Genomic DNA, 57,671 nt, shown 5'->3' with positions numbered 1-57,671 from the left:
GCGCTCCCTTCCGTATCGAGACCACTTTGAATTCCACATTGCGGAAGTTGATTTCTGCTTAATGGAAGACTGCCGTCGGGCGTCGAGGCTTGTCAAGAGGGGGTTGCCGGAAAAGCGACACCGCGCAGCAGGTTGAGCGCGTGCGATTGAGGGCGGAGTCCTGCTGGTCTGCCCGCGGGCACGCTGCTCGTGAACTCCGTACCCGACAACACGAACACCTACGGTTCATGCGGTTCGACCGGCACCGACGACGGGAGCTTCGCGTTCACGTTCAACTCCAACGGCACGTCCGGTCCCGGTCTCGGGCAGTACGAGGCGAAGGGGGACCTGTACCAGATAGGCGGCGGATACGGCGGCCACTTCTGGTACGCCCACACCCGTAATGAAGCCCACCTCGGGGACGGGGTCGACTCCAACGGGAACAAGGTCGACGGGCTCATGACGGTCAAGGGGACGTGGACCCTCGGCCAGAACCTGGACGGCTGGGCCCGGGTGTTCGTGCAGGTGCCCGACACCGGCGCCCATACCCAGCAGGCCCACTACGTCATCCACGGCGTGGAAGGCGGCGACCGGGATCGTTATCTCAACACCCACTACGGCGCGAACACCTGGGCCGAGCTCGGCGTCTATCACTTCACCGGGACGCCCCAGGTGGAGCTGTCGAACACCGCCGACGACGGCATCGGCGACGATGACGTGGCGTTCACCTCGGTCGCCTTCCAGAAGCTCCCGGGCAAGCCGCAGCACATGGTCGTCGCCATGGGCGACTCCTACACCTCGGGCGAGGGCTCGGGGGACTACTCCAGCGAGTCCGACACCTCCCACGGCACCACCGGGTGGAACGCCTGCCGACGCGGCGCCAACGGCTGGAGCCGCAAGCTCCTCCTGCCGTTCCAGGCCACATCCCTCGGTGACCTCTCCGACGCCCACTCCACGGTCGCCGACCTGCAGAACGTCAGTTGCTCCGGCGCGTCCACCTGGAACGTGCGGGGCAAGGACATCACGCAGAACGACGCGGACGTGCACCCCTCCGCCTGGGACGACCCGAGCAAGCCGCAGACGCAGGGCCAGTTCCACGAGATCGCACAGATCGACTCCGGCGTCCTCAGCGACGACACCACCTTGGTCATGCTCACCATCGGCGGCAACGACGGCGGCAACTTCACCGACGCCATCACCAAGTGCTATCTCGTCGGCGTGTGCGACAAGGACGACTACACGGCCAAGATGAACACGGCTGTCGACGCGACCGGGAGACTCCTCGACGAGATCAGCCAGAAGGCTCCCCACGCCCAGATCGTCCTCATGGGCTACCCTCACATCGTTGCCGATGATCCCTGTCTGACGGCCGACTTCGACACGCTGAACGCCCTCGCCGACGAGCTGCGGGACAAGCAGGCCGCCAAGGTCGCCGAGCTGAAGAACCAGGGGGTCAAGGTGGCGTTCGCCGACCCGATCAGCGCCTTCCACGGCCATGGCATCTGTGACAGCGACGAGTGGATCAACCGCATCGTGGCCGGACCGAACGGCGACGGCGACTATCACTCGGGCGATCCGGCCAATCCGATTCCGCGCATTCCGCTCACCGGTATCTGCGCCAGCCTGGAGTCGTTCCACCCCAAGGACCGGGGTACCACCGCCTACTCCGCGGTGATGGACCAGACCCTCGCCGACATCGGATACACGGGCAGCCAGTGATACGTACCTCCAGTTCCACGCCGGTCACGGGGCGGGGCGCCCGCGCCGTGACCGGCGGCTGCCTGGCCGCACTGGCCGCCTTGATCCTCGTCCTCGGAACCGTCCTCGCCTGGACGGCGTACGCGTTCCACCGGGCCGGCACCGGCAACGCGGACCGCCGTACGCAAGCACGGGCCGCGGTGGAGCAGCAGGCCCGGCAGGCCGCGTCGGTGACCGTCCGGGCGCTGACCGCGGCGCGGGCGTCCGTGAGCGGCACGGCCGCGCAGGACATCGTGCTGCGCGACGGGAGGGACCCCGGCCCCGGCCGGGGCACGGTGGCGTCGGACCTCGTATTCGACCGGGCCACGGGCAGACTGACCGCCGTCACACCGTTCTCCAGCGTGTACGAGGTGCGCCCCGCCCTGTGGGGAGCCGTCAGCACGGAGTCGGAGACCCGCTGCTACGCCCTGGTCTTCCGGCACGACACGGGCACCTGGCGGGCCGACGTCACCGCTCGCTCCGACGCGGACTGCGCCCGGCGGCAGCCGGTCACCGACGCGGCCCACGCCGCCCAGGACGCCCTGCGCACCCTCGTCCGACCGGCCGCCACCCGCTCGCAGGTCCAACAACTCCTCGCACCGGTCGGCAGCGCCGCCGACCACTATGCCTACGACGTGACCACCGTGACCCGCCGGGGTACCACCGTCACCGTCATCGCCCTCGTGCACGCCGCCGGACAGCAGCAGTGTTACCGGTTCGTCCGGGTCACCGATTCCCACGACAGCGACTCCGTCACCACGCTCCCCGTGGCCGCCGCGCACTGCGACGGCTGAGCGAGCGGCTTGGCCACGTGCGGGGCGGAGCGATGTCCTGGTCGGTTAGGGTCGCCTCGTGGCGGACGAAGCGGCTCCGTCCCAGAGAAATTGATCGGCCTGGGGTGCATCACGGCTGTGAAGCGGTCGACTGATGAATCCCCGTTGTGCCCTGATGTGCCCTGCGGTGGGTAATCCGGGTAAAAGTGCAGGTCAGAGGCGCATTCTGGGGGTACAGTGCGATTGAGAGTGGAGTTCACGACCGAGCCCTTCGACCTCGACGAGGCGCCCCGGCACGCGCTGGTCGCCCGTGAGGTCATCGAGGCGGCCGAACTGGACGCCGTGGACGTCGGCCCGTTCGGCAACACCGCCGAGGGGGGCGCGGACGCGGTGCTCTCCGCGGTCGACGCACTGCTGCGCCGGGCTCTGGAGGCGGGTGCCACCAGGGTCTCGCTGCAGGTGAACGTGGTCGGGGAGGGTGATAAGTGACCGGTATCGGGGACGACCCCTTCGTCGCGGCGGTCAAGCCGCTGGTCGACGCCATGGGGGGCGAGATGGTTGCGCCCGACCAGGCCGGCCCCGACGATGTCGTGCTCTCCTGGGAGGGTGCGGACGTGGTCGCCGTACGGCTGCCGCAGTTGGCCGACTCGCTCGATCACATCCTGGCCGCCCTGGAGCGCAAGCACGGCAAGCCGCTGGCCGACCTCGACCGCAAGACCAAGCAGGAGGTCGTGCGGGTGCTGGAGGCCCGCGGCGCCTTCTCGGTGCGGCACGGGGTGGAGACGGTGGCGAGCGCGCTGGGTGTCAGCCGCTTCACCGTCTACAACTACCTGAACCGCGAGAAGCAGGCCTGAGCGCGGAGGTCGGTTGTTACCTCGATTTTTCAACAAAGTGTTGACGTGGTGTTCTCGAAGGCGTTAGCTGGCCGCAGCCCGTCCAGCACAAGGCCACGGAGGCATCCCGTGACTTCGAGTACGACACCCGGCGGCCTCGCCCGGTTCAATGCCCTGGAGGAGCCCGCGGCCTACACCGCCCTCCACGAGGCGTGCGCCGCGACGGCCTGGGTGCGCACCCTGCTCGCCCGCCGCCCGTACGCCACCCCCGACGACCTCTTCGCCGCGAGCGACGCCGCGATGGCCGAGCTGACCGCCGCGGATCTGGCGGAGGCGATGGCAGGGCACCCGCCGATCGGGCGGCCGAAGTCCGGGGATCCGACCTCCTCCAGGGAGCAGCGCGGCATGGCCGGCGCCTCCGCGCAGCTCAAGGAGGAGATGCTCGAACTGAACCTGGCGTACCAGGAGAGGTTCGGCCATATCTTCCTGATCTGCGCCACCGGCCGGACCGGTGAGCAGATGCGCGACGCGGTCAAGGAACGGATCGGCAACTCGCCCGAGCGGGAGCGGGAGATCGTCCGCTCCGAACTGGGCAAGATCAACCGCATCCGGCTGACCCGTCTCGTGGAGGAGGAGAACGCATGAGCACCGACACCACCGCATCCGTGTCCACGCACATCCTGGACACCAGCGTCGGACGCCCCGCCGAGGGCGTCGCCGTCCGGCTCGCGGCCCGCGGTGGCCGTACGGCGGACTGGCGGGAGCTCGGCGGCTCCGCGACCGACGCGGACGGGCGGTGCAAGGACCTCCCGGCGCTGCCGGAGGGGACGACCCACGTACGGCTCGACTTCGAGGTCGAGGCGTACTTCGAGAAGAAGCAAGCCGATGCGCAGCAGGACGCCCCCGCGAATCGGGACAGCGGTGCGAGCGGAGTGTTCTTCCCCGAGGTGACGATCACCTTCGCCGTCAGGCCGGGCGAGCACTACCACGTACCGCTGCTGCTCAACCCGTTCGGCTACTCCGTTTACCGAGGGAGCTAGCAGACATGACTGACAATTCCCGAAGCGGCCGCCCTGTGATCCTGGGGCAGAACCAGTACGGCAAGGCCGAGAACCGCGTCGTGAAGATCACCCGCGACGGCGGCACGCACCACATCAAGGACCTGAACGTGTCCGTGGCGCTGAGCGGCGACATGGACGAGGTCCACTACTCGGGCTCCAACGCGAACGTCCTGCCGACGGACACCACCAAGAACACGGTGTACGCCTTCGCCAAGGAGTACGGCATCGAGTCCGCCGAACAGTTCGGCATCCACCTCGCCCGGCACTTCGTGACCTCGCAGGAGCCGATCAGGACGGCGCGCATCCGCGTCGAGGAGTACGCCTGGGAGCGCATCGAGACCTCCGACGCCGGCTCCGGGTCCATCGGCGCCGACGACGTCAAGCACTCCTTCGTACGCAAGGGCCAGGAGACCCGGGTCACCCAGATCACTTATGACGGCTCGTCGTGGGAGGTCATCTCGGGGCTGAAGGACCTCGTCGTGATGAACTCGACGAACTCCGAGTTCTGGGGCTACGTCAAGGACAAGTACACGACGCTCCCCGAGGCGTACGACCGCATCCTGGCCACCCAGGTCTCCGCCCGCTGGCGCTTCAACTGGACCGGCGACGAGCAGAAGATGCCCAACTGGGAGAAGTCCTACGACCAGGTCAGAAAGCACATGCTCCAGGCCTTCGCGGAGACCTACTCCCTGTCGCTGCAGCAGACCCTGTACCAGATGGGCTCGCGGATCATCGACAACCGCGGCGAGATCGACGAGGTCCGCTTCTCCCTCCCCAACAAGCACCACTTCCTCGTCGACCTGGGGCCGTTCGGGCTCGAGAACGACAATGAGGTGTACTTCGCGGCCGACCGCCCCTACGGACTGATCGAGGCCACCATCCTGCGCGACGGCTGCGAGCCGCACATCCCGGTGGACCTCACCAACCTCTGAGCCACCTGCTGAGCCACCTTCCGAGCCAACCTCCGAACCCACCTGAGGACTTGGCGAAGGTCCCCTCCTTCGGCACCCGTGGCGTCGACAGCCGCGGCACTCAAACCTCCCAGGGCCCTGCCGTGCCCACCCCTCGAAACGAAGAAGGACGCACCATGGCAGCATCGGCGGAAGACCGGCGCATCGTCATCGAGAACTGTGCGATCGCGACGGTGGACGCGGGCGACACCGAGTACGCATCGGGGCATGTCGTCGTCGCGGGCAACCGCATCGAGTCGCTCGGCGCCGGCAGGGCCCCGGAGGGCCTGGAGAACGTCGTACGCCGTATCGACGCCACGGGCCACCTGGTGACCCCCGGCCTGGTCAACACCCACCACCACTTCTACCAGTGGATCACCCGGGGCCTGGCCACCGACCACAACCTCTTCAACTGGCTCGTCGCGCTCTACCCGACCTGGGCACGCATCGACGAGCCGATGGTGTCCGCCGCCGCGCAGGGCTCCCTCGCCATGATGGCCCGCGGCGGTGTCACCACCGCCATGGACCACCACTACGTCTTCCCGGAGGGCTCCGGCGACCTGTCCGGCGCCATCATCCGGGCCGCCCGCGAGATGGGCGTCCGCTTCACCCTCGCCCGGGGCTCCATGGACCGCAGCGAGAAGGACGGCGGGTTGCCGCCGGACTTCGCCGTCGAGACCCTCGAAGGCGCCCTCGCCGCCACCGAGGCGACCGTCGACGAACACCACGACCCCTCCTTCGGTGCCATGACCCAGGTGGCCGTCGCGCCCTGCTCGCCCTTCTCCGTCTCCACCGAACTCATGCGACAGGGCGCGGAGTTGGCCCGCCGCAAGGGTGTACGGCTGCACACGCACGGCTCGGAGACCGTGGAGGAGGAGCAGTTCTGCAAGGAGCTGTTCGGCATGGGTCCGACCGAGTACTTCGAGTCCACCGGCTGGCTCGGCGAGGACGTGTGGATGGCGCACTGCGTCCACATGAACGACTCCGACATCGCCGCCTTCGCCCGTACGAAGACCGGTGTCGCCCACTGTCCCTCGTCCAACGCCCGTCTCGCGGCCGGTATCGCCCGCGTCCCCGACATGCTCGCGGCCGGCGTCCCGGTCGGCCTCGGCGTCGACGGCACCGCCTCGAACGAGTCCGGCGAACTCCACACCGAACTGCGCAACGCCCTCCTCATCAACCGCCTCGGCGCCCACCGGGAAGCCGCCCTGAACGCCCGTCAGACGCTGCGCCTGGGCACCTACGGCGGCGCCCAGGTCCTGGGCAGGGCGGCGGAGATCGGCTCCCTGGAGCCGGGCAAGCTCGCCGACCTCGTGCTGTGGAAGCTGGACACCCTCGCGCACGCCTCGATCGCCGACCCGGTCACCGCGCTGGTCTTCGGCGCGGCGGCCCCGGTCACGCTCTCACTCGTCAATGGCGAGCCGGTGGTGGAGAACAGTCGGCTCCTGCACGTCGACGAGGACGCCATCGCCCGCGCCACGCGGGAAGAGGCACAGCGCCTCGCGCGGATCGCCGCGCAGGCCTGACCGCCGTTCGCGATCTCCTTGGGCCGTAAGGCACTTGGACCCGTCCGGCACTTGATCTCCGGCCGAGGGGGACGGCCCTCGGCCGGTAGCCGTGGACCCGAGCGGGGTCCACGGCGGCCGTCTCCGGGGCGTGCATGGACGTGCGCGCCCCGGAACGGTCTCCGCTCTCTTCGAACGGCTTCCGTCATGGTGGTCGCGACGACGCGCATCCGCAGCCGGGACGACGACGAGGTCACGGCCCCGACGGAGCCGGGCGAGGAGATCGCGGACCGGCACACCGGTCCCGGCCCCGCGGTGGCGGGCGCGTAGCGGAGCGGGTCCGGCTCCGCACCCCGGGGGCCGGGTCTCGGTCTCAGCCGATGTGGTAACTGTCGCCGTACACCTTCCAGTCCAGTGGCGGATCCAGATTCAGGTTCCGCTTCTGCAGGAACACCCGCTGCTCGGTGTCGACCCGGGTGGTGTCGGAGTGGGCCTCCTCCTGCTTCATCGCCCAGACGCGCGCGTCGAGGAAGGCGTTCAGATACGTCACCTCGTTGCCGCCCTGGGCCGGCGGCTTGGCCTTGGCCAGGGCGCGCCTGCGGATGTTGCTGAAACTGGTGCTGTCGGTGCCGTCGCCGTGCATCACGATGGCGTCGTAGTAGGCGAACTGGCCGAGGACACCGATGCCGTCGGTCTTGCCCTGGGCGACGGCGGGGTTGAAGTAGACCCGGTCCCGCTCGTCGTTCTGGGCCTGCTGGAACGCCGAGTCCTGGGCGGCCTTGCGCCAGTCGGCGGGGAAGCCGGGGTCGAGGCCCTGGTGCGAGTCGCTGCCGTTCACCTGGCGCAGGGCGGGCAGGTACTTGGCGAGGACATTGCCCGGCTTGCGCTGCGTGTACAGCTCGACCAGGTCCAGCATGTCGCCGGTGCCCGAACAGAAGCCGATGATACCGGCCGTGTAGCCGCGCCCGTCACCGATGTCCTCGATGTACTTGTACTGCGCCTTCCAGTCCAGTGAGGAGTTCTCCGCGCTGGAGACCAGCTTCATGGCGATCTCCTTCTTCGCCGGGTCGTCCAGACCGCCGGCCGCGGCGGCCTGGGACTGGGCCGCGAGGAGGGGGCCTGCCACCAGCGAGGCTCCGATCAGGGTGAGCAGTGTGCGCCGTGAGGTGTGGAGCTGGGGACCTGTGTGGGGGGTGTGCACGGTACCTCCGATGAGGGGAGTGTTGCGTCCACTTACTGTTAGGAAAGTTTCCTACCAGAGATTGCAGTCGGCGTACACCCGTGCAACGGGACCGAGTTGGCGCTCTCTCCACGGCTGCCGGGTGCCCCTGGGGCAGGGTCTGAGCCGGCAGTCCTGGTCAGGTCCGGTCGCGAGGGGAAAGGCGCGTCATCGAGGGCTCGGGCCTGGCGGTGGAGACGTGCGGGACGTGTCCCCGTCCCGGCCGCAGGATCGCCGCCGCCAGCACCAGGGCCACCACCGCGATCCCCGCGGCCACCGTGAACGCCAGCCGGTAACCGTCCGCCGTGGCCGACACGGCCCCCTCGCCCCCGCCGGTCAGACGCTCCGTACGACTCGCCGCCAACGTGGTCAGCACGGCCAGCCCCAGCGAACCGCCCACCACCTGAGTGGTGTTGAAGAGCCCGGAGGCCAGCCCCGCGTCCTCCTCCCGGGTGCCCGTCATGGCGAGCCCCGTCACCGCGGGCATCGCGGCCGCGAAGCCGGCGGCGAGCAGCAGCATCGCCGGCAGTACGTCGGCGACGTACGAGCCGTCGGCCGGGGCCCGGCTCAGCAGGGCCAAGCCGCCGGTGATGAGAACGAGCCCGGCGAGCAGTACGCGGTACGGTCCGAACCGGGCGATCGTCCTCGCGGACAAGGTCAGCATCAGCACCCCGATCGCGATCGGCGCCGGAAGGAACGCGGTGCCGGTGGCCAACTCGCCGTACCCAAGGACGCGTTGGAGGTAGAGCGCGCCGATGTACTGGAAGCCGAACATCCCCGCGACCATCAGGATCTGCACCCCGTTCGCACCGCTCAGGGCGCGGGAGCGGAAGAGCCGCAACCGCAGCAGCGGACGCGCGGCCCGCGCCTGACGCAGGACGAAGCCGCCGTAGAGGCCGAGAGCGACCACGGCCAGGGTGAGCGTGGTACCCAGGGCCCGGTCGCCGGCGCCGACGATCGTGTACACCGTCAGCATCAGCGCACCCGTGACCAGTGCCGCGCCCTGATAGTCGGCGCCCTTACCGAGCCCGGCTCCCTCCTCCGGGGCGAGGATCCGGAGCGCGGCGACCCACGCCACCACTCCGATCGGCAGGTTGATCAGAAAGATCCAGTGCCAGCCGACCGTCTGGGTCAGCGCCCCGCCGAGGAACGTGCCGAGCGCCCCGCCCGCCGCGCCGACCGCGCTGAACACCGCGATGGCTCGGGCCTGTTCACGCGGTTCGGGGAAGAGCGCGACCAGCATGCCGAGGACGACGGCCCTTCTCACCCGGACCGTCCACCCGACGGTCCCGCCCAAGGTCGAGTACGAACTCACCCCGGTGGCCCACGAGTTGCATGCCACCCTGCTGTCGCTGACGGACTGGGCCGAGCGTCACCGCGTCACGATCGCCGAGTCACGCGCGGCCTACGACGCCCAGCACAGCCCGGAGCTGCTGGACGCGTAGCCCGCGCCCCGCGGGGCGGGTTCGCGAGCGCCCTGGGCCGACGGCCGTGGAGAAGGGCCGTCAGGCCCGCCGCGGTGAGGCAAGCACATACCGTGCTCCCGTACGCGGCTCCGTGTGCTCGCCGACCTGCCAGCCCGCCTTCTCCAGCGTGGCCGCACAGGCCCGCAGGGCCTCGGCGTCCGGCTCGCGCACGGCGACGGCCTCCGGCTGTGGAGTCGCCCGCACCCGATAGCCGGGCCCTTCCGCCGCCGCGGGGCGGTGCCCGGCGGCCTCCAGGGCGAGCGCGGCGGCCTGCACCAGATGCGTACGCTCCCACCCGCACGGACGGTCCACGGCCCCGTCCCGGCTGGTCATCCGCCGCAGCTCCAGCAGCCCCTGCCAGGCACTGTGCACCTCCCGCAGCCGAGAGGGTCCGCCGCCGGGGCCCTCCTCGCCACCGATCCGCGCGGTGAACACGCCCGAGTCGGAGGGGGCGGTGGGAGGCTCAGGGGCCGTCGGCGGTTCGGGCGTGTCCCGTATCCGGTGCCCGGCGGGCGTCAGAAAGTGGTCGTGCGGCGGGCGCGGATGCCGGAAGGCCAGCCCCCGCTTCACCAGCGCGGCGAGCTGTGCGTCCGTCCCCTGCAACCGCCCGGTCACCGGATCCGCCGCGTCGATGACACGCCGCTGCGCGACGGTCGGCGGTCGTGTCATGACGGCTCCCCTTTCCGTGCGTCAGCCGCCGGTTGTCGGTGGCTGAGCGCGCAGTCGAAGACTACGACGGGGGTCTGACATTCCAGCCCGCGACGACATGCCGCCGATGCTCGGTGCTCAGCCGGCTCACCGTCCCGGTGGCGAGCTGGAACAACGCGCCGTCCGAAGCCCGCAGCCCCAGCCGTCGCGCGGTCAGCACCCGCAGAAAGTGCCCGTGGGAGAAGACGACGACACTGCCCTCCGCCTCGGCGAGCGCCGCGTCGACCTTGGCGAGCATCCGCTCCGCCCGTGCCCCGACCTGCTCCGGGCTCTCCCCGGGATGCTCCGGCGGCCCCGGCGCGACACCGTCGTCGAACAGGAACCAGTCGGGCCGGGTCCGGTGGATCTCCACGGTCGTGACGCCTTCGTACCCGCCGTAGTCCCACTCGCACAGGTCCGCGTCGACCCGCGCGCCGTCGACCCCGGCCAGCCGCGCCGTCTCCCGCGCCCGCCGCATCGGGCTCACGAACGCCGCCGCGATGCGGTGCGAGGCGATCAGCGGGGCCAGCCGCTTGGCCTGCGCGCGACCGTTCTCCGTCAGCGGGATGTCGGTCGACCCGGTGTGCCGCCCGGACAAGGACCACTCGGTCTCGCCGTGCCGCACGAGGAGCAGGTCACCCATCGCAGACACACCCTTCTCCGGTCCTGTCACTCCTTCCGTACGGTGTCATCGCCCCCGGCGGTCCGCAGGTCGGAGTGCGCCATACGGCGGCTCTACTGCCGATACCCGCCCAGGAACCGCCCGATCCGGCTGATCGCCGCGTCCAGGTCGTCGGCGTGCGGGAGGGTGAGGATACGGAAGTGGTCGGGGCGGGGCCAGTTGAAGCCGGTGCCCTGGACGACCTGGATCTTCTCGCGGAGGAGGAGGTCCAGGACGAACTTCTCGTCGTCGTGGATCTTGTGGACCTCGGGGTCGATGCGGGGGAAGGCGTACAGCGCGCCCTTCGGTTTGACGCAGGAGACGCCCGGGATCTCGTTCAGCTTCTCCCAGACCCGGTTGCGCTGTTCGTGGAGGCGGCCGCCGGGCGCGGTCAGTTCGTGGATGGACTGGCGGCCGCCGAGCGCGGCCTGGATGGCGTACTGGGCGGGCGCGTTGGCGCACAGCCGCATGGAGGCCAGCATGGTCAGGCCCTCCAGGTAGTTACGGGCGTGCTGCTTAGGGCCCGTCACCACCAGCCAGCCCGAGCGGAAGCCCGCCACGCGGTAGGTCTTGGACAGGCCGCAGAAGGTGAGGACCACCAGGTCGGGGGCGAGCGCCGCGGCCGAGTGGTGGACCGCGTCGTCGTACAGGATCTGGTCGTAGATCTCGTCCGCGAAGACCATCAAGCCGTGCCGGCGGGCGAGGTCGAGGATGCCCTCGATGATCTCCTGGGGGTAGACCGCGCCGGTCGGGTTGTTGGGGTTGATGATGACGACCGCGCGGGTGCGGTCGGTGATCTTCGACTCCATGTCGGCCAGGTCCGGGTACCAGTCGGACTGTTCGTCGCAGAGGTAGTGGACCGCCTTGCCGCCCGCGAGGGTCGTGACGGCCGTCCAGAGGGGGAAGTCCGGGGCGGGGATGAGCACTTCGTCGCCGTCCTCGACCAGCGCCTGGACCGCCATGGAGACCAGTTCGGAGACGCCGTTGCCGAGGAAGACGTCGTCCACGTCGACCTCCAGGCCCCGTTCCTGGTAGCGCTGGGCGACCGCGCGGCGGGCGGAGAGGATGCCGCGCGAGTCGGTGTAGCCGTGCGCCTGCGGCAGCATCCGGATCATGTCCTGGAGGATCTCCTCCGGCGCCTCGAAACCGAAGGCCGCGGGGTTTCCGGTGTTGAGACGCAGCACGCTGTGGCCCGCCGCCTCCAGTGCGTCGGCCTGCTCGATCACCGGGCCGCGGATCTCGTAACAGACCTCGCTGAGCTTGCTCGACTGCCGGAACTCCATGCGCTGTGTCCTCCGGTTCGTGGTGTTGCTTGGTTTTACCAAGTGAGTGCTTGGAAAGTCCAACAACATGTCTAGACTGCGTCGCATGTCACCTCGCCGAAGCTACGACCAGTACTGTTCCGCGGCCCGCGCGCTCGACGCCGTCGGTGACCGCTGGACCCTCCTGATCGTCCGCGAGCTGCTCGGCGGCCCGCGCCGCTACACCGATCTGCACGCGGATCTGCCGGGCGTGAGCACGGACGTCCTCGCCTCCCGGCTCAAGGACATGGAACGCGACGGACTGACGACCCGGCGCCGACTGCCGCCGCCGGGTGCCGCGTACGTCTATGAACTCACCGGCCGGGGACGGGAGTTGCTGCCCGTGTTGCAGGCGCTGGGCGAGTGGGGCGCGCCCTCGCTGGGCGAGCGCGGGGCCACGGACGCCGTGCGTGCGCACTGGTTCGCGCTGCCACTGTTGCGGGGCCTGGCGGGGGAGGGCGGCGAAGGGCTCGTCGAAGTCCGCCTGGACGAGGGGGAGTTCCATGTGTGGCTGGGCACCGAGGAAGGGCCCGTTTACGGGGACGGGCCTGCCCCGGAGGAGCCGGACGTGCGGCTGCGCCTCGACACCGAGACCTGCACGGATGTGAGCCGCGGGATCTCGACCGTGCCGGACGCGGTACGCGCTGGACGGATCGAGGTCACGGGGGAGAGCACCCTCGCGAAGGTGCTGCGCGGGGAGTGACGCCTGTGCGCGGGTTCTCCAGCCGTGTTGTCGGCCCAGCACCTCACCGGACCGGACCGGACCGGAACGCGGACGCGGACGGGGACGGGGGACGGGGGACGAGGCCCGCCGTGCCGAGGGGGCACGGCGGGCCTTCGCCGTCATGGAGCCGTCATGGAGCCGTCATGGAGCCGTCATGGAGCCGTCATGGGCGCCTGCGTGTGCCTACGTGTGCCTAGACACCCGGCGGCACCCGGGAAGGCCGTCCCGACCCCCGGGTCAGCGCATACCCGCCGATACCCGCGAGCGCCGCGAGGATGCCGCCGATCGCGGTCCACACCCAGCGGTCGGACCACCAGCCGGAGGCCCAGCCGTCGTCGGGCTCGATGGACGACAGCGCGGCCGTCGACGAACCGGAGTCGGAGTCGGACTTCTCGGCGCTCGTCGCGATGCCGGGCACCAGCGGCTTCGCCAGCGAACCGTCCACCGCGGCCGCACCGCCGATGTCCTTGGAGCCGACCTCGACCTTGGCGTCGACGGGCAGACCCAGGTCGGAGGCCTGGAGCCCGGTGACGGTCAGCCGGACGTAGTACGTGCCCGGCAGCGGGTCGTTGGCCCAGGTCTCCGACCAGGAACGGACCGTGCGCAGGGTGCAGGCCAGTTCCACGGTGGCCGCGTCCTGCGCCGCCGTCCGTGTCTGTGCCCCGTACTGGCAGGCCTGGCGGCGCCGCAGTCCGTCGTAGACGTCGAGCTGCCAGGTCTGGCCGGCGTGCCGCGTGGAGGCCTCCGGCAGCTTCACCGTCGCCTTCACGGTGGGCCGCTGCCCGGCGTCCGCGGGGAACGACCAGTACAGGTAGTCGCCCGTGGACCCGCTGGCGGTGGCCTGCTGGCCCTGCTTGATCTCGGTCGCCGTACGGAACGACGTACCGGCCTGGGTGGGCGCGCTGCTGCCGTCCGACGGACTCGCGGAGGGGGAGGAGTCGGCCACGGCGGGCGCCGCGGCGATCCCGAGCAGCAACAGGGCGGCGCTCAAACCTCTTCTGATACGCATCAGTTGGTCCTCCAGACCGCGATCCGCAGGCGCGAGATCCAGCCCCACAGCACACCCGCCAGGAAGCCGGTGAGCACGAGGGCGCCGAGCAGCCACCAGCCGCGGCCGAGGCCGAAGGAGGCCACGTCGCTCGCTTGGTCCGGCCCGTCCACGACGTCGACCGTCAGCTCCACCGGCATGCCCGGTGTGGTCTTCACGCCGCTCGCCGCCGAGAAGGAGTTGGACACCTGCAGACACACGGTCTCGGCGGGGGCGTTCTCGTCGTCGCTCTCGGCCTTCGGATAGCGCAGACCCGTCGAGATGACGTCGGTACGGCCGTTGCCCGCCGCCTCGCCGCGTACGATCTCACGTCCGTGCACGGTGACCGCGCGCAGCAACACCCCGTAGTCCGGGTTGACCTCGCGGTCGGCCGCGACGCTCACCGAGGCGCGCAGTTCCTGGCCGGGCTTGACGTCCACGCGGTAGAAGCGGTGCTGCCCGAACTCCTCACGGTCCGTGTACAGCCCGGACTTCAGCGCCGGGGCGCTCGTGCAGGCGGTGGCGCCCTCCACGGCGACCGGGGTCACCACCGGGTCGGCGGCACGCTCGACCAACTGACCGACGCGGTCGGTGAGTTCTTCCTTGTGCTGGACCGAGGTGTACGTGCCGCCGGTCGCGTCCGCGATGCAGCTGAGCTGGTCGCGGGTCTTGGCGTCGGGCACGAGCCCGAGGGTGTCGATGGTGAGCCCGATGTCCTTGGCGGCGATCTCGCGGGCCACCTCGCACGGGTCGAGCGGCTGGCAGGTGTCCTCGCCGTCGCTGATGAGCACGATCCGCCGGGTGCCCTTGCCGCCGTCGAGGTCGTCGGCCGCCTTGAGCAGCGCGGGACCGATCGGCGTCCAGCCGGTGGGCGTGAGCGTCGCGACGGCGGTCTTCGCCTCGGTGCGGTCGAGCGTGCCCACCGGGTAGAGCTGGGCGGTGTCCTTGCAGCCTGTCTTGCGGTCGTTGCCGCGGTAGTTGGCGCCGAGGGTCCGTATGCCGAGCTGGACCTCCTCGGGTGTCGCGTCGAGCACCTCGTTGAACGCCTGCTTCGCCGCGGACATGCGCGACCCGCCGTCGATGTCGCGCGCCCGCATCGAACCGCTGACGTCCAGCACGAGTTCGACCTTGGGAGCGGCCTGCTCCGCCGTTTCGTCGGCGACCGCTCCGGTCGGGAAGGCGATCCCGGCCGTCAGGGCGGCGAGCAGGGCGCAGACTCCTGCCGCCAGCCGTTGTCTTGTGATCATCGACGGATCCTATTGATCAAAGGTGCCGGGCTTCAAAACGATCTTCGAACGATGAACTCCGAACCGGGGATGGTGAACCCCGGGCTAGGTGGTGGTGAACGGGTTGGGAAGCCGTGCCCAACTGTCCCCGCGGGTCTCCGGAGACAGCCGCATCAGGGTCAATGCCTTGGTCGGCAGCGGTTCTTCGAGCAGCGCTGTCAGGTCCGGGGTGTGCGGCAGGTCCCGTACGGCCGTCGCCAGGGCCTCCCGCAGCGCCGCCGAGGATCCCGCTGTCGCGCCCAGCGTGCCGCCGATCAGCGAGCCGAACATCTTGCGGCGCAGGGTGGTCTCGTCGTCCGTGACGATCCGGCCGGACAGTGCGGGCGCCGGGATGCCGTGCCGGGCCAGCCGGGCCGGGCTCACGCGGATGTCGGCCAGATCGCGGTAGACGAGCCGGACCGGGGCGCCAGTGGCGGACAGTACGACCAGGAGGTTCTGGCCGTGCGCCTCCAGCGCCACCCCCTGGTCGAGCAGCCGCAGACAGACGGTGAGCGCGAGGCGGGTGAAGTCGGCCAGCCAGGCGGCCGATCGGGGCAGTCCGGTGGTCACGAGGGCGGCCACCGGCAGGACGCGCTCGCCCGGGTTCGCGTACGCGTCGGGGGACTCGCGCAGCACCGCCGCCAGTTCGGGGGAGCGGGCCGTGACGGCGCCCAGGGTGCGGGTGACGTGCAGCAGGCCGTCCGTGCGGGCCGCCATGTCCTCCGCGAACGCCGACACCGTCGCCGACGTCTCGATCGAGTAGACCGAGATGTCCCGCACGGAGGAGGTCAGCCGGGCACTCAGCGCGGTCTTGACGTGCGGCCCGTCGGGCAGGGCGAGGGTACGCAGCGACATCAACGGGTGTGCGGAGACGACGTCCTGGGGCGCGGTACGCAGCACATGCTCCGTCTGCCAGGGGTGGACCGGGATCAGGAAACGGTCCTCGTCCCGCAGCCACTTGGGCCACTCGCCCCGGACGAGACAGTCGTCGACGGCCACCAGGCCCAGTTCCACCACCGGCCGGTGCTCCGGCCCGTACGCGAGCTGTTCGGCCACGGAGAAGCCGGGACGCGAACGGCAGTTGGGGTGGTACGGATGCCCGTCGACCACTCGCTGCTCCCACTTCCAGCCGGTCAGGGGCTCCCGGTCGGTGGCGGGCTGGTCGGCGCGCGAGAGGGCCAACGAGGCGACGCTGTGGTCGAGCTCGGCCGCGAAGGCCGCGGCGTGGGGGACGGCGAGGGCCGTCATGAGCCGCGCCGGACGGTCGTACGCCGTGTCGTCCAGCCGGACCTCGGTGACGTAGGCGGCGCTCGCGTACGGGTCCGGGTGCGGGCCGTGCAGCCGCCGGCCGTCGGCGAGGTGGAGCGTGAGCCCGTCGGCCCCCGGTTCCCGGCGCGCGATCCACGGCATCGGCTCATATGCCAGCGCACGCCACAGACGGGTCAGCACGGCCGCCCGGGCGCCGGGGAGCCCGGCCGCGTACGGCGCCGACAGGGCGGGGCGTACGGCGCTCAGCTCGTCGGCGAGCGCTGCCTCGGCGTCGGGCGTGGGGGGACGGTGCACGGTCGGGCTCCTTGGGTACGGGGACTGTGCGTCGCGGTCGCCCGCGCCGACAGACATACTGATCACCAGTGCACCGTATGGAATGAATGGATCGCGTGGACTCCATGCCCCCCATGCTCCCCTCGCTCGTCAGGGGCGACAGTGAAATAGAAGAGGCCGCCGACGCGTACGCCGCCGCGCCGCTGCTCAATTGTCTGCTGCGGGAGGTGGGGGAACCCGCAGAGGCACCCGCGGAGGAACCCGGTGGGCCCGCCAAGGACCCCGGCCGGGCCGCCGAGGGCTCCGGTGTGTTCCGGCTCCGTTCCAGCGGGCGGCTGCTGCGGGTGCGGGGGAGGCGCCGGCCCGCGGCGCCCGAGGTGTACGCCGACGGGTCCTGGCACCGGCTCACCCACGCCGAGCTGGTCAAGCTCACCGCCGAGGAAATGCGCGGCTTCACCGGTCTGTCCAACCCCGAGCTGCCCGCCGAGATGATCGACAGCCGGGACGCGGTGGCCGCTCTGCTCGCCGCCCGACTGCACGCGACGCCGCCGACGGACCCGTACCTCCGCTCCGAGCAGTCCCTGATCATCGGGCACCCGTACCACCCCGCTCCCAAGGCGCGCGGTGGCGGCCCCGTCGCGGACTGGCTGCCGTACGCGCCCGAGGCGTACGCCGGCTTCCCGGTGGAACTGCTCGGCGTGCGCGAGGACGCGGTCGTCGAGGAGGGCGACACCTCGGCGCTCGACGACTTCGGACCGGCCCCGGAGGGCTACCGGCTGCTCTTGGCCCACCCCTGGCAGCTCGACCTGGTCGGCGCCCGCCCGGAGATCCAGGAGGCCTTCGCGGACGGCCGGCTGATCCGCCTGGGCCGCACCGCGCGCCCGCTGTGGCCGACGGCCGCCCTCCGCACGCTGTACGCCCCCGAGGACGACGTCTTCGTCAAGTTCAGCCTCGACGTGCGCATCACCAACGACATCCGTCGACTGTGGCGCCACGACCTGCTGAAACTGCGCCGCACGGACGAGGCCACAGCCGCCGCCTTCGCGACCACGAGCACGGGCGGGCGGACCGACGCGGGCACGGGCGCCGCCTGGCTGAGCGACCGCGGCTACCGCACCGCCGACTTGGCCTTCGAGGAACTCGCCGTCCTCGTCCGCGACGGCCTGCGCGAGCACGTCGTCCCCGGCGCGACCCCGCTCCTGGCCGCCGCACTCGTCGAGGGCTTCGAGGGCAGCCCCCTCGACGGTCTCACCGACCCGTCCGCCTGGTGGACGGCGTATCTGCGTCAGGTCCTGCCGCCGGTCCTCGAGGCCTTCGCGCGCCACGGTGTCGTCATCGAGGCGCACCTGCAGAACACCCTGGTCGCGGTGGACGCCGACGGAATCCCCGTACAGGCTCTGTTCCGGGACGCGGAGGGAGTGAAGCTGCTCCAGGACGTGGACCGGGCGGCGGGATGGGAGCGGCTGGTCTACTGCCTGATCGTCAACAACGTGACGGAACTCGCCGCGCTGCTGGCCGAGGACCACCCGGGCTGGGATCCGTGGCCCGCCGTACGGACCGAGCTGACCCGGCACGGCCTTCCCGGGATCACGGCCGAGATCACGGAGCTGCTCGCCGCGCCCTGGCTCCCCGGCAAGACGAACCTCCTGCTCCGCTGGACGGGCGCGGACGGCGCCGACGCCCGCTATCTGCCGCTGCCGAACCCACTGGCCCGCGTGTAGCGCGAGACGGGGCTCTTCGGGGGCTCTATGGGGGCTCTACGGGGTGATGGAGTCGATGTAGCCGCCGTCGACGCGGAGGGCGCCACCGGTGGTCGCGGAGGCCAGGGGTGAGCTGAGGTAGACGACCATGTTGGCGATCTCTTCCGGCTCGATGAGCCTCTCGAGCAGGGACTGCGGCCGGTGCTCCCGCATGAAGGCGCGCTGGGCTTCGTCCCAGGGGAGGCCGGCGTCGACGAGCTGGTAGACGAATTCCTCCACACCCTTGGTGTGAGTGGGCCCGGCGAGAACGGAGTTGACGGTCACCCCGCTGCCGGAGGCCTGCTTGGCGAAGCCACGTGAGACGGCGAGGAGCGCGGTCTTGGTCATTCCGTAGTGGATCATCTCGACGGGTGTGACGACGGCGGAGTCGCTGGCGATGTACTGGACGCGTCCGAAGCCGCGGTCGATCATGCCGGGCAGGTACATGCGGGTGAGCCGGACAGCGGCGAGCACGTTCACCTCGAAGTAGTGCCGCCATTCGTCGTCGGTGATCTCCAGGGCGGGCCGTGCGCCGAAGATGCCGAGGTTGTTGACCAGGATGTCGACGTTCTCCAGGGCGTCCTTGATGTGCTGGGCGCCGTCGTCGGAAGCGGCGTCCGCCGCGACGGGCACGACGTCGGCGCCCGGCACGGTGGCGCGGACGTGCTCGACGGCCGCGGTGACGGTCGCCGGGGTCCGCCCGTTCACCGCCACGCGTGCGCCCGCCCGGGCCAGCCCGATGACGATGGCCTCGCCGATGCCTTGCGTGGAACCGGTCACCAGTGCGGTCGAGCCGGTGAGGTCGAGCTGCGTCATGGAGGGGACTCCCGTTCTGCGGATCGTCAGCGTGTGCCTCAATTGTCGGAATTGTTCGGGCCGGCGGAGAGCGCCACGCGGGTGACTGTCACGCTCGGGAGGCAGGTCTGCGGGCGCCGCCGTGGAGGGCGAGGACGCGGTGGCGTTCGGTGCGGGCTCGGCGGCGGGCACGGGGTCGAGCGGGACCAGAAGTCGGATCAAAAAGCGGTGGGCTCCGTGAACTTTTCCGGATGGATCCGCAACTCACCTGTCGGGGAGCGGTGTGAGCCTCTGCCTTCAAGAAGTTCAAAGGAGTGGTGTCTTGTCCATATCGCACAGACCCGTGCCACGCCGACGGAGAGGGTCGGCCGTCGGTGCCGCTCTGCTGAGTGCCGTCCTGCTGACGGTGCTCGGCGCCCAGGCCCAGGCGCGGGCCGACGTCCTTGAGAAGGCCGCGAAGCCGTCTTCGTCCACTCACGAGCCGCCCGGCCATGTCGCGCCGCTCTGCGGCCCGGCCAAGCCGCACGAGCTCACCTGCTTCGGCCTGCTGCGCACTGATGTCAAGGCACACAAGGGTCTGCGGGCCGCCGAGGACGCCCCTCAGGGATTCGGTCCGGCCGACCTGCTCAGCGCCTACGGTCTGCCCGCGGACGGCGGGGCGGGCAGGACCATCGCCATCGTCGACGCCTACGACAATCCGAACGCCGAGGCCGACCTCGCTGTCTACCGCGCACAGTACGGGCTGCCCGCCTGCACCACTGCCGACGGCTGCTTCACCAAGGTCGACCAGCGCGGCGGAACCACTTATCCCGCCCCGGACCCCGGCTGGGCCACGGAGATCTCGCTCGACCTGGACATGGTCTCCGCTGTCGCCCCCAACGCGCGGATCCTGCTGGTCGAGGCCGACGAGGCCACCGCCGACGATCTCGGGTCCGCCGTGGACCAGGCGGTGGCGCTCGGCGCCAAATACATCTCCAACTCCTACGGCACCAACTACGCCTTCTACCCCGAGGACCCCGCGGAGTCGTCGGCGGACGCGCACTACGACCACCCGGGCGTCGCGATCGTCGCCTCCTCCGGCGACAGCCGCTACGGCGTCTCCTATCCCGCGGCGTCCCCGCACGTCACGGCGGTCGGCGGCACCACGCTCACCAAGGACTCCACCGCTTCCCGCGGCTGGTCCGAGTCGGTGTGGAGCCACGACGGTGGCGGCACCGGTTCCGGCTGCTCCCTGTACGAGCCCAAGCCGGCCTTCCAGAAGGACACCGGCTGCCCCGGGCGTACCGTCGCCGATGTCTCCGCCGTGGCCGACCCGGCCACGGGTGTCGCCGTCTACGACAGCTACGGCGAGTCCGGCGGCTGGGGCGTGGCCGGCGGCACCAGCGCCTCGGCACCGATCATCGCGGGCGTGTACGCGAACGCCGGCACCCCGGTCGCCGGGACATACCCCGATGCCTACCCGTACGCCGGTGGTGGCTCGGGACTTCATGATGTGACAACGGGTTCGAACGGGAAGTGCTCACCGGCGTATCTGTGCACCGCGGGCACCGGTTACGACGGGCCCACCGGTCTCGGCACCCCTGACGGGCCGTCAAGCTTTCGCATGGGAGCGCACGGCACGCTCTCGGGAACGGTCACCGACACCGCCACGGGCGCACCGGTCGCCGCGGCCGAGGTGACAGCGGGCGTCTACACGGCGACCACCGACAGCCAGGGCCGCTACACCCTGCCCCTGCCGGCGGGCAGCCACGACGTCCAAGTCACCGTCTACGGCTATGCGTCTGGCGAGGCGGCGGACGTCCAGGTCACCGACGGCGGCGCCGTGAACCGGGACTTCGGACTGCGCAAGCTCGCCGTCCATCGTGTCTCGGGCACCGTCACCGACGGCTCGGGTCACGGCTGGCCGCTCCACGCGAAGATCACTGTGGAGGGGGTGCCGGGTCCTCCCGTGTGGTCCGACGCCTACACGGGGGCGTACCACCTGGATCTGCCCGAGAACCACACCTACACCCTGCGGGTCGTCAGTGACGACACCCACTACCAGTCCCTCATAGGGAAGGTGGCGGTGAAGGACGCGGACCAGAGCCTCGGGCTGGCGCTGCCTGTCGACACCTGGGCGGGCGGCAACCCGGCGTACACCCTGAAGGTGAACACCCTGGACACCCAGTCCTTCGACTCCGCCGCCCAGGCTCCGAAGGGCTGGAGCGTGGTCGACGTCGCGGGCACCGGGCACGGCTGGGCATTCGACGATCCGGGCGGCCGGGGCAACAACACCGGAGGTTCCGGCGGCTTCGCCGTCGCCGACAACGACCACGTCGGCTGGGACACGGCACTCGACACCCTGCTGGTCAGCCCGGTCTACGACCTCCGTCACGAGGGAGTCCCCGAGCTGGCGTTCAGCAACGACTACGAGGGGTCCGCCGAACAGACCGGGGATGTGCAGGTCACCGCCGACGGCGGCAAGACCTGGACCACGGTCTGGCACATGGACGATGCGTGGTCGTTCGACCGGGTGGAGATCCCGTTGACCGCCTATGCCGGGAAGGCCGCGGTGCAGGTGCGCTTCCACTACACCGGTCCGGGCAAGCTCTGGGCCGTCGATGACGTGACGGTCGCCGAGCGGGTCGTCACGCCCGTCCGCGGCGGTGTGCTCACGGGCACCGTCACCGACGCCAACACCGGACACGGGCTGGTGGGCGCCGTAGTGCGCACGGGTACCACGAGCGGGCCCTCGGCGACGACGGTGGCCACCACCGGTGACCCGCGGGTCGGTGACGGTCTCTACCGGATGTTCGTCCCGGGCGTCGCCCGTCACACCTTCGTGGCGTCCAAGCCTTCCTACAGTGCGGCCACCCACACGCTCGCCATGGCTGAGAACCAGGTCGCCAAGGGCTCGTTCGTCCTCAAGGCCGGTCGGCTGTCGACGCGCACCACCCGGATCGAGGCGACCACAGCGCCGCACGGCACGGTGGTACGGAAGGTGACCGTACGCAACACCGGCACCGCTCCCGCGACGCTCCGCATCGGCGAGCGCACGGGAACCGGACCTGGCACCGGCACCCCGGGCACCACCTGGCGCGGGCTGCCCGACCTGCCCGTCGTCGTGATGGACAACGCGGTGGAGAGCTACCAGGGCAAGGTCTACTCCGTTTTCGGATCGTCGGACGGCTACGAACCCATCGCCGGCCTCTACGTCTACAACCCGTCGGCGCACACCTGGACGCGCGGCACCAGTGCCCCCGAACCCCGCATGGCCACCGCTCACGGCCTCATCGGCGGCCGGCTGTACACCGTGGGCGGCCAGGGACCCGGTGAGGCGGTGAGCCGCACCATGCAGGTGTACGACCCCGCCCACAACACCTGGACCAAGGGCCCCAGCATGCCGCAGGGGCGCTTCGGAGCGGCGAGCTCCGTACTCGACGGGCGGCTCTACGCGGTCGGCGGATGCACCAACACCGCGTGCTCGAACAGGGTGTACGTCTTCGATCCGGGCTCCGGCAAGTGGTCCAGGGCCGCCGACTACCCCCAGGCGATCGGCTGGGCCTCATGCGGCGCGATCAACGGCAGGCTGTACTGCGCGGGCGGCTCCGGACCCGACTATGTCCCCACCACGGCCTCCTACGTCTACGACCCGGCGTCCAACAGCTGGCAGCCCCTGGCCGACATGCCGATGGGGCTCGCCGGAAGCACCTACGCCGCCGCCGACGGACGGCTGCTGGTGTCCGGCGGCGCCACACTGGTCGGCGCCGCCCGGGTGGCCACGCCGAAGGGCTACGCCTACGACCCGGGTAGGAACGCCTGGAGCGCGCTGTCCGACGCCCCCACCGCGGTCTACCGGGGTGGCGGCGCACTCGGCCTGTATCGGGTGGGCGGCACCACCGACACCCGCTGGTACATTCCGACGGCCACCGCGGCACTGCTTCCGGGGTACGACCAGACCGAGTCGGACGTGTCCTGGCTGTCGGAGACTCCGCACCGGCTCACACTGCGGCCGGGGCAGAGCGCTTCGTTCACGGTGACGGTGCAGGCGGGCAAGATGGGCCGGCCCGGTGACTGGACGGCATCCTTGATCCTCCGCGGCGACACCCCGTACTGGGTCCCGCCGATTCCGGTGCGCGTGCACATCGTCAAGGACCGTACCTCGTAACACTCTTCAGGCCGCACGGCCGCGCCCCCGGGCAGGCGATGTCGCCTGCCCGGGGGCGCGGTGCTTCCGAGCTTGTGACCCCGCGAGCGAAGGGCGGTTCGCACTACGCGCTCACTCCGATGGCCCGCGGGAGCGGACCATCGGAGGAGGTGACGGGTGGCGTGCCGTGGCTCTCACACCCAGGAGGGGGAGGGTCAGGCGCGGTGGGCTCCGCCGCACTTGGCGAGTGCGTTGGTCACGGCCGTCGCCATCGCCTGCTCGCCCAGCGCGTTCGGGTGGGCGGGAGCCGCCGGCGTCTGGGGAGCGAGGCTCTCGATCCAACGCTCGCCGACGGGCCGGCACATGTCGTGGCCGATGGTGGGCGTGTACGTGTCCACGTACGTGGCTCCGCCGCGCTTGGCCTGACGAGCGATCATGGAGTTGAGGGACTTCGTCTTGTCCCGGAGGTAGGCGAAGTCACCAGCGGCGAAGGGCACACTGGCACTCGTGCAACCCACTCCGCTGTCCGGGAAGAGCGAGGGGTAGCCCACCATGGCCACCCTGGCGTGCGGGGCCCGGCGGTGAATCTCGGCGATCACCCGGGAGATCTTCGATGCCGTGCCCGCGATGCTCTGCTCGACCTGGTCGGTACCGCCCTGAGTGAGGTCGTCGCGGCAGGGGCTCCCGGCCGGGTTGCTCGAGACGAGGCCCGCGCAGTGGCCGACTATGGAGGTGAAACCGATGTCGTTGCCGCCGATGGTCACGGTCACCAGGTCGGTCTTACGGGACAGGGCGTCGTACGGGGCGGGAGCCGTACCCGTGGCGAGGGCCAGGTCCGCCGTGGTCGCCCCGGAGCAACTCACATCGGTCAGAACCGCCTTGATCCGCGCGGCCACCAGGTGTGGGTAGTTGCTGTTGGAGCGGGCGCACGCGGGGTCTATCTGCTCCGGGACGCCCGGAGCGGCGGCGTAGGAGTCACCCAGGGCGACGTAGTCGAGCGATCCGACGTGCCGGGGCGCCGCGGATGCCGGCACGGACGACGCCATCGCGAAGGCGAGTGCGCCCGAGGCGACTACGGCGCCGAGCGCGACCGTGCGCCGACGAGAGATACCAAAGGAACGTGGCTTCACTTGTTTCCTTGACTTTCGGGGTGATTTTTCTTACCCGTGGATGCGCGAGCGGCGCTGTGAGCGGAAGAGCTTCTGGAAGGCCCTTTTCACCTGTCACTACGCCGTTCGTGAATCCGAGGGATCCATGCCGCACGGTGCCGGGCGGAATGCCGATTGCCCGAGAGACTTCCTCGACGGTCGGCCTGAGGAAGCAGGTCTGGTGAACGACCGGCTGACGAGCACATGGATTTCTGGGACATGCTCGCGGTAGCCGGCCAAAAGGTTGCTCCCCTCTTGGTCGGCTTCGGCGGCCCCTGTGACTGTGCAGCACATTGCGTGTGACTACTCCTTGTGCGACCTGGTTCTGAGCCCGGCCGCGGCGGGATCGGACGGTCTTCTGCGACCTCGGTGACCAGCCTGACTGTCCTCTGTCGACGAGGAGTTGATGATCCATGGAACATGCGTGTGCGTGCCCAGTGAACGAGGCGCCCCGGGGGTACGAAGTTGTCGCGTCCGAGGGCGGCGAAACGTCCACGGATCGCCATTACATGTCGTCAACCATGGGCGCGCGACGCAGTACCGAGAGCTGATGGCTCACTGCTCACAATACCGTCCGGCCGACGTATGAGATCTTCCCCCCTCTGAAGTTGCCTGCGTCGGCCGGATTCCACAACTCACTTTCTGCCCATGCCTCCTACGCCCGAACGGCCGGGGTGTTCTTCCGCCTCAACGGAGCGGTGGCGAGGTGCAGGGCGACCGTAAGCCGCTCAGGAATCGGCGAACAGGGTAGCTCCGGTTCTGATCTCCGGGAGAGTCCCGGAAGTCGGTGTGAGATCTGCGTCATGGACGGCAGCGAGAAAGGTGCGGCCGCCCCGTCGGCGTCGCCGTCCGACGCGGCGAGGACTGTCACACATTGCGACTCCACTCTGTCTTGACTGATGTAAGAAGAATCGACCGACCGCAAACGATGAGGAAGTCCGTGAGCGCCGAACACTCGCACCACATTGAGAACCCCAACGCGACCACACCGCCGCCCCAGATCGACATGATCGGGTCCGTACCCGGCGCACCGCAGATACCCGAGGGCGCCGAGGCGATGACGCTCCTGGTCACCCTCCCGCCGGGCTGCGAGGGCGCCCCGCCGCACCGCCACTCCGGCCCTGCCTACGGCTATGTCCTCAAGGGCGAGATGGTCTTCGAACTGGAGGGTGAGCCGGCGCGCGTCCTCAAGGCCGGTGAGACCTTCTGGGAGCCGGGCGGCGACGTCATCCACTACCAGGACGGCAACAACCTCGCCGACGTCGAGTCCGCGTTCGTCGTGACGATGTTCTGCGCCCCCGGCCAGCCGATGCTCATCCCGGTCAGTGCGGAGGAGCTCGAGCAGCGGCGGGACCGGCGCGCACCTCGCCCCTGACTGCGCGGGGGAGGCCGGCTCCGTGCCCGCCTCCTCCAGCATTGCGGCGTCCGAGGGTCTTGACCAGCGGATCCGACTCCGGGATCGGCCGCGCTGCACAGTCCGGCCGGCCGAAGCCGGCACGACTTCGAGACCGATCTCCATCCAGAGGTGTGGTCGGCCCACAGCGGACATGCCCTTGGAACCGGCCCGGAGCTCGTCGCGGAGCAGGTGCAGCGGTTCATGGCGGAGAATCGCGCGACGATGAAGGGTGGCCCTCAGTTGCCCGACTGAGGGCCACTTCGCACGAGTTGGCCCGCGGCGCTGGTGTGGGAGGTCGTCCGCTGGCGGTGCCAGGTAGGTAGATAGGTTTCGGGAGTGGCCGCTTTGAGCAGGCCGGGGTCTTCGGCGATGTCGAGCCCGGGTCACTGGCGGGTGGCGGCGTCCCGGCGCCGCTTGAGCCCTCTCAGATCCAGCCGCGCTTGACGACTTCGGCGCCCACCTGGAAGCGGGTGTCGAGGCCGAGCTGGGACGCGATCGCGGCGATCCGGCGGGTCACGGTGCGTGCACTCGTGCCGAGTTGTCGGGCGATCGCCTGGTCTTTGTAGCCCGCTTGGAGCATTTTCAGCAGCAGGAGATCTTCCGCGCTCGGCTGGTCTGGGGTGTTCGGGGCCGTTGAGGCGATGGGTTGTGCCCGCTGCCAGTAGGTGTCGAACAGTTCGAGGATTGCATCGAGCAGACCCGACCGATGGACGGCGACGATTCTGTCGTACCGTCCTCCGATCAGCGCGACCAGTGCGACACGACGGTCCATGATCCGCAGCCTGAACGGCAGGGACGGCAGGAGCCGGGCCTGCTCGCCGAGCGTGGACAGGCGGCTGATCAGCTCGAACCGGCCGGGTTGCGCCAGCGCCTCGGGGGTGTAGACGGACCGTATGTCGACGCCGCGGCCCAGCAGGTCCATCGTGAAGGTCTCCTCCAACTCATTGCTGTACGGGCCGAGGTACGGGGGTCGGTCAAGCACCCAGAAGTGGGTGTGGATCGATTGGGTCAGCTCGGCCACCCTCAGGGTGACCGCCGCCTCACCAGTGATCACTTCCACCAGCTCGTTCGGATTCCCCTGCAGCCGGTTGGCGCGGTACTCACTTGCCAGGTCATCGACAGTGTCCCCCACCGCGGCGAACGCCGCCTCGGTTTCGGCTCGACGCTTGGCGAGCAGCGCGCTCAACGCGGTCCGCGGGCTGACCGGCCGGTACTGGCCGTGTCGTTCTCTTCGCAGCAGGCCCAGTCCCACCAACCGGGCCACCGCGTGCTGTATCCGGCTGGGTGTGGTGCCCAGGTGTTCGGCGATCTCCCGCGCCGTCCGGTCCGGCTTGGCCAGATAAGCGCGGTAGAGCCGTTCGTCGAACTCGCTGATCCCGAGAGTACCGAGCACCGGGGTCCTCCTGGTCGTCTCCGCCCGGCGGGCCGTCGGGCCGGTAATGGCGCGATTCGCCAGCTGGCGATTTCCGACACGATTGTGATCTGTACATCTCCCGGCCACAAGCTTTAACTGTGATCGTCCACACCATCCTGCTGCGCGATCCCAGAACCTCCGTGATCGGTCCACGGCGTCGGCCTTCCGATCCTCCGCTGATTCGTCACTTCACCCGATTTGTCTGCCGCGAAGACTGTGTCGCGCCCGCATAAAGGGAGTTGAAGGTGCCTCAACTCAAGAAAGACGGTCCCTGTTGCCGGTGGTCGCATCTGTGGTGACCAACGGTGGGTTCGAGGATGGAACCACACTGTCCACACCGTTGACACTGTCGACAGGACCTCCGGCGTCCTTTCCGCCCATGGCAAGGGTGAGATCGCCTGCCCTGTGGCTGCATAACGGCATCGCCGAGGGCGGTAGCGCCGCCTACGACATGGTGGCCACCAGGGCGGTTGATCGGACCACCACGACCACAACCCGCAATGCCAGTCCCTGGGTGGCCTTTTGACGCCGTTTCGGCTTTTTTTACTTGTTCATCATAGGAGTCCCCTTTGTCAACCCCATACCCCCGCAGATCGAGGCTGATAGCTCTCGGGTCTGCCCTGGCGATCCTGACGGTCATCCCGCCGTCATTCGCCAACGCGTCGGCCACCACGTCCGGGGCGACGAACGCAGCGGATACCGCCGGAGCCCGTCCCGGCGCCGTTCGCACCGTCACCCTGATCACCGGGGACACCGTCACCACCGCCGCTGACGGCGCCGCGGCCACGGAGGTCAAGGGACCGCACGGTGAAGCCATTGACTTCGAGGTCAACAAGGTCGGAAAGGACACCTACGTCTACCCCGACTCCGCTCTGCCGTACGTCTCCGCCGGGGTCCTCGACAAGAATCTGTTCAATGTCACGCAGCTCCTCGCCGACGGCTACGACAACGCGCACAGCAGCCAACTCCCGCTGATCGTCAACTACACCAAGGCCGCTGCCCGCGAGCGCACCCAGGCGGTGCCCTCCGGGGCGTCCAAGGTCCGCACGCTCGGCAGCATCCAGGGCGCCGCACTGACGGAGAAGCACGATCGCTCGGCGGACTTCTGGTCCGCGCTCACCGCGGGCGCCGGCGTCGGCGCCCGCGCCACCGGTGGGAAGCCGACGCTCGCCGGCGGGATCGCCAAGGTGTGGCTGGACGGGAAGGTCAAGGCCGATCTGGCGGACACCACCGCGCAGGTCGGCGCCCCGGAGGTATGGGCGGGAGGCGACACCGGCAAGGGCGTCGACGTCGCCGTGCTGGACACCGGTGTGGACAACAGCCACCCGGACCTGGCGGACCGCATCGCCGGCTCGGCCAGCTTCGTGCCCGACGAGAACGTCTTCGAGGACCCCGTCGGCCACGGCACGCACGTCGCGTCCACCATCGCCGGCACCGGCGCCGCCTCGGACGGCAAGGAGAAGGGCGTCGCCCCCGGCGCCACACTGCACATCGGCAAGGTTCTCGGTACGGTGTGCAGCTACCAAGGTTGCGGCGGCATAGGCCAGATGTCCTGGATCCTGGCGGGCATGGAGTGGGCGGCCCGCGACCAGCACGCCAAGATCATCAACATGAGTCTCGGCAGTGTTCCGACCGACGGCAGCGACCCCTTGAGCCAGGCCGTCGACGAGCTCAGCGCTGAGACCGGCGCGCTCTTCGTCGTCGCGGCGGGCAACAGCGGGGCCCCGAACACCGTCAGCTCGCCCGGCGCCGCGGACGCCGCGCTCACCGTCGGCGCCGTGGACGGTTCCGACCAGCTCGCCGACTTCTCCAGCCAGGGTCCGCGGGTGGGTGACGACGGGCTCAAGCCGGAACTCACCGCACCGGGAGTCGACGTGCTCGCGGCACGTTCGCACCTGTCCGAGGGCGACGGCTATTACCGGACGCTGAGCGGCACCTCGATGGCCACGCCGCACGTCGCGGGCGCCGCCGCGCTGCTGGCCGCCGCGCACCCGGACTGGACCGGCCGGCAGCTCAAGGACGCCCTGATCAGCTCCACCAAGGCCACCCCGCAGTACACCCCCTACCAGGCCGGCTCCGGCCGCCTGGACGTCGCGGCGGCGGTACGGGACACGCTGTTCGCGACCGGCAGCGCCTACGCCGGCTTCAAGCCGTGGCCCCACCAGCCCGGTGAGAAGGAGACCAAGGAGGTGACCTACACCAACACCGCCGACGCACCCGTCACGCTCGACCTGGCCGTCGACGTCCCTGGCGCGCCCGCGGGTGTGTTCACCCTGTCCGCCCCGCGGGTCACCGTGCCCGCGCACGGCACCGGCAAGGTCACCTACACGGTCAACCTGGACAAGGCCCCGTTGGACAGCCAGTACAGCGGCATGATCAACGCCTCCGACGCCAAGGGCAGGATCCTCGCTCACACCCTCATCGGAGGGGGCAAGGAGGCCGAGCGCTACAACCTCTCCCTCACCCCGAAGGACCGCAGCGGCAAACCGCTGGGCGGGGAGGTGACCCTGACCGGGAAGGACGTCTACGGGGAGGACGTCTACAGCATTTTCGAGATCGGCGCGTCGGGCACGACCACTCTGCGGATGCCGCCCGGTACCTACTCCGTGTGGCTCAAGGCCGACGTGCAGGGCACGCACGGCCCGCACTCGCTGGGCAAGGCCCTCCTGAGCGCTCCTGAGATCAACCTGGACCGGGACCGCGCGGTCGTGCTGGACGCCAGGGCCGCCCGGCAGGTCAGCGCCGTCGTTCCCCAGGCGACCACCGACTCCGAGTTCCACATGGACGTCGAACGGGTCTTCGACGCCAACCACTACTCGATGAGCACCCTGGACATGCTGGCGTACAAGTACGACAGCATGTGGGCGCTGCCCACCGGCAAGAAGGTCTCCAAGGGTCATTTCTCCTTCAGGGCGCGCTGGCGCAAGGAGGAGCCCGCACTGGCCGTGTCCTCGGGCTCTCAGAACTTCGACGACCTGAGGGTGCAGCGGGGCTCGGCGCAGCTTCCGGACGGACGGGCCACCCTCGACGCCGTCTTCGCCGGTGAGGGCGCCGCGTCCGACTACACGGGGCTGCGGGCCCGGGGCAAGGTCGCCGTGGTGCGCCGCAGCGACACGGTCTCGGCCGAGGACCAGGCGGCCGCGGCCGTACAGGCGGGCGCGCGGCTGCTGCTCGTCGTCAACGACGGAGTGGGCCGGCTGCGCCCCTGGCCGGTGGGCTTCCAGTCCTTCGGGCTGGTGCCGCCCCTCTCGGTGGCCACCCTCACCCAGGACGAGGGCGAGGAGCTGATCGCCCGGATCCAGCACGGCAGGACCCCGCTGACCGTGGTCACCAGCCGCACCACGGACTACCTCTACGACCTGGTCCGTCAGTACGCCGACGAGGTACCCACCGACCCGACCTACCGGCCGAAGAAGAGCGACCTGGCCCGCGTCGACGTCTCCTTCCGCAACTACCAGCCGGACAGGACGGCCGAATACCGTTCGGACGTCACCTTCGGGGGACTCGAGTTGGGCTACTCCTACCTCCACGAGACTCCGGCCCAGGGCGAGCGCACCGACTGGGTCTCCGCCGGCAAGGGCAACCAGTGGATCGAACGGAACCAGATCCCGGGTGAGATCCAGGAGGCGGGGCCGACGGTCAGCTACCAGGCCGGCAGCACCAGCCACGTGGACTGGTTCGGCCCGATCGAGCGTCCTCGCCTCAACAACCAGTCGGGGTCGCAGCAGAGGATCGACAACGAGGTCATCATCGAGGTCAACGGCTGGGGCGACTCCGGCGGTGACCACGTGGGCGGCACCGTCGACAACCCGCTCGTCCGCAACGGGCTGTCCCTGTACCAGGGAACCGATCTCGTAGCCCAGGCCTTCACCGACCATCTCCAGGTCGGGGACCTCAGCCCCGAGCGACGTCCGTACCGGCTCGTCTCGGAGAACTCCCGCGGCGAGTGGACGAACCCGTACTCCACCAGCACACGGACCGAGTGGAATTTCACCTCGGCGGCCGGTGAGCCTGGCGTGGCCACGGTCCTGCCGTTGATTCAGCTCGACTACAAGGTCGACACCGACACCTCGGGCAAGGCACACCGGAACGCCGAACTCGTGGTCACTCCCTCCCACATCCCCGGGGGACCGAGCTCCAAGGCGATCAAGGCCGTCTCCCTTGACGTCTCCTACGACGACGGCACCACCTGGCAGAAGGCAACCCTCACCCACCGCGGTGACGGCTGGGCGACCATGCTCCACGCCCCCGCGCGTGCCGCGTACGCCACCCTGCGCGCCTCCGCGCACGACGACCGGGGCAACAGCGTGACCCAGAGCATCACTCGCGCCTTCGGGCTGAAGTAACCACCCCCAACCCGCCCCCGGGTGGAGCCGCGCGCCGCGGCCCCCGGGGGCGGGCCTGGTTCCAGGCCGTCGTGAACTGGGCCGCGTTCCGGGGTCTGTGCGGTGCCACAACTGATGTGCAGACGCTCGTCGCCGACTGCGAACAGCACCGCTGCATCGAGCGGAAGAAACCAGCGGTAACGCTCGGTTACTATGCTCACTTCATGCCGGAGGCCGGGAGCAAGGGGCGTACCGTCATTGACGGGATGCCCGGAGGGCGGGGAGATCGGCGGCTGGAGTGGATCGTGGAATGTAAGGCTAGAGAGTCGGGTGGCCTGGGAAAGTGCTAACTGAGGTCACTGCAACCCGCTATATTGCCCCCCTGCACGAGGGCGGCTCGTTGCCGGGTCTTGTCGAGGCCGACGACCTCGGGACGTACGTCGTGAAGTTCACGGGCTCCGCGCAGGGCCGCAAGGCGCTGGTCGCCGAGGTGATCGTCGGTGAGCTGGCGCGCGCCCTCGGGCTGCGCTTCCCCGAGCTGGTCCTCGTCCACTTCGACCCGGCCGTCGCCGAGCACGAGCCGCACCAGGAGGTCCAGGACCTGCTGCGCGCCAGCGCCGGCGTCAACCTGGGCATGGACTTTCTGCCGGGCGCCAGGGACTTCACCCCGGAGATCGCCAAGACGTTCCCCGTCGACCCGCTGGAGGCGGGCAAGGTGATCTGGCTGGACGCCCTGACGGTCAATGTGGACCGCACGGTGCACAGCTCGAACCTGATGATCTGGCCCACCCTCGGCATCGCGCCCCCGCGGCTGTGGCTGATCGACCACGGCGCGGCCCTCGTCTTCCACCACCGCTGGGACGCCTCGGCCCCGGAGAAGGCGTACGACTTCCGCCGCCACGCCCTCGGCGGCTACGCCCCGGGCACCCGCGCCGCCGACGCCGAGCTCGCGCCCAAGGTGACGGAGGAGCTGCTGCGCGAGGTCCTCGCCGAGGTGCCGGACGCCTGGCTCGCGGAGGAACCCGGGTTCGCGACCCCGGACGAGGCGCGCGAGGCGTACGTCCGCTATCTCCTCGCCCGTGTGAAGGCGTCCGCGGCCTGGCTCCCCACGGACTTCCCGAGCCGCGAGCAGCTTGCCGCCGAGGACGCGGACCGCGCGGCGAAAACCCAGCAGGGCCGCCCGAACTGGCTCAAGCGGGTACCCGACCTGCACGGCAAACCGGCGGCGGAACAGGATTGGTCGGTGCACCTCGGATGACAGACGCCCAGCGGGTCCAGATCGAATACTGCACCCAGTGCCGCTGGCTGCCCCGCGCGGCCTGGCTGGCCCAGGAGCTGCTTACCACCTTCGAGACGGAACTCACCGAGCTGTCCCTGAAGCCCGGCACCGGCGGCGTCTTCGTCGTCCGCGTGAACGACGAGGTGGTCTGGGACCGGCGCGAGCAGGGCTTCCCGGAACCGACGGCCGTGAAGAAGCTCGTACGCGACCGAGTGGCCCCGGGAAGGTCCCTGGGCCACTCGGACAAGTGAGCCGTCTCGGAGGTCAGCCCTTGAGCTGCTCGTACGCCGGCAGTGTCAGGAAGTCGGCGTAGTCCTCGTCGAGCGCGACCTCCAGGAGCAGGTCGTGGGCCTGCTGCCAGTGACCGGCCGCGAAGGCCTCCTCGCCGATCTCGGCGCGGATGTTCGCGAGCTCCCGGGCGGCGACCTCGCGGGCCAGCTCCGGGGTGGCCCTCACGGTCTTCCCCGCGTGCTCGAACTCGACGCGCGCGTTGATCCACTGCCAGATCTGCGAGCGGGAGATCTCGGCGGTGGCCGCGTCCTCCATGAGGTTGAAGATGGCGACCGCGCCGAGCCCGCGCAGCCAGGCCTCGATGTAACGGATGCCGACCTGGACGGCGTTGACCAGACCGTCGTAGGTCGGCCTGGCGTCGAGGGAGTCGACGGCGATCAGGTCCCCGGCGGCGACGGACACGTCCTCGCGCAGCCGGTCCTTCTGGTTCGGCTTGTCGCCGAGGACGGCGTCGAAGGAGGCCATCGCGATCGGGACCAGGTCCGGGTGGGCCACCCATGAGCCGTCGAAACCGTCGCCCGCCTCGCGGTCCTTGTCGGCCTTGACCTTCTCGAAGGCGACCTTGTTGACCTCTTCGTCGCGCCGGGAGGGGATGAACGCCGCCATGCCGCCGATCGCGTGCGCGCCGCGCTTGTGGCAGGTGCGGACGAGGAGTTCGGTGTACGCGCGCATGAACGGGGCCGTCATCGTCACCGCGTTGCGGTCCGGCAGCACGAACTTCTGGCCGCCGTCACGGAAGTTCTTGACGATGGAGAAGAGGTAGTCCCAGCGGCCCGCGTTCAACCCGGAGGCGTGGTCGCGGAGTTCGTAGAGGATCTCCTCCATCTCGTACGCCGCCGTGATCGTCTCGATCAGGACGGTCGCGCGGACGGTGCCTTGCGGGATGCCGACGTAGTCCTGCGCGAAGACGAAGACGTCGTTCCAGAGCCGGGCCTCCAGGTGCGACTCCGTCTTCGGGAGGTAGAAGTACGGGCCCTTGCCGAGGTCGAGCAGGCGCTGCGCGTTGTGGAAGAAGTACAGGCCGAAGTCGACGAGCGCGCCGGGGACGGGCGTGCCGTCCGCATCGACGAGGTGACGCTCGTTCAGGTGCCAGCCGCGCGGCCGCGTGACGACCGTCGCGAGCTCGTTCTCCGCCTTCAGGGCGTACGACTTCCCGGACTTCGGGTCCGTGAAGTCGATGCTGCGGGTGTACGCGTCGATCAGGTTGAGCTGACCGGTGACCACGTTCTCCCAGGTGGGGGCCGAGGCGTCCTCGAAGTCCGCGAGCCACACCTTCGCGCCCGAGTTGAGGGCGTTGATGGTCATCTTGCGGTCGGTGGGGCCGGTGATCTCGACGCGGCGGTCGTTCAGGGCGGCCGGGGCGGGGGCCACCTTCCAGGAGTCGTCCGCGCGGATGGCGGCGGTCTCGGGGAGGAAGTCGAGCGTAGAGGTGCGGGCGATCTCGGCGCGGCGCTCCGCGCGGCGGGCGAGGAGCTCGTCACGCCGGGGCGTGAACAGCCGGTGCAGCTCGGCCACGAAGGCGAGGGCCGCGTCGGTGAGGACCTCTTCCTGCCGGGGCAGGGGCTCGGCGTCGACGATGGCCAGCGGGGACGGCGCTGGTGCGGACATGAGCTGTCACTTCCTTCAGCGAGCGTGGCACCGGGTGCCAGGCGACCCGGGTAGGGCGATCGGCGCCTGGGGAGCAGCCCGGCGCTTCTGAACTGTGGATAGTAGTTTCCTCATGGTGGAAGTTCAATGGTTTGTTGATGTCGAGATTCTCCAGGTCGAGGCAAGCTGGCGCTCAGTGCCACGCCGCTCACTCAAGGTGTCCCAGATCGTCCTCCGTGTCGATGTCGTACGGCCGCGCCACGTCGCCGCACTCGACGAGCGTGATCGCCGCCTCGTGCTCCTTCAGATAGGCGCGCGCCCCCCGGTCACCGGTCGCACTCGCCGCGACAGCGGCCCAGTGGGCGGCGCCGAAGAGGACGGGATGGCCGCGCACGCCGTCGTACGCGGCCGAGGCCAGCGAGGTGTCGTCCCGGTAGGCGGCGAGCACCCGGGCGACCGCCCGCGGCCCGATGCCGGGCTGGTCGACGAGCGAGACCAGCACCGCCCGCGCGCCCGTGCCGGCGAGCGAGCCGAGCCCGGCCCGCAGCGACGAGCCCATGCCGCGCTCCCACTCCGGGTTGTCCACGAGCACACACCCGTCGAGCCGCGCCCGCTCCCGGACGGCGTCGGCGCGCGCCCCCAGCACCACGTGGACGCGTGAGCACCCGGCCGCGCGCAGCACCCCCACCGCGTACTCCACCAGGGGACGCCCCCGGTGTTCGAGCAGCGCCTTGGGCCGCCCACCGAGCCGTCGCCCCCCGCCGGCCGCGAGGAGCAGCCCGGCCACCTGGTCTTCTCTGTGCGTCATACGCCGTCTTCCCTGTCGGTCATACCTCCTGCATACCTGACCCGGCGCCGACGGCACGGTTTCGTGGGGCTGAATTTCGGTCCACCCGGTGGCGCCGCCGCATCGGGTGGCGTTTACTGGCCCGCGTCCCCCGGCGCCCGACCATCGCCATGGGGTCCGGGACAGACAGGCGAAGGGCGTGCGCACAAGGACGTGCGAGGGGGCGAGCTGTGTTGCGGAGCTTGGGGCAGAGGCCAGTGACCGGCAGCGACGAGGATCCGAGGGTGGCGGAACTACGGACCGCCGTCTCCCGGCTGCGCCGTGAACTCGCCACACATCCGGCCGAGTTCCCCGACCGGGGGATCGCCGAGGACGAGCTCGCGGCCCTCGCCGCGATGGCTCTCAGCGGTATGCCCGAGATCCCCCGGCTGCGCCGCTCCCTGCTGCTGATCGCGGGCGCGATCGGCTCGGTCAGCGCGCTGTCGACCGGCCTCGCGGACGTACGCAGCGCGGTGGAGCTGTTCGGGGAGCCGCCCCGGCGCCGCTGAGGGGGCTGGAGCCTTCGCGGGGGTGTGTCTCCGGAGCGCCGCTCACGCCACCCAATGCGGGCGGGCCGCCTCCGCCTTGGCCGCGTTGAGCCCGCTGTCCAGGGCGGTCGTGAGCCGGCGTACGGCCTCATCGAGCACCTCGGACGGCAGGGTGTACGGGAAGCGCAGCCGGTGTTCATGGGTGCCCGGGTCGGCGCCGAACCGGGAACCGCCCTCGATGCGCAGGCCCTGCGCCAGAGCCGCGCGGGCCAGCGACGAGGCGATCGGGCGGCCCAGGTCGATCCACAGCGTCAGCCCGCCGGGCGGCAACTGCCAGCGCCAGTCGGGGAGATGACGGGCCAGTGAGTCTGCGAGCGCGTCCCGCTGGGCGCGCAGTCGCGGCAGCCGCTCGCGCAGCACCTCGTCCGTGCGCGCCAGCAGCCCGAGCGCGACCAGCTGGTCCAGGACCGAACCGCCCATGTCCGCGGGCACCCGCGCGGTCGCCAGCTCCGTGATCAGCCGGGATCCCGCCCGCACCCAGCCGAGGCGCAGCCCTCCCCAGTGCGTCTTGCTCAACGACCCCACGGTCACGACCTGTTCGCCCATCCCGCGCGGCGCGAGCGAGGCGAACGGCGGGGCCCCGGGCACATCCAGCGCGATGTCCGTCATCGTCTCGTCGATCACCAGCCAGGTGCCGGTCGCGCGCGCCGACTCCATTACGGCCAGGCGCTGTTCGGGCGGCATCAGATGCCCCGTCGGATTGTGGAAGTCGGGGATCAGATACGCGAGGCGGGGCGCCGTCTGCCGCAGTGCGCAGTCGATCAGCCCCGGGTCCCAGCCCTCCGCCGTGACGGGAACGGGAGCGGTGCGCAGTCCGGCGCGGCGCATCGCGTCGAGCGCGTTCGGATAAGAGGGGTTCTCGACCAGGATCCGGTCACCGGGCCGTCCGAGCAGCCCGAGCGTGAGCGAGAGGGCCTGCTGGGCCCCGTTCGTGATGAGGATCTGGTCCGGCAGCGTCGGCAGCCCGCGCCGGGTGAACCGCTCGGCGACGGCGGCCCTCAACTCAGGGATCCCGTAGGGGTGATAGCCGGGTGTCGAGGCCCGCCCGGCCAGCAGGACGCCCGCCTCCGCGAAGGCCGCGGCGAGCTCCGGCTCGGGCGCGCCGGGCGCGGCGATCGCCAGGTCGATCACGCCTTCGTCGGCCAGGAAGGAGGCCACATTGGCCGGGCGGTGGCCGGCGGGCAGTTCCGTCCACGTCCCCGCACCCCGTCGGCTCCGCGCGAACCCGTCCTCCCGCAGCAGGTCGTACGCCGCTGTCACGGTGGCCCTGCTGACCGTGAGCGCCGAGGCCAGCTCGCGCTCGGCGGGCAGCCGGACGTGCAGCGCGATCCGGCCGTCGAGGAGCAGCCTGCGTACGCCGTCGGCCAGCGCGCGATACCCGGGACGGCCGTCGGCGTGCGGCACGGCGGACAGCAGCGCGGCGAGCTGCCGGCTTCCCAGCGTCCTGTCCATTCCATGGACCACCGATCCGTTCACCATGCCAACTCCCTCGCATTGGCCCTGTAGGGCAGGCCAATCAGCCTACAGACTCCGGGGACCAGGGGAAATCGTCCAACCGTATTGGCCTGGGAAGGGGAGCGGAGCGATGTCGATCGACGCCGGAGACGTCTGCGAGAAGGGGAGCATCAGCGAGAAGGGGAGTATCAGCGGCGAGGGAAGCATCAGCGGCGAGGGAAGCGACCGCTGCCTCACCGATCGTGGGGAGCGGGAGATGCAGCGGCGCCAGGAGGAGCGGATGCCGGGGGTGCCCGTGCGGGAGCGGGTGCGCAGACTGGTCGCGAGGCGCTCCGCCGCCCGCGCCGATGGGGGGCTCGCGGTGCCGCGCCGGGGTGAGTCCTGATGCCCCGGGGCGCGCTCCGGTCAGGCCCCCGGGCTCGAGCTGGCCAGTGCCTCCGACAGCTCCACCGCGACCTGCTGGAGCACGGGCACGATCTTCTCCGTGGCCGCGTCCGTGACCCGGCCCGCGGGGCCGGAGATCGAGATGGCGGCGGCCGTGGGGGAGTCGGGGACCGAGACGGCGAGGCAGCGCACGCCGATCTCCTGCTCGTTGTCGTCGACCGCGTAGCCGAGCCGGCGCACCTCCTCCAGCGCGGTGAGGAAGCCGTCCGGCGTGGTGATCGTCTTCTCCGTCGCGGCGGGCATGCCGGTACGGGCGAGCAGCGCGCGCACCTCGTCCGCCGGGGTGTTCGCGAGCAGGGCCTTGCCCACGCCTGTGGAGTGCGGCAGCACCCGGCGGCCCACCTCGGTGAACATGCGCATCGAGTGCTTGGAGGGCACCTGGGCCACGTAGACGATCTCGTCCCCGTCGAGCAGCGCCATGTTCGCGGTCTCGCCGGTCTCCTCGACCAGGCGGGCGAGGTAGGGGCGTGCCCAGGTGCCGAGCAGCCGGGAGGCGGACTCGCCCAGGCGGATCAACCGGGGGCCGAGCGCGTAGCGGCGGTTCGGCTGCTGGCGTACGTAACCACAGACCACCAGCGTGCGCATGAGGCGGTGGATGGTGGGCAGGGGCAGCCCGCTGCTCACGGAGAGCTCACTCAGGCCGACCTCCCCACCGGCGTCGGCCATGCGCTCGAGCAGGTCGAAGGCGCGCTCGAGGGACTGGACACCACCGCTCGGGGCGGATGACTTGGCGGCGTCGGTGGTGCTGGCGCTGGACGCAGGCACGGCGCGGTCCTTTCACGACTGACAGGCAGTGATGCAGCCTACCCGGCTGTTGGTTGACTCCTTGGGGGTACATAGTTAAGTTCTGCTTCGTGGAATTCTAATTCCGTTTTACGGAAATCTCCAGAGGACTGGATTCGGGGGCAGGGTGGAGGGGTGAGCCCTTGACGGCGTGAGGGCTTGAGTGAAGACTCCTTCAACAGAACGTTGAATTCCGTTACGCGGAAGTTAACAGCGGCAGCGGGACTCGACAGCGGCAGAGAGAGGGGTCCGGGTGTCCGACGTCGGATGGGTCGAACTGATGCTGCGCTCGACGCGCGTCATCACTCCCGAAGGGACGCGCGCCGCCACGGTCGCGGTCGCCGCGGGCAGGATCACGGCCGTGCTCGCGTACGACGCCGAGGTGCCGTCCGGCGTCCGTCTGGAGGACTTCGGTGACGACGTCCTCCTGCCGGGCCTGGTCGACACCCACGTGCACGTCAACGACCCCGGCCGCACGGAGTGGGAGGGCTTCTGGACCGCGACGCGCGCTGCCGCGGCCGGCGGCATCACCACCCTGGTCGACATGCCGCTCAACTCCCTCCCGCCGACGACCACGGTCGACCACCTCCGCACGAAGCGGGACGTCGCCCGCTCCAAGGCGCACATCGACGTCGGCTTCTGGGGCGGTGCCCTCCCCGACAACGTCAAGCACCTGCGCCCGCTGCACGACGCGGGAGTCTTCGGCTTCAAGGCCTTCCTGTCGCCGTCCGGCGTGGACGAGTTCCCCGAGCTTGACCAGGAGGGACTGGCCCGGTCCCTGGCCGAGATCGCCGCGTTCGACGGTCTGCTCATCGTGCACGCCGAGGACCCGCACCACCTCGCCGCCGCCCCTCAGAAGGGCGGCCGGAAGTACGCCGACTTCCTGGCCTCGCGCCCGCGCGACGCCGAGGACACCGCCATCGCCCACCTCATCGCGCAGGCCGAACGCCTCCACGCGCGTGTGCACGTGCTGCACCTGTCGTCCTCCGACGCGCTGCCCCTCATCGCCGAGGCCAAGCGGGCGGGCGTGCGGATCACGGTGGAGACCTGCCCCCACTACCTGACCCTGACGGCCGAGGAAGTCCCGGACGGGGCGAGCGAGTTCAAGTGCTGCCCCCCCATCCGCGAGGCCGCCAACCAGGACCTGCTGTGGCAGGCGCTGGCCGACGGCACGATCGACTGTGTCGTCACCGACCACTCGCCGTCCACGGCCGACCTGAAGACCGACGACTTCGCGACCGCCTGGGGTGGCATCTCCGGGCTCCAGCTGAGCCTGTCGGCGGTCTGGACGGAGGCCCGGGGGCGCGGCCACGACCTGGAGGACGTGGTCCGCTGGATGTCCACGCGCACGGCCCGACTGGTCGGCCTGGACTCCCGCAAGGGTGCCATCGCCGTGGGCCGTGACGCCGACTTCGCCGTCCTCGCCCCCGACGAGACCTTCACCGTGGACCCCGCCGCGCTGCAGCACCGCAACCGGGTCACGGCCTACGCCGGCCGGACGCTCAGCGGCGTCGTGAAGTCCACCTGGCTGCGGGGCGAGCGCATCGTGGCCGACGGCGAGTTCGGCGCCCCCAGGGGCGAACTCCTGACGCGCACCCCGTAGTCCTCGAACGCACCCGCACCCGCACCCGCAGCGGCCGACCTCGAAAGGCAGACCTGATCAACGTGACGGCGATTCCTCACTTCACCGGTGACGCGAACCCCTACGGAGGCGGCGACCCGTACGCGGACCACCGCACCGCCGACTTCCCCTTCACCCAGTACGCCAACCTCGCCGACCGGCAGCTCGGCGCCGGGGTCATCGCCGCCAACGACGAGTTCTTCGCCCAGCGCGAGAACCTCCTGCTGCCCGGGCGGGCCGAGTTCGACCCCGAGCACTTCGGGCACAAGGGCAAGGTCATGGACGGCTGGGAGACACGGCGGCGCCGGGGCGCCTCGGCCGAGCACCCGTGGCCGACGGCCCAGGACCACGACTGGGCGCTCGTCCGGCTCGGCGCACCCGGTGTCGTACGCGGGGTGGTGGTCGACACGGCCCATTTCCGCGGCAACTACCCCCAGGCGGTGTCGGTCGAGGGCGCCTCGGTCCCCGGCTCCCCGTCACCGGAGGAACTCCTCGCGGACGACGTGAAGTGGACGACGCTCCTGCCGCGCACGGCGGTCGGCGGCCACGCCGCCAACGGCTTCACCGTCTCCGTCGAGCAGCGCTTCACCCACCTCCGCGTCAACCAGCACCCGGACGGCGGCATCGCCCGGCTGCGCGTGTACGGCGAGGTCGTGGCCGACCCCGAGTGGCTCTCCGTGCTCGGCACCTTCGACGTCCTCGCCCTGGAGAACGGCGGCCGGGTCGAGGACGCGTCCAACCTCTTCTACTCGCCCGCCACGAACACCATCCAGCCCGGACGCTCCCGCAAGATGGACGACGGCTGGGAGACACGCCGCCGCCGCGACCAGGGCAACGACTGGATCCGCTATCAGCTGGTCGCCCAGTCCGAGATCCGCGCCCTGGAGATCGACACGGCGTACTTGAAGGGCAACAGCGCCAGCTGGGCGTCGGTGTCGGTGAAGGACGGCGACGACGGCGACTGGACGGAGATCCTGCCGCGCACCCGACTCCAGCCCGACACCAACCACCGCTTCGGCCTCGCCGCGCCGGTGACCGGGACCCACGCGCGCGTGGACATCTTCCCCGACGGAGGCATCTCCCGCCTGCGCCTGTTCGGCTCCCTCACCAAGGAGGGCGCCACGGCCCTGACGGCCAGGTACCAGGAGCTCGGCTGAGACCGCGCTGCCGCGCGGGGCCCCGGCGGGACGCGATCAGGGCTGGTCGTCGGCGGCGTCGCGGGCACGGCTGTCGCGCAGCTGCCGCCAGTGCGTGCGGTACAGCACGTAGTACAGGGCGACGGCCACGGCACCCACCTGCAGGCCCAGGCCGAACTCCAGGAAGGAGTCCTCGCTCGTCAGCCGGTTGGTCAGGTAGCCGAAGTTCATGCCGAAGAAGCCGGTCAGGAACGACAGTGGCAAGAAGACCATCGAGACGATGGTGAGTCTGTTGATCACGACGTTCTGCTGATCGGCGACGAGCGACGCGTAACTGGTCGCGGCCCGCCGGGCCGCGTCCCGCAGCGCCTCGATCTCCACGAGGACCAGCTGCATGGTGTGTTCGTGCAGCCGGTTCATCTCCTGCCGCTCCTTCGGGAGGGCGTGATTCGCCATCCTGCGGCGCACCAGGATCTCCTGGGCGACCGCGGCGTACGGCAGGAACGCGCGATGCAGACGGGCCGCGCGCCGTCGCAGCCGGGCCAGCCGGTGGACATGCTCCGGCTGCCGCCGCTCGAACATCGCCTCCTCCAGGTCCTCGACCTCCAGATGGGCCTGTGTGACGGCCCGGCGAAAGGTCTCCAGAACCCCTTGCAGAAACAGGAACATCGTCGTCACCGCGTCGGGGGGCAGGTCCTGCGGCAACTGGTCGATGAAGGTCTCGATCAGTTCGACGGGCCCGTGATGCACCGTGACGAAGCGGCGCTCGTCGGCAAGGACATGGATATGGGTGACCTCGTTCCCGCAGACCACCGGAACGACGCCGACGGCGGTGCCGTCGTGGTACTCGACCCGGACGTGCTCCTCCGCTCCGCCGAGCCACTCGCCGGCCGCGGCGTCCAGCCCGAGCCGACGGGACAGCGGCTCGTCGACGGGCGAGGGCTCGTCTTCCAGGTCGATGTCCACGATCACGAAGCCAGAGGTCACCGCGAGACGCTCCCGGGCCTGTGCCAACCCCGTGCGTACGACGACGCCCTCCGGCATCGACACCACCGTAACGATCATCGCCCCTCACCGTGGATGGCGTCGTGCGCGCACTGCGACGTCCCTCGGCACACTACCGCCGACGGCCCCGGGTGCAGCTGACCGCGCACCACGCCGTGTCCCCGGCCCACGGGCCCTCGGCCACCGGTTTTCGGGACACCGATGAGTTGTGGGTGCCGGCGGGGTCTGACCTGATGACGGCAGACCCCACCGAAGGAAGAAGGCACCCGTCATGGGCAAGCTCACCCTCACCGCATTCGTCACCCTCGACGGCGTCCACCAGGCCCCCGGCGGCCCCGAGGAGGACCGCGGTGGCGGCTTCGAGCAGGGCGGCTGGAGCGCCCCCTACGGGGACGAGGACTTCGGAGGTTTCGTGATCGACGTCTTCTCCCGCGTGGACGCGTTCCTGCTCGGCAGGCGTACGTACGAGATCTTCGCCGGCTACTGGCCGAAGGTGACCGACCCCGCCAACCTGATCGCCGCCAAGCTGAACTCCCTGCCGAAGTACGTCGCCTCGTCGAGCCTCACGAATCCCGCCTGGGAGGGGACGACGGTGATCGCGGGGGACCTGGCCAAGGAGGTCACCGCCCTCAAGGAGCGCACCGACCGCGAGCTCCAGGTCCACGGCAGCGCCGCCCTCACCAGGTCCCTGTTCGCGCTCGACCTGGTCGACACCCTGCACCTGCTGACCTTCCCTGTCGTACTCGGCGCGGGCCGGCGTCTCTTCGCCGAGGGCGCCGTCCCCACCGCGTTCCAGCACGTCTCCGGCAGCGTCACGGGCGCGGGCGTGGCGATCCACACGTACGAACTCGACGGCCGCCCGGCGTACGGCAGCTTCTGAGGCGGCCCCCGAAGCCGTGCGGCCCTCACGCCCCCGCGGGCAGCGTCCGCGGGTGCACGGGAAACAGGTGCCGTACGCCGTCCGCGCACAGATCGAGGGCGAGTTCGCAGAACATGGCGTTGGCCCAGCCGAACCAGTCCCGGGTGAACCGGCCGGGGGCGTCGACATGGAAGCTCTCGTGCATCAGGCCGGTGCCCGCGGTCGTGGCCGCCAGGGTTTCCAGCGCTCGCGCGGCGGCGTTCTCGTCGCCGGTGAGGCCGGCGGTGGCGATCGCCAGCGGCCAGACATGGCCGTCCGGCGTGTGCGTACTGCCGACGCCGGACGCGTGACTGCCGCTGAAGTACGAAGGGTTCGCCGTGGAGAGCGCGAGACGCCGGGTGGCCTGATAAAGCGGGTCCCGCGGTGCGCACCAGCCGCTCAGGGGGAGGCTCAGCAGACTCGGGAGGTTGGCGTCGTCGCCGAGCAGTACCGCCCCGAGGCCGTCGACCTCGTAGGCCAGGACGGATACGCCGTCGGCCTCGACCACCGCGTGCGCCAGGATTCCGGCGTCGATGTCGGCGGCCAACTTCTCTGATTCGCGGGCGAGTTCCGCGTCGCGGAGGGCGGACGAGGCCAGTTCGGCCAGCCCGTGCAGGCTCGCCGACGCCAGCGCGTTGGCCGGGACGAGGTAGCCGTGCCGGCAGGGATCGTCGCTCGGCCGGAAGCCCGACCAGGTCATACCGGTCCGCCGGACACTGGCTCCGCGGCCGCCCTGGGGAAGGCTGTCAGCGGCGAAGGGGCCGGACGGCCGGACGAACCAGTAGGGCGAGTGCGTGTGGGACTGCTCCGCGCGCCACAGCCGTACGATCGTCCACGCGGCGCGGTGAAAGGCGTCGTCGAGGTGGTCCTCGCGACCGGTCGCCCGCCGGATCGCGTACGCCAACTGCAACGGCGCGCAGAGGGAGTCGAGTTCGTACTTGCGCTCCCACACCCATGTTCCGGGCGTGGGCCGGTCGACGGGCTCGCCGTGCGCGCCGGTGGGGCCGTCGTTGAAGGCGTTGGCGTACGGGTCCAGCAGGACGCAGCGGATCTGACGGCGTGACACACCGACCAGGACGTCGCCGACCTCCGGATCCGTGGCCACGGCGAGGTACGGGCGGACCTGGGCCGTGCTGTCCCGCAGCCACATCGCCGGGATGTCTCCGGTCTTGACGAAGACCTCCGGGACTTCCGACGGCGCGGTGCCCCAACTCATCGACGTGGTCCATGTGTTGGTCAGGCAACTCTCGACGATGTCCGCTGCCGGGCCGCCCCGCAGCCCGGTGGCCAGTCGTCGTCCGAGCGTCCTCAGCGACTCCGGAACTGCCCACATTATTCCGGATGTTGATCCGGGAAACGTTACCGTCGCGCCTCTTGACTCCCTCATGTGGCGTGCGCCACCGTGTGATCGCCAGGGAATGGAAACGTTACCTTGAGCGGGCCGGCGGCCACCAGACGGTCGGGTCGGCCCCGGTCCGGGTCCGGGTCTTCGCCAACTCCTCGGAGGAAGAAGGTGAGCGCGTGTGACAGCCGCTCCGCACCACGAGACGCGAACCGCCGTACCGCCCGTGGACCTGCCGCCGGACCGGGGGAGCCCGGGGCGTCTCGGACGACCCTGGCGACGCAAGAGGTCCTCGGACACTCTGGCCGCATACGTGTTTCTGGCGCCGGCTCTCATCGGCTTCACGGGGTTCGTCGTCTACCCGCTGATCCGGTCGGCTTACTCCGCGCTGACCAGCTACAACGGCCTGTCGGACCCGAAGTTCATCGGCTTCGACAACTTCCGCAGGATGTTCAGCACCGACCCGTCCTTCTGGCCCTCGGTGCGCGCCACGCTGCTGCTCGTCGTCCTGTAGGTGCCGTTGTCGCTGGTCATCGGGCTGGCCCTGGCCGTGTTCTGCAACCAGCGGATGCGGGGTGTCAGCCTGCTGCGCACGCTGTGCTACCTGCCGGTCGTCCTGCCCGTGGTGGCCACGATCACGCTCTGGAAGTTCGTTTTCAACCCCCAAGTCGGCCTGGCCAACCAGGTGTTGAACTGGCTTCACCTGCCGACCAGCGAATGGCTGTCCGGGGCGGACTCGGCCATGCCCTCGATCGTGATCGTCATGCTGTGGAGCGTCGGCTCCACGATGATCATCTTTCTCGCCGCGCTCCAGGCGGTCCCCACCGAGCTCTACGAAGCGGCCAGGCTCGACGGCGCCGGTTCCCGCACGGTGTTCTTCAGGATCACCCTGCCACTGATCAGCCCGATCATGATTCTGCAGGTGGTGCTGCAGATGGTGACGGCCCTTCAGGCGTTCAACCAGCCGAAGATCCTCTCGCCGGACAACCAGGGCGGTCCCGGGTTCAGCACCCGGACGATGATGCTGTCGATCTACAACAACGGCTTCCCCAGACTCGGGCAGGTCTCCCAGTTCGGCTACGCCTCCGCCCAGGTGTGGGTGCTGTTCCTCGTCATCGTCGTCGTGATCGCCGCCACCGCCCGCTTCTCGTCGATTTGGACCTACAGTGACCACGTCTCCTGACGTCACGAGGGCGCCGACGACGGCGCCGACGACAGCCCCGGCAGCCAAGCCGCGCGGCAAGGCCGTACGGACGGCGTCCTGGTACGCCGTCGCGCTGCTGATCAGCTCGGTGATGATCCTGCCCATCCTGTGGATGCTCACCGTCGCGCTGAAGGGCCCCTCGGCGGTCTTCGAAGTCCCGCCCCGACTCCTGCCCCACCAGTTCCACTTCGAGAACTTCGTCAATGGGCCGAAGGTGATCCACTTCCCGCGGCTGCTGCTGAACTCCGTCGTCATCACCGGCCTGTCGGTGATCGGCGGCGTGATGACCTCGATGATGGCCGGATACGCCCTGGCCCGGCTGCGCTTCCCCGGCCGGAAGGTGTGGTTCTACGTCTTCGTCGGCAGCATGCTGCTGCCACCGGTGGTCGGCATCATCCCGCTGTTCCAGCTGTTCAAGGACATCGGCTGGTACGACACCTGGCTGCCGCTGATCGTCCCGGCCTTCCTGGGCGGCAATCCGCTCTTCATCTTCCTCGCCCGCCAGTACTTCCTGTCGATCCCGCACTCCATCGACGAAGCGGCCAAGGTCGACGGCGCGGGACACGTCCGCATCTTCGTCAGCGTCATGCTTCCGATCACCAAGCCGGCCTGGATAACGATGTCAATCCTGGCCTTCCAGATGTCCTGGAACGACTACCTCAACCCGCTCATCTACCTGTACTCGTCGCAGAAGTGGCCGCTGAGCGTAGGCATGGCCTCCTTCGTCACCCAGTTCGCCGGCCAGACCCCGGACTGGAACCTCTACATGGCCACCAACCTGCTCTACATGCTCCCGCCGCTGGCCGTGTTCTTCGTCGCCCAGCGCTACTTCATCCAAGGCCTGAGCGCCCTGGGCACCGTCAATCAGCGCTGATCCGCGCCACGACCCACGTACGAGCCATGTACCAGCCAGGTATCAGGAGGCCATGATGAAACGATTGATCCGTGTCGCCGGAGTGTTGCTGGCGGGCGGGGGACTGCTCGCGACGGCGGCCTGCGGCGGCTCGTCCGGGAAGCAGTCCGACGGCAAGGCGACGGTCACCCTCATGACCTGGGAGTCCGCCGCCACCAACAAGGCCATCGACCAGGCGCTGACCGGCTTCCATGACCCGAACATCACGGTCAAGCGCATCGACACACCCAACGGCAACTACAGCGACAAGCTCGCGGCCCTGACCCAAGCCAAGAAACTGCCCGACCTGTTCTGGTGCGGCAACGACACCGAGCAGCAGTACACCGGCCAGGGCCTGCTGACCGACTGGGCCTCCCGGCTCTCCGGCGCCGGCGACTTCGGCGCGAGCAGCTTCGTCTCCTCCACCATGAAGAACTGGAAGACAGCCGACGGAAAGATCGGCGGTGTTCCCTCACTGATCAACACCTACGGCATCTGGTACGACATCGACGCCTTCAAGGTCGCCGGAATAGCCGTGCCCGCCGCCGGATGGACCTGGGACCAGATGTTCGACGCCGCCGCCAAGCTGCACGCGAAGGGCGCCAAGTACGGCCTGGTCGCCGACGCCATGACCTCCACGGACGGCCCCTTCTCCCTGAGCACGTACTCGCTGTCCGCGGGTGGCGCGCCCTTCGCCGACTCCGTTCACCAGCCCACCAAGACCACCATCGACGCGACGTACACCGAAGGCGTCCGCAAGCTCGTGGCCGGCATCAAGAGCGGCGCCATCGCACCTCCCGGCTACGACATCAGCAACCAGCAGGCGCTGTTCGCCGCCGGGCAGATCCCGATGCTGTGGAGCGGCCAGTGGCTGGCCGCCGGCTTCCTCACGGACAAACCGAAGATCAAGTACGGGTTCGCGCCCCTCCCGCAGGTGAACAAGCCGGCCACGCTGTACGACGCCGTGGGCATCTGCACCCCGTCGTACACCCAGAACGCGGACGCGACGTACAAGGTCCTCAAGTACCTCGACTCCACCGTGTGGACCAAGGTGCTGCCCGGCTCCCCGGTGGCGGCCCCGGCCTATCTCTCCGCCCAGAGTGCCTACTTCGGTGCCCTCGACAAGGCCGGTCTGACGACCGTCGCGTCCACCGTCAAGGCGGGACTGAACACGTCGTCCACCATCGGCGTGCGCTTCACCACCCAGTGGGCCAGCCAGTCGAACGACCTGATCACCGCCTACTGGCCGGACATCCTCAACGGCAAGAAGCCGCTCTCCGACCTCCGGACGATGACCGACAAGATCAACGAAGTGATCAAGAGCAACAGTTAGCCACCCGGGCCGAGCGGCGGGCCGGGACCCGAAACGTATCCTGAGGGCGGTCCCGGCCCCCGGTGCGCGATGGAAGGTTGGTCTTCGACTCACGTGAGCAGTCGTCCCCCGCACCACCAGAACGCCAGGCCCACGATGCGCGATGTCGCGGAGCGGGCCGGAGTCGCCGTCGTCACCGTCTCCCGCGTCGTCAACGGCATCGGAACGGTCCGCGAGGAGACGGCCGAGCGCGTGATGGCGGCGATCAACGCCATCGGGTACCAGCGCAACGAGATCGCGCGCTCGCTGCGTCCCGGGCAGAACTCCATGACCATCGGGCTGCTGCTCGGCGACCTGACCAACCCGTTCTACGCGTCCCTGGCCAAGGCCGCCGTCGAAGTCGCCAACCGGGCCGGCTACGCGGTCCTCCTCAGCACGGCCGACGAGGACCCGGAGGTCGAGCGCCGCGCCGTGGGCGAGCTCATCGGACGGCGCGTCGCCGGGCTCATCATCGTCCCCGACCAGGGCGACCACGCCTTCCTCAACGAGATCAACGGCCACGACCACGTGCCCATCGTCTTCGTCGACCGGCCGGCCACCGGCGCCGAGGCCGACGTCGTCCTCGTCGACAACGAGGACGGCGGACGCAAGGCCACCCAGCACCTCATCGACCAGGGCCACCGCCGGATCGCGATACTCGTCGCCCCCTCCTACTACAGCACGGGCCGACGGCTGCGCGGCTACCGCAAGGCGCTGCGTCGCAGCGGCCTCACCCCCGACAACGACCTGGTCGTCACCCTGCGCCGCGGCACCACCGAGGAAGCCTCCGCCGCCACGCACACCCTGCTCACCTCCGACCATCCGCCCACCGCGGTCTTCTCCACCACGGGCTTCCTCACCGAGGGCGTCCTGCGCGCCTGCCGACAGCTCCAGGCCCCCATCGCCGTCGTCGGCTTCGACGACTTCAAACTGGCCGACATGCTCCCCACACCGGTCACCGTGGTCACCTCCGACACCGAGGAACTCGGCCGCCACGCCGCCCACCTCCTGCTGGACCGCATCAATGGCGACGACGCGCCCTCCCGCCGCATCGTCCTCCCGGTCCACCTGATCGCGCGCGGCACGGGAGAGATCGGGCACCCGTAGGCAGCGGAGCGTCCAGTCAGCGGAGCATCCAGTCAGTAGAGCGTCCGCCACTTGGCGCGGGGCCATGCGAGCACGGCGTAGATCTGCGCCAATGCCGCCTGCTGGATCGCTTGCGTACCGCCGGCCGCGTCGAAGTGCACGAGGCCGGTGGCCGGATCGCGCATCGTGGACCACACCTGGTCGGCGTAGTCGGCCATCGCCCGGTGGTACCTGTCCTTCCCGGTCACCGACTCCAGGAGCAGCAGGTTCTTGAAGAAGATCGAGTTGAAGTACACGGGCTGGGTGAACAGCCGCCCCTGCGTGACGTAGTAGTCGTACGCGGCCTCGGCGATCCGCTCGGCCCGGCGCAGATGGGCGCGGTCACGGGTGATCTCGTAGAGGAGAACGTCGACGCCGACCGGCACGCCCTGGTTGTAGGACCAGAAGGTCTTCTCGACGGTGCCCTGCGGGTCGAGGTGGTCCCAGTACAGGCCGCCGGGGCTCTGCAGATGCGCGTTCGTCCAGTCGTGGAGACGTCTCGCCCAGTCGAGACAGTCGGCCTCGCCGGTGATCTGGTGCAGGCGCAGGGCGAGTTGGGCGCCCGGCATGTTCGAGACGGTGTTGCGGTCGCGGCTCCAGGTCGCCTGGGTCCAGAAGACACCGCCGGATGCGGCATGGGTGGTGTCGGTGTCCCAGCCGGACCTGACCAGGGCGAAGATCTCCTTCGCGCGGGCCAGGGCGGCGGTGTCCCCGGTCTGCAGATGGCGCTGGACCTTCGCCAGACCGACCCACTCGTTGTCGTCGTAGAACATGTCGCCGCCCGAGCCGTACGGGGCGACGGGGTAGGAGGCGTAACCGGGAAGCCCGGTCGTGCCGCCGCCGGAATTCCAGAAGTGCTCCTGCGCCGCCGCCCGTCGGGCCAGCTCCGGCTCGTACGTCGTGTCCACGAGGGTGAGGTCGAGCGCGGCGATGTGCACCTGCGAGAAGGGCCATTCGTACGAGTACGGGTTGTCCCCGGCCGCCGCCGGAATCTGCTCGCGGACCAGCCCGGAGCCGTCGTTCGTGTCGAAGTGTCTCTTCAACGCGGAGTATGCGGCCGTGGCGCGGGACAACGCCCGGGCCGGTCCCGATCGTTGCGCTGCGGCTGCCGGCGTCGTGGCCGTCGCGGTGATCGCGGCCAGGCCGGAACCGACCATCACGCGCCGAGAGGGATGCATGGGCATGGTGAGGGCCTCCGGGGATGCGGGTATGGAAACGTTGTCATCGACTCATGAGGCCGTCAACGCCTCTGACAGCATCGGTAGTTCAGTTGCACGACAGCCTGGTCCGGACCATTGACGATGGGACCCGGCTGGTGGAATCTTCTCGATGGTTACGTTTCCAACGGTGAGTTCGTCCGGCCCCACACGGCGAAGCAGGAGACATCGAGATGACCGTCCCGTCACCCTTCACGAGACCCCTGAGTGCCGCCTTCACGATGGTGCTTCTGCTGGTCCTCGCCCCGGCCCTGCTGGTGCTGCGCGCCGCACCGCCCGCGCAGGCCCTCGACAACGGTCTGGCCAGGACGCCTCCCATGGGCTGGAACGACTGGAACGCCTTCGGCTGCAACGTGACGGAGCAGTTGGTCGAGCAGACCGCCGACTACCTCGTCTCCTCCGGTCTGAAGGACGCCGGCTACCAGTACGTCAACATCGACGACTGCTGGATGACCAAGGCCCGTGACTCCGCCGGCCGACTGGTGCCCGACCCGGTCAAGTTCCCCGACGGCATCAGCAAAACCGCCGCCTACGTCCACAGCAAGGGCCTCAGACTCGGCATCTACGAGAGCGCCGGCACCGCCACCTGCCAGGGCTACCCCGGCAGCCTCGGGCACGAGCAGACGGACGCCAACAGCTTCGCCGCCTGGGGCGTGGACTACCTCAAGTACGACAACTGCAACCACCAGAACGTGCCGGACCAGCAGCGCTACACCGCCATGCGCGACGCCCTGGTTAACACCGGCCGCCCGATCGTCTACAGCCTGTGCAACTGGGGCCTCGCCGACGTGTGGACCTGGGGCGCGGGCGTCGGCAACAGCTGGCGCACCACCGACGACATCAACGTCAACTTCTCCACGGTGGTGTCGATCTACAAGGCCGACGTCAAGCTCGCCCCGTACGCCAAGCCGGGCGCCTGGAACGACCCCGACATGCTCGAAGTGGGTAACGGCATGTCGTTCACCGAGGACCGTTCCCACTTCGGCCTCTGGTCGGAGATGGCCGCGCCGCTGATCGCCGGAACCGACCTGCGCAAGGCCTCCGCCGCCACCCTCTCCCTCTACGGCAACAAAGACGTCATCGCCGTGGACCAGGACTCCCTGGGTAAGCAGGGCACCGAGGTGTCCTCCTCCGGCGGCCTGCACGTGCTGACCAAGCCACTGGCGAACGGCGACGTGTCGGTGGTGCTCTTCAACGAGAACTCCTCGGCCGCCACCATCACCACCTCCGCCGGCGCGGTCGGTCTCCCCGCGGCATCCTCGTACCGGCTCGACAACCTCTGGTCGCACGTCGTCAGCCGCACCGGCGGAACCATCTCGGCGAGCGTCCCCGGCCACGGCTCGGTGATGTACCGGGTCTCCGCCGGCAGCGGCACCAGCGTCGGCAGCACCCACCCGCTGATCGGCGCCTCCTCCAACCGCTGCCTCGACGCCTACAACAACGAGACCACCCCCGGCACCAAGATCGAGATCTGGGACTGCGGCGGCGGCGCCAACCAGGCCGTGACCATCACCGCCGCCGGTGAACTCCGGCTCTACGGCGGCACCCAGTGCCTGGACGCCTACAACAACCAGACCAGCTCCGGCACGAAGGTGGAGCTCTACACCTGCAACGGCGGCGCCAACCAGAAGTGGAGTCTCAACCCCAACGGCGCCGTCACCGGCACCCAGTCGGGCCTCTGCCTCGACGTCACCGGCGGCGACCAGGCCTCCGGCAACGTCAACGGCACCGCGCTCGAACTCTGGACCTGCAACGGCGGCGCCAACCAGCAGTGGCGCCTGGGCTGACCGACCTCGACGGATCTGACATGCACTCAAAGACGAGAAAAATAAGCATGCTTGGGGCCGACCTGCTCGCGACCGCGGTGTCCCTGGCTCTCCTGATCCCGGCATCCGGAAGCGCCGAAGCAGCGACCACCGCGGCCCAGGCGACCGTCTGCAACAGGTACTGCGACGGCCGTGACCCGGCCCTGTCCCCGCAGGACCGCCGGCCGGTGACCACCACCATCTACTCCCGCACCATCTCCCTGCACTTCGACGACACCGATGCCATGGGCTGGGCCTCGATCACCAACGGCAGCCCCACCGACGAGGTCTGGCTCGACCGCTCCTTCGACGGCGGCCGCACCTGGACCTCCGGCAGCAAGCTCGGCGACACCACGATCCCCGCGGGCCAGACCGGCTGGCGCACCCTGATGTACAACGTCGACGACTGGAACAACCTCGGCGTCGGCGCCCTCCGCGCCTGCGGCAAGGCGGGCAACCGCACCGAGATCGCCTGCACGGCCTGGGCCCGTACGACCTGGAACGCGGGAAGCCGCCCGACCGCTGCGGCCACCGCGCTGATGCAGTCGTACAACCTCGGCACCGGCCTGTTCGACACCACCGGCTGGTGGAACTCGGCCAACGCACTGACCGCCCTCATCAACAACATCAAGGTCACCGGCATGGGCAGCTACAAGTACGCCATCGCCAAGACCTACGACCTCAACCTGTCCGCCCAGGGCGGCAACTTCACCAACGACTACATCGACGACACCGGGTGGTGGGGCCTGGCCTGGGTCGCCGCCTACGACCTGACCGGCGACAGCAGGTATCTGAACACCGCCCGCGCCGACGCCGACCACATGGCGCGGTACTGGGACTCGACCTGCGGCGGCGGAGTCTGGTGGAGCACCGCCAAGACCTACAAGAACGCCATCGCCAACTCCCTCTATCTGGAACTGAACGCCGCGCTGCACAACCGCGTCCCCGGCGACACGGCCTATCTCGCCCGTGCGAACGTGGAGTGGTCCTGGTTCCAGGGCACCGGCATGATCAACAGCTCCCATCTGGTCAACGACGGCATCAACCTCGCGACCTGCACCAACAACGGCGACACGGCCTGGTCGTACAACCAAGGCGTTCTCCTCGGCGGCCTCGCGGAGCTGTATCGCGCGACCGGGAACTCCGCGCTGCTCACCACGGGCCGCCAGATCGGTGACGCCTCGACCACCTCCACCTCGCTCAACGCCGCAGGCATCCTGCGCGAGCCCTGCGAGGCAGGAGGCTGCGGCGCCGACGGACCCTCCTTCAAGGGCGCCTACATCCGAGGCCTCAGCGCCTTCAACGCCCAGCTCTCCGACAGCCCGTACACCTCCTACATCCGCCGCCAGGCCGACTCCGCCTACGCCAACGACCGCACCCCCCTCGACACATACGGCCTGCACTGGGCCGGCCCCGTCGACACGACCGACGCCGCACGCCAGCAGTCCGCCCTCGACCTGCTGAACGCGGCATCCTGACCTCGAACCCACCGCGGCGGGCCCCGGTCAGGGAACGGGCGCCTTACTCGTCGGCCTCGTCGGTCTCGCCGGGCAGCCAGTGCAGGGCGAACCAGAGTTCCATGCGTACGCCGGGGTCGTGCAGGTCGACGTCGAGGAGTTCGCCGACCCGTGCCAGACGGTGGCGCACGGTGTTGCGGTGGACGTGCAGGGCCGCGGCGGTGCGGTCCCAGCTGCCGTGCAGGGTCAGCCAGGTTCGCAGGGTGTCGAGGAGAACCGGGGCGCCCGGCGCGCCGGCCTGGTCGAGCGGGGCGAAGCGGGTGCGGGCCAGATCCCGGGCGTCGGTACGGGGGACGATCCCGTAGACGGTGAGCGGGTCCTTGGTGTGGACGACGGCGGCCGTGGCCCCGAGCATGAGCCGTACCAGTGCGCCGGCGCTGTGGGTGTCGGTGCCCAGGGCGTGGCGGGGACTGGTGAGCAGGGCCAGCAGAACGGTTGCCGTGCTGGTGACCTGGCGATGGACCAGGGTCGGGGCCGTGGTGGCGGCCTGGCCCAGGGCGAGCGCCATGCTGCCGTCCGCTCCGGGCAGGGTGTGGACCGTCAGGTGGGTTTCGCCGTGATGATCGGCCGCCGCGGCCGGTGCGGACCGTCCGGCGGCGCCTGTGCGGAGACGGGCGGTGGTGCGTACGGCCAGGTCACGTACGCGTCCCGGCGTGGGGGACGAAGGTCGGGGACCGGCGCTGAACAGTTCGTTGCCCTGCGCGTCGTAGAGGACCGTCCAGGCGCCGGTGTGCGCGCTGAGCCGATCGAGCACGGCCTGGAGCGCGTCCGGCCGGGTGGCGGCTGTGGCCAGCGCCGACTGCGCTCGGGAGATCTCGCGCAGCTCACGGTTGCGGGCCTCCGCGATCGCGGCGTACGCGGCCTGCCCGACGGCCACGAACGGGGTGGCGGGCGGCAGCCGCAGCAGCGGGAGCCCGTGGCGGTCGCAGGCGGCGACGAGCTCGGGTGGAACCTCCTGGTGCACGGGGGCGACGCCGAACCCGAGCGCGCTCCCCCCGGCGGCGACGACCTGCCGCACGTACGTGTCGATGCCCTCCGCGTCGTGAGGAAGACGCACGCCCTGATCTTCACGCACATCTCCGTCCGGCTTCCCGGTCCGGAGCACCACTTCCTGATCAACCCCTATGGCCTGCTCTTCGAGGAGATCACCGCATCGAACCTCGTCAAGATCGACCTGGCCGGCCGCCCCGTCGAGGAGAGTCCCCACCCGGTCAACCCCGCCGGCTTCGTCATCCACGGCGCCATCCACGCCGCCCGGTCCGACGCCCGGTGCATCCTGCACACCCACACCAAGGCGGGCTGCGCCGTCGCCGCCCAGGAGCACGGCCTGCTTCCGCTCAACCAGATCTCCATGGAGTTCTACGGCAGGCTCGGCTACCACGACTACGAAGGCGTCGCCCTCAACCTCGACGAACAGCAGCGCCTCGTCGCCGACCTCGGCTCTCACCCCGCGATGATCCTGCGCAACCACGGCCTGCTCACCGTGGGCGAGACCCCCGTCCAGGCGTTCCTGCGCATGTACTACCTGGACAAGGCGTGCGAGATCCAGACCGCGGCCATGGCCGCGGGCACCGGGCTCGTCACTCCCGGTCCCGACATCTGCGAACTCACCGCACGCCAACTCGCGGGCGAGGACGACAGCTCGGACCTCCAGGACGACAAGGCATACGATCTCGCCTGGTCGGCACTGCTCCGCCTGGTCGAGCGCATCGCCCCCGACTACAGGGCCTGACCCGAAGGGCAGGCACAGCCTCGGCCTGTGCGACGGAGATGTTGCGCGAAGTCTTGACGCGCCCCGTTCCGTTGCGTAGATATGACTGCGCAGTCATGACAGCGCAGTCATAGAGCGGACTGGGGCTAGGATGCGGCTGCCGGAGATCGGGAGACTCGATGACACCAGTGGCAGGACGCGGCGCGGGGGCCGCGCCGCGCAGTGTGGATGTGGCACGCCTGGCGGGCGTGTCACAGAAGACGGTGTCCCGGGTGATGAACGACGAGCCGTACGTCTCCGACGACGTACGCCGTCGTGTCCTGGCGGCGGCCGAGGAGCTCGGCTACCGCTCGAACAACGCGGCCCGCGCCCTCGCCTCGGGACGCACCCGGTCCATCGGTGTGGTGACGCTCGGCACGGCCCTGTACGGTCCGGCCTCGCTGCTCATGGGCGTCGAGCGTGCCGTAAGAGACACCGGCTACGCGCTCCGTGTGGTCAACACCATGGAGGGCGAGACGGCGGGAATCGCCGGCGCGGTGAACTCGCTCCTGGACCAGGGCGTGGACGGCATCGTCATCTCCGAGCCGATCGACGAGGAGGACGGCACGGATCGCTCCGCCCGGGTCGACGTGCCGGTCCTCGTCCTCGGCGCACCCCCGCCCTTCGCCGCCCCTCACGTGGTGACGGCCGGGATCGTCTCCGGCCAGATGGCGCGAGCGGCCACCGAGCACTTGCTGGAACTGGGCCACACCACCGTCCACCATCTGGCGGGTCCACAGCGGTGGTACTCGGCCCGGGACCGTCTCGACGGATGGCGCACGGCGCTCGCCGCGCACGGCCGGGCCGAGCCGCCGGTCGTCGAGGGCGACTGGTCGGCGGCCTCCGGCTACGCGGCCGGCCGCGAACTGGTCGCCGATCCCGACGTGACCGCGGTGTTCGCCGCCAACGACGACATGGCCATCGGTCTGATCCGCGCGCTGACGGAAGCCGGACGGCGCGTGCCGGAGGACGTCAGCGTGGTCGGCTTCGACGACATCCCGGTCGCCGCCTATGTGACCCCACCGCTGACCACGGTGCGTCAGCCGTTCGACGCCATGGCACAGGACGGCCTGAAACTCCTGGTGCACGCCATCGAGAACCCGCAGGCGCACCCGATGCCGATGACCGACCCACCGGTCGAACTCGTCGTCCGCTCCTCGTCCGCGCCGCCGCCCCGCAAGACCCCGGGCCGCACCCGCTCCCCAGGCTCTTCGCGCACCTGAGTCACAGCAGTAATCGCAGCCGCTCCCCGGGCCTCGATCAGGCCCCGCATCGGTCGCCGTTCCCCTCGCGCCATCCCCGGCGCGACCTCTGACAGGCCCGCCCTCCCGGCCCCGCCCGTCACGCCACACAGCGCCTGACACCACCCGAACGCAGCCTCAGCACGCCGTCGCCCGGTGTGCCGGTCCTCTACACCCTTCTGCGGGAGTTCACCATGTCCGGACCCTTCTCCAGTCGCACCTTCTCCCCGTCACCCCTGAGCCGTCGGGGCTTCCTCGCCGCCACGGGCGCGCTGTCGCTGGCCGCCACGCTGTCCGCCTGCGGCGGCGACGGCGGTGGCACCAGCGGTTCCTCCGCCAAGCCGGTCAGCCAGGCCGACATCGACAAGGCCATGAAGACCCCGACCCAGCTGACGTTCTGGACCTGGGTCCCGAACATCGACAAGGAGGTCGCGCTCTTCGAGCAGAAGTACCCGGCCGTCAAGGTCAAGGTCGTCAACGCCGGTCAGGGCACACCCCAGTACACCAAGCTGCGCACCGCGCTCAAGGCGGGCAGCGGCGCCCCGGACATGGTGCAGATCGAGTTCCAGGCCATCCCGACGTTCACCATCAGCGACAGCCTGCTGGACCTTCGGCCCTACGGCGCCTCCGCACTCAAGTCCATGTTCGTGGACTGGACTTGGGGTCAGGTCAGCGGCAGCG

At 70.0% G+C, this 57,671-nt stretch carries 49 protein-coding genes and 2 pseudogenes (1 of these 51 cut by a window edge); 32 read left to right on the top strand and 19 right to left on the bottom strand.

Translation table 11 applies throughout. From position 1 onward, the window contains the following. Positions 1-189 precede the first annotated feature (189 nt). The 9 genes from OG819_RS45830 to OG819_RS45790 all read left to right on the top strand — a co-directional run bounded on the left by OG819_RS45830 (position 190) and on the right by OG819_RS45790 (position 7,168). Positions 190-1,698 carry an SGNH/GDSL hydrolase family protein gene (locus OG819_RS45830; protein ID WP_266655321.1) on the top strand — a complete coding sequence of 503 codons (1,509 nt, stop codon included), beginning with the start codon at positions 190-192 and terminating at the stop codon, positions 1,696-1,698. Beyond that, positions 1,695-2,510, top strand: a complete 816-nt coding sequence (locus OG819_RS45825; protein WP_266655319.1) for a hypothetical protein — start codon at positions 1,695-1,697, stop codon at positions 2,508-2,510. Before OG819_RS45830 ends, OG819_RS45825 begins: the two co-directional genes overlap by 4 nt. Before the next feature lie 216 nt (positions 2,511-2,726). Further along, positions 2,727-2,978, top strand: a complete 252-nt coding sequence (locus tag OG819_RS45820; protein WP_266429057.1) for a hypothetical protein — start codon at positions 2,727-2,729, stop codon at positions 2,976-2,978. Next, complete coding sequence (locus OG819_RS45815) at positions 2,975-3,343, top strand: helix-turn-helix domain-containing protein (RefSeq protein ID WP_266429055.1); 369 nt, start codon at positions 2,975-2,977, stop codon at positions 3,341-3,343. The genes OG819_RS45820 and OG819_RS45815 overlap by 4 nt, the downstream gene beginning before the upstream one ends. Positions 3,344-3,451: 108 nt before the next feature. After that, on the top strand, positions 3,452-3,967 hold the full coding sequence (uraD, locus tag OG819_RS45810) for a 2-oxo-4-hydroxy-4-carboxy-5-ureidoimidazoline decarboxylase (RefSeq protein WP_266655317.1): 516 nt from the start codon (positions 3,452-3,454) through the stop codon (positions 3,965-3,967). After that, complete coding sequence (gene uraH / locus OG819_RS45805; protein ID WP_060894368.1) at positions 3,964-4,362, top strand: hydroxyisourate hydrolase; 399 nt, start codon at positions 3,964-3,966, stop codon at positions 4,360-4,362. The genes uraD and uraH overlap by 4 nt, the downstream gene beginning before the upstream one ends. Before the next feature lie 5 nt (positions 4,363-4,367). Next, positions 4,368-5,315: a factor-independent urate hydroxylase gene (gene pucL, locus OG819_RS45800; RefSeq protein ID WP_266655315.1), complete on the top strand. Its 948-nt coding sequence runs from the start codon at positions 4,368-4,370 to the stop codon at positions 5,313-5,315. Between the two features lie 155 nt (positions 5,316-5,470). Continuing rightward, the gene (locus OG819_RS45795) at positions 5,471-6,859 is read left to right on the top strand and encodes an 8-oxoguanine deaminase (RefSeq protein ID WP_266655313.1); all 1,389 of its coding nucleotides are present in this window, start codon (positions 5,471-5,473) and stop codon (positions 6,857-6,859) included. A 186-nt stretch (positions 6,860-7,045) separates the two neighbouring features. Beyond that, positions 7,046-7,168, top strand: coding sequence for a hypothetical protein (locus tag OG819_RS45790; RefSeq protein WP_266630369.1), 123 nt, complete (start codon positions 7,046-7,048; stop codon positions 7,166-7,168). Positions 7,169-7,211: 43 nt separating this feature from the next. Here OG819_RS45790 and OG819_RS45785 read toward each other — a convergent pair whose 3' ends face one another. Together OG819_RS45785 and OG819_RS45780 are read right to left on the bottom strand one after the other, a co-directional pair. Continuing rightward, complete coding sequence (locus OG819_RS45785; RefSeq protein WP_266655311.1) at positions 7,212-8,039, bottom strand: chitosanase; 828 nt, start codon at positions 8,037-8,039, stop codon at positions 7,212-7,214. A 157-nt stretch (positions 8,040-8,196) separates the two neighbouring features. Continuing rightward, a pseudogene (locus OG819_RS45780) lies at positions 8,197-9,315 on the bottom strand (MFS transporter); the annotation flags it as partial. A 1-nt stretch (position 9,316) separates the two neighbouring features. On the opposite strand from OG819_RS45780, the pseudogene OG819_RS45775 reads away from it, so the two are divergent. Beyond that, positions 9,317-9,502, top strand: a pseudogene (locus tag OG819_RS45775) (winged helix-turn-helix transcriptional regulator); the annotation flags it as partial. Positions 9,503-9,562: 60 nt separating this feature from the next. Here the strand turns inward: OG819_RS45775 and OG819_RS45770 are convergent. The 3 genes from OG819_RS45770 to OG819_RS45760 all read right to left on the bottom strand — a co-directional run bounded on the left by OG819_RS45770 (position 9,563) and on the right by OG819_RS45760 (position 12,154). After that, positions 9,563-10,192 carry a hypothetical protein gene (locus OG819_RS45770; RefSeq protein ID WP_266655309.1) on the bottom strand — a complete coding sequence of 210 codons (630 nt, stop codon included), beginning with the start codon at positions 10,190-10,192 and terminating at the stop codon, positions 9,563-9,565. Between the two features lie 61 nt (positions 10,193-10,253). Further along, positions 10,254-10,853, bottom strand: a complete 600-nt coding sequence (locus tag OG819_RS45765; protein ID WP_266630375.1) for a histidine phosphatase family protein — start codon at positions 10,851-10,853, stop codon at positions 10,254-10,256. Positions 10,854-10,945: 92 nt separating this feature from the next. Beyond that, on the bottom strand, positions 10,946-12,154 hold the full coding sequence (locus OG819_RS45760) for a pyridoxal phosphate-dependent aminotransferase (protein WP_266429029.1): 1,209 nt from the start codon (positions 12,152-12,154) through the stop codon (positions 10,946-10,948). A gap of 85 nt (positions 12,155-12,239) precedes the next feature. Between OG819_RS45760 and OG819_RS45755 the strand changes: the two genes are divergently transcribed. Further along, on the top strand, positions 12,240-12,875 hold the full coding sequence (locus OG819_RS45755; protein ID WP_266655307.1) for a helix-turn-helix domain-containing protein: 636 nt from the start codon (positions 12,240-12,242) through the stop codon (positions 12,873-12,875). A 214-nt stretch (positions 12,876-13,089) separates the two neighbouring features. Here OG819_RS45755 and OG819_RS45750 read toward each other — a convergent pair whose 3' ends face one another. The 3 genes from OG819_RS45750 to OG819_RS45740 form a co-directional block, all read right to left on the bottom strand. Continuing rightward, positions 13,090-13,905, bottom strand: a complete 816-nt coding sequence (locus tag OG819_RS45750; protein ID WP_266655305.1) for a hypothetical protein — start codon at positions 13,903-13,905, stop codon at positions 13,090-13,092. Further along, positions 13,905-15,170, bottom strand: a complete 1,266-nt coding sequence (locus OG819_RS45745) for a VWA domain-containing protein (RefSeq protein ID WP_266655303.1) — start codon at positions 15,168-15,170, stop codon at positions 13,905-13,907. Before OG819_RS45745 ends, OG819_RS45750 begins: the two co-directional genes overlap by 1 nt. Before the next feature lie 84 nt (positions 15,171-15,254). After that, positions 15,255-16,751 carry an IucA/IucC family siderophore biosynthesis protein gene (locus tag OG819_RS45740; protein ID WP_266655301.1) on the bottom strand — a complete coding sequence of 499 codons (1,497 nt, stop codon included), beginning with the start codon at positions 16,749-16,751 and terminating at the stop codon, positions 15,255-15,257. A 104-nt stretch (positions 16,752-16,855) separates the two neighbouring features. Between OG819_RS45740 and OG819_RS45735 the strand changes: the two genes are divergently transcribed. Beyond that, the gene (locus tag OG819_RS45735; protein WP_266655601.1) at positions 16,856-18,451 is read left to right on the top strand and encodes an IucA/IucC family protein; all 1,596 of its coding nucleotides are present in this window, start codon (positions 16,856-16,858) and stop codon (positions 18,449-18,451) included. Between the two features lie 36 nt (positions 18,452-18,487). Here OG819_RS45735 and OG819_RS45730 read toward each other — a convergent pair whose 3' ends face one another. Further along, on the bottom strand, positions 18,488-19,285 hold the full coding sequence (locus OG819_RS45730) for an SDR family NAD(P)-dependent oxidoreductase (protein WP_266630385.1): 798 nt from the start codon (positions 19,283-19,285) through the stop codon (positions 18,488-18,490). A 301-nt stretch (positions 19,286-19,586) separates the two neighbouring features. Here OG819_RS45730 and OG819_RS45725 point away from each other — a divergent pair, with 301 nt between their 5' ends. After that, positions 19,587-23,411 carry a kelch repeat-containing protein gene (locus OG819_RS45725; RefSeq protein ID WP_266655299.1) on the top strand — a complete coding sequence of 1,275 codons (3,825 nt, stop codon included), beginning with the start codon at positions 19,587-19,589 and terminating at the stop codon, positions 23,409-23,411. 194 nt (positions 23,412-23,605) lie between these two features. Here the strand turns inward: OG819_RS45725 and OG819_RS45720 are convergent, their stop codons facing one another. After that, complete coding sequence (locus OG819_RS45720) at positions 23,606-24,520, bottom strand: SGNH/GDSL hydrolase family protein (RefSeq protein WP_323138178.1); 915 nt, start codon at positions 24,518-24,520, stop codon at positions 23,606-23,608. Between the two features lie 1,024 nt (positions 24,521-25,544). On the opposite strand from OG819_RS45720, the gene OG819_RS45715 reads away from it, so the two are divergent. Further along, complete coding sequence (locus tag OG819_RS45715) at positions 25,545-25,913, top strand: cupin domain-containing protein (RefSeq protein ID WP_266634802.1); 369 nt, start codon at positions 25,545-25,547, stop codon at positions 25,911-25,913. A 445-nt stretch (positions 25,914-26,358) separates the two neighbouring features. On the opposite strand, the gene OG819_RS45710 is transcribed toward OG819_RS45715, so the two are convergent. Then, positions 26,359-27,327: a helix-turn-helix domain-containing protein gene (locus tag OG819_RS45710; RefSeq protein WP_266630400.1), complete on the bottom strand. Its 969-nt coding sequence runs from the start codon at positions 27,325-27,327 to the stop codon at positions 26,359-26,361. Positions 27,328-27,917: 590 nt separating this feature from the next. On the opposite strand from OG819_RS45710, the gene OG819_RS45705 reads away from it, so the two are divergent. The 3 genes from OG819_RS45705 (at position 27,918) to OG819_RS45695 (ending at position 33,203) form a co-directional block, all read left to right on the top strand. Next, positions 27,918-31,694 carry a S8 family serine peptidase gene (locus OG819_RS45705; RefSeq protein ID WP_266655297.1) on the top strand — a complete coding sequence of 1,259 codons (3,777 nt, stop codon included), beginning with the start codon at positions 27,918-27,920 and terminating at the stop codon, positions 31,692-31,694. A 322-nt stretch (positions 31,695-32,016) separates the two neighbouring features. Further along, positions 32,017-32,931, top strand: coding sequence for a HipA family kinase (locus OG819_RS45700; protein ID WP_266655295.1), 915 nt, complete (start codon positions 32,017-32,019; stop codon positions 32,929-32,931). Continuing rightward, positions 32,928-33,203, top strand: coding sequence for a SelT/SelW/SelH family protein (locus tag OG819_RS45695; RefSeq protein ID WP_266428868.1), 276 nt, complete (start codon positions 32,928-32,930; stop codon positions 33,201-33,203). The genes OG819_RS45700 and OG819_RS45695 overlap by 4 nt, the downstream gene beginning before the upstream one ends. Positions 33,204-33,216: 13 nt before the next feature. On the opposite strand, the gene aceB is transcribed toward OG819_RS45695, so the two are convergent. Both aceB and OG819_RS45685 read right to left on the bottom strand, forming a co-directional pair. Further along, on the bottom strand, positions 33,217-34,851 hold the full coding sequence (aceB, locus tag OG819_RS45690) for a malate synthase A (protein WP_266655293.1): 1,635 nt from the start codon (positions 34,849-34,851) through the stop codon (positions 33,217-33,219). A 187-nt stretch (positions 34,852-35,038) separates the two neighbouring features. Next, entirely contained in the window at positions 35,039-35,638 is a 600-nt protein-coding gene (locus OG819_RS45685; protein WP_266655291.1) for a nucleotidyltransferase family protein, read from the bottom strand. A 209-nt stretch (positions 35,639-35,847) separates the two neighbouring features. Here OG819_RS45685 and OG819_RS45680 point away from each other — a divergent pair, with 209 nt between their 5' ends. Then, positions 35,848-36,165 carry a DUF5955 family protein gene (locus OG819_RS45680; protein ID WP_266428859.1) on the top strand — a complete coding sequence of 106 codons (318 nt, stop codon included), beginning with the start codon at positions 35,848-35,850 and terminating at the stop codon, positions 36,163-36,165. 42 nt (positions 36,166-36,207) lie between these two features. On the opposite strand, the gene OG819_RS45675 is transcribed toward OG819_RS45680, so the two are convergent. Beyond that, on the bottom strand, positions 36,208-37,683 hold the full coding sequence (locus OG819_RS45675; RefSeq protein ID WP_266655289.1) for a PLP-dependent aminotransferase family protein: 1,476 nt from the start codon (positions 37,681-37,683) through the stop codon (positions 36,208-36,210). Between the two features lie 106 nt (positions 37,684-37,789). Here OG819_RS45675 and OG819_RS45670 point away from each other — a divergent pair, with 106 nt between their 5' ends. Then, complete coding sequence (locus OG819_RS45670; RefSeq protein ID WP_266655288.1) at positions 37,790-38,044, top strand: hypothetical protein; 255 nt, start codon at positions 37,790-37,792, stop codon at positions 38,042-38,044. A gap of 20 nt (positions 38,045-38,064) precedes the next feature. Here OG819_RS45670 and OG819_RS45665 read toward each other — a convergent pair whose 3' ends face one another. Continuing rightward, positions 38,065-38,868 (bottom strand): IclR family transcriptional regulator, encoded by an 804-nt coding sequence (locus tag OG819_RS45665; RefSeq protein WP_266655286.1) that lies wholly within the window; start codon positions 38,866-38,868, stop codon positions 38,065-38,067. 298 nt (positions 38,869-39,166) lie between these two features. On the opposite strand from OG819_RS45665, the gene allB reads away from it, so the two are divergent. Continuing rightward, on the top strand, positions 39,167-40,489 hold the full coding sequence (gene allB / locus OG819_RS45660; RefSeq protein WP_266634804.1) for an allantoinase AllB: 1,323 nt from the start codon (positions 39,167-39,169) through the stop codon (positions 40,487-40,489). A 62-nt stretch (positions 40,490-40,551) separates the two neighbouring features. Beyond that, a complete protein-coding gene (gene alc / locus OG819_RS45655; RefSeq protein WP_266655285.1) occupies positions 40,552-41,664 on the top strand; it encodes an allantoicase in 1,113 nt (370 codons plus the stop codon). A gap of 36 nt (positions 41,665-41,700) precedes the next feature. On the opposite strand, the gene OG819_RS45650 is transcribed toward alc, so the two are convergent. Further along, positions 41,701-42,708, bottom strand: coding sequence for a CorA family divalent cation transporter (locus tag OG819_RS45650; RefSeq protein WP_266655283.1), 1,008 nt, complete (start codon positions 42,706-42,708; stop codon positions 41,701-41,703). Positions 42,709-42,919: 211 nt separating this feature from the next. Between OG819_RS45650 and OG819_RS45645 the strand changes: the two genes are divergently transcribed. Beyond that, the gene (locus tag OG819_RS45645) at positions 42,920-43,528 is read left to right on the top strand and encodes a dihydrofolate reductase family protein (protein WP_266655281.1); all 609 of its coding nucleotides are present in this window, start codon (positions 42,920-42,922) and stop codon (positions 43,526-43,528) included. 25 nt (positions 43,529-43,553) lie between these two features. Here the strand turns inward: OG819_RS45645 and OG819_RS45640 are convergent, their stop codons facing one another. After that, entirely contained in the window at positions 43,554-44,879 is a 1,326-nt protein-coding gene (locus OG819_RS45640; RefSeq protein ID WP_266655279.1) for a glycoside hydrolase family 125 protein, read from the bottom strand. Between the two features lie 190 nt (positions 44,880-45,069). On the opposite strand from OG819_RS45640, the gene OG819_RS45635 reads away from it, so the two are divergent. The 5 genes from OG819_RS45635 (at position 45,070) to OG819_RS45615 (ending at position 49,442) form a co-directional block, all read left to right on the top strand. Next, a complete protein-coding gene (locus OG819_RS45635) occupies positions 45,070-45,402 on the top strand; it encodes a hypothetical protein (RefSeq protein WP_266655277.1) in 333 nt (110 codons plus the stop codon). After that, positions 45,403-46,071, top strand: a complete 669-nt coding sequence (locus OG819_RS45630) for a carbohydrate ABC transporter permease (RefSeq protein WP_266655274.1) — start codon at positions 45,403-45,405, stop codon at positions 46,069-46,071. After that, complete coding sequence (locus tag OG819_RS45625) at positions 46,055-46,966, top strand: carbohydrate ABC transporter permease (protein WP_266428836.1); 912 nt, start codon at positions 46,055-46,057, stop codon at positions 46,964-46,966. The genes OG819_RS45630 and OG819_RS45625 overlap by 17 nt, the downstream gene beginning before the upstream one ends. Positions 46,967-47,021: 55 nt before the next feature. Continuing rightward, positions 47,022-48,317 (top strand): extracellular solute-binding protein, encoded by a 1,296-nt coding sequence (locus OG819_RS45620; RefSeq protein ID WP_266655272.1) that lies wholly within the window; start codon positions 47,022-47,024, stop codon positions 48,315-48,317. Positions 48,318-48,410: 93 nt separating this feature from the next. Beyond that, complete coding sequence (locus tag OG819_RS45615) at positions 48,411-49,442, top strand: LacI family DNA-binding transcriptional regulator (RefSeq protein WP_266630432.1); 1,032 nt, start codon at positions 48,411-48,413, stop codon at positions 49,440-49,442. Between the two features lie 32 nt (positions 49,443-49,474). On the opposite strand, the gene OG819_RS45610 is transcribed toward OG819_RS45615, so the two are convergent. Further along, positions 49,475-50,644 carry a glycoside hydrolase family 76 protein gene (locus OG819_RS45610; RefSeq protein WP_266655270.1) on the bottom strand — a complete coding sequence of 390 codons (1,170 nt, stop codon included), beginning with the start codon at positions 50,642-50,644 and terminating at the stop codon, positions 49,475-49,477. A 206-nt stretch (positions 50,645-50,850) separates the two neighbouring features. On the opposite strand from OG819_RS45610, the gene OG819_RS45605 reads away from it, so the two are divergent. Both OG819_RS45605 and OG819_RS45600 read left to right on the top strand, forming a co-directional pair. Then, complete coding sequence (locus OG819_RS45605) at positions 50,851-52,464, top strand: alpha-galactosidase (protein WP_266655268.1); 1,614 nt, start codon at positions 50,851-50,853, stop codon at positions 52,462-52,464. Positions 52,465-52,484: 20 nt separating this feature from the next. Continuing rightward, positions 52,485-53,960 carry a glycoside hydrolase family 76 protein gene (locus tag OG819_RS45600; protein WP_266655266.1) on the top strand — a complete coding sequence of 492 codons (1,476 nt, stop codon included), beginning with the start codon at positions 52,485-52,487 and terminating at the stop codon, positions 53,958-53,960. A 43-nt stretch (positions 53,961-54,003) separates the two neighbouring features. Here OG819_RS45600 and OG819_RS45595 read toward each other — a convergent pair whose 3' ends face one another. Then, positions 54,004-55,056, bottom strand: a complete 1,053-nt coding sequence (locus tag OG819_RS45595; protein ID WP_266655264.1) for a PucR family transcriptional regulator — start codon at positions 55,054-55,056, stop codon at positions 54,004-54,006. On the opposite strand from OG819_RS45595, the gene OG819_RS45590 reads away from it, so the two are divergent. The 3 genes from OG819_RS45590 to OG819_RS45580 all read left to right on the top strand — a co-directional run. Continuing rightward, positions 55,042-55,731 carry a class II aldolase/adducin family protein gene (locus OG819_RS45590; protein ID WP_266655262.1) on the top strand — a complete coding sequence of 230 codons (690 nt, stop codon included), beginning with the start codon at positions 55,042-55,044 and terminating at the stop codon, positions 55,729-55,731. The two genes, OG819_RS45595 and OG819_RS45590, sit on opposite strands and share 15 nt — an antisense overlap. A gap of 158 nt (positions 55,732-55,889) precedes the next feature. After that, positions 55,890-56,972 carry a LacI family DNA-binding transcriptional regulator gene (locus tag OG819_RS45585; protein ID WP_266587681.1) on the top strand — a complete coding sequence of 361 codons (1,083 nt, stop codon included), beginning with the start codon at positions 55,890-55,892 and terminating at the stop codon, positions 56,970-56,972. A 212-nt stretch (positions 56,973-57,184) separates the two neighbouring features. Then, positions 57,185-57,671 carry the 5' portion of an extracellular solute-binding protein gene (locus OG819_RS45580; RefSeq protein ID WP_266655260.1) on the top strand. Its footprint extends 911 nt past the window's final position, so only the first 487 of its 1,398 coding nucleotides appear in the window; its start codon is at positions 57,185-57,187; the stop codon falls past the right edge of the window.

It is taken from the genome of Streptomyces sp. NBC_01549 (genome assembly GCF_026339955.1).
Classification (GTDB): Bacteria; Actinomycetota; Actinomycetes; order Streptomycetales; family Streptomycetaceae; genus Streptomyces.
Note: the sequence above shows the minus strand (reverse complement) of the source record. Positions and strands in the feature narration are given on the sequence as shown.

Bases quoted from the DNA above. Each gene is read 5' to 3' on its own strand.
- OG819_RS45645 (WP_266655281.1), top strand. From the start codon at position 42,920: ATGGGCAAGCTCACCCTCACCGCATTCGTCACCCTCGACGGCGTCCAC.
- OG819_RS45730 (WP_266630385.1), bottom strand. From the start codon at position 19,285: ATGACGCAGCTCGACCTCACCGGCTCGACCGCACTGGTGACCGGTTCC.
- OG819_RS45795 (WP_266655313.1), top strand. From the start codon at position 5,471: ATGGCAGCATCGGCGGAAGACCGGCGCATCGTCATCGAGAACTGTGCG.
- uraH (WP_060894368.1), top strand. From the start codon at position 3,964: ATGAGCACCGACACCACCGCATCCGTGTCCACGCACATCCTGGACACC.
- OG819_RS45650 (WP_266655283.1), bottom strand. From the start codon at position 42,708: ATGATCGTTACGGTGGTGTCGATGCCGGAGGGCGTCGTCGTACGCACG.
- OG819_RS45770 (WP_266655309.1), bottom strand. From the start codon at position 10,192: ATGACACGACCGCCGACCGTCGCGCAGCGGCGTGTCATCGACGCGGCG.
- OG819_RS45610 (WP_266655270.1), bottom strand. From the start codon at position 50,644: ATGCCCATGCATCCCTCTCGGCGCGTGATGGTCGGTTCCGGCCTGGCC.
- OG819_RS45755 (WP_266655307.1), top strand. From the start codon at position 12,240: ATGTCACCTCGCCGAAGCTACGACCAGTACTGTTCCGCGGCCCGCGCG.
- OG819_RS45585 (WP_266587681.1), top strand. From the start codon at position 55,890: ATGACACCAGTGGCAGGACGCGGCGCGGGGGCCGCGCCGCGCAGTGTG.
- OG819_RS45765 (WP_266630375.1), bottom strand. From the start codon at position 10,853: ATGGGTGACCTGCTCCTCGTGCGGCACGGCGAGACCGAGTGGTCCTTG.
- OG819_RS45790 (WP_266630369.1), top strand. From the start codon at position 7,046: ATGGTGGTCGCGACGACGCGCATCCGCAGCCGGGACGACGACGAGGTC.
- OG819_RS45620 (WP_266655272.1), top strand. From the start codon at position 47,022: ATGAAACGATTGATCCGTGTCGCCGGAGTGTTGCTGGCGGGCGGGGGA.
- OG819_RS45605 (WP_266655268.1), top strand. From the start codon at position 50,851: ATGACCGTCCCGTCACCCTTCACGAGACCCCTGAGTGCCGCCTTCACG.
- OG819_RS45715 (WP_266634802.1), top strand. From the start codon at position 25,545: ATGATCGGGTCCGTACCCGGCGCACCGCAGATACCCGAGGGCGCCGAG.
- OG819_RS45760 (WP_266429029.1), bottom strand. From the start codon at position 12,154: ATGGAGTTCCGGCAGTCGAGCAAGCTCAGCGAGGTCTGTTACGAGATC.
- OG819_RS45695 (WP_266428868.1), top strand. From the start codon at position 32,928: ATGACAGACGCCCAGCGGGTCCAGATCGAATACTGCACCCAGTGCCGC.
- aceB (WP_266655293.1), bottom strand. From the start codon at position 34,851: ATGTCCGCACCAGCGCCGTCCCCGCTGGCCATCGTCGACGCCGAGCCC.
- OG819_RS45685 (WP_266655291.1), bottom strand. From the start codon at position 35,638: ATGACGCACAGAGAAGACCAGGTGGCCGGGCTGCTCCTCGCGGCCGGC.
- OG819_RS45670 (WP_266655288.1), top strand. From the start codon at position 37,790: ATGTCGATCGACGCCGGAGACGTCTGCGAGAAGGGGAGCATCAGCGAG.
- pucL (WP_266655315.1), top strand. From the start codon at position 4,368: ATGACTGACAATTCCCGAAGCGGCCGCCCTGTGATCCTGGGGCAGAAC.
- OG819_RS45735 (WP_266655601.1), top strand. From the start codon at position 16,856: ATGCCCCCCATGCTCCCCTCGCTCGTCAGGGGCGACAGTGAAATAGAA.
- OG819_RS45750 (WP_266655305.1), bottom strand. From the start codon at position 13,905: ATGCGTATCAGAAGAGGTTTGAGCGCCGCCCTGTTGCTGCTCGGGATC.
- OG819_RS45745 (WP_266655303.1), bottom strand. From the start codon at position 15,170: ATGATCACAAGACAACGGCTGGCGGCAGGAGTCTGCGCCCTGCTCGCC.
- allB (WP_266634804.1), top strand. From the start codon at position 39,167: ATGCTGCGCTCGACGCGCGTCATCACTCCCGAAGGGACGCGCGCCGCC.
- OG819_RS45600 (WP_266655266.1), top strand. From the start codon at position 52,485: ATGCACTCAAAGACGAGAAAAATAAGCATGCTTGGGGCCGACCTGCTC.
- OG819_RS45640 (WP_266655279.1), bottom strand. From the start codon at position 44,879: ATGTGGGCAGTTCCGGAGTCGCTGAGGACGCTCGGACGACGACTGGCC.
- OG819_RS45675 (WP_266655289.1), bottom strand. From the start codon at position 37,683: ATGGTGAACGGATCGGTGGTCCATGGAATGGACAGGACGCTGGGAAGC.